The organism is Pseudomonas marincola (genome assembly GCF_900116605.1).
GTDB lineage: Bacteria > Pseudomonadota > Gammaproteobacteria > Pseudomonadales > Pseudomonadaceae > Aquipseudomonas > Aquipseudomonas marincola.
Genome location: NZ_FPBC01000001.1, coordinates 573,293 through 627,619 on the forward strand (window position 1 = coordinate 573,293; position 54,327 = coordinate 627,619).

General features: G+C 57.3%; 69 protein-coding genes, 1 tRNA gene and 1 pseudogene (2 of these 71 only partly in view). 55 read left to right on the forward strand and 16 right to left on the reverse strand.

The window, feature by feature from the left end; genetic code table 11:
* The 6 genes and pseudogenes from BM395_RS02775 to BM395_RS02800 form a co-directional block, all read left to right on the forward strand.
* Positions 1-35, forward strand: a pseudogene (locus BM395_RS02775) (OprD family porin) (it extends 1,231 nt beyond the left edge of the window).
* A gap of 30 nt (positions 36-65) precedes the next feature.
* Positions 66-1,043 carry a Bug family tripartite tricarboxylate transporter substrate binding protein gene (locus tag BM395_RS02780; protein ID WP_090508789.1) on the forward strand — a complete coding sequence of 326 codons (978 nt, stop codon included), beginning with the start codon at positions 66-68 and terminating at the stop codon, positions 1,041-1,043.
* Positions 1,044-1,122: 79 nt separating this feature from the next.
* The gene (locus BM395_RS02785; protein ID WP_090508790.1) at positions 1,123-1,566 is read left to right on the forward strand and encodes a tripartite tricarboxylate transporter TctB family protein; all 444 of its coding nucleotides are present in this window, start codon (positions 1,123-1,125) and stop codon (positions 1,564-1,566) included.
* Position 1,567: 1 nt separating this feature from the next.
* Complete coding sequence (locus BM395_RS02790; protein ID WP_069899417.1) at positions 1,568-3,076, forward strand: tripartite tricarboxylate transporter permease; 1,509 nt, start codon at positions 1,568-1,570, stop codon at positions 3,074-3,076.
* On the forward strand, positions 3,069-4,103 hold the full coding sequence (locus BM395_RS02795; RefSeq protein ID WP_090508791.1) for an AbrB family transcriptional regulator: 1,035 nt from the start codon (positions 3,069-3,071) through the stop codon (positions 4,101-4,103). The genes BM395_RS02790 and BM395_RS02795 overlap by 8 nt, the downstream gene beginning before the upstream one ends.
* Before the next feature lie 296 nt (positions 4,104-4,399).
* A complete protein-coding gene (locus tag BM395_RS02800; protein ID WP_090508792.1) occupies positions 4,400-5,275 on the forward strand; it encodes a DUF6279 family lipoprotein in 876 nt (291 codons plus the stop codon).
* On the opposite strand, the gene ung is transcribed toward BM395_RS02800, so the two are convergent.
* Complete coding sequence (gene ung, locus BM395_RS02805) at positions 5,272-5,967, reverse strand: uracil-DNA glycosylase (protein ID WP_069899425.1); 696 nt, start codon at positions 5,965-5,967, stop codon at positions 5,272-5,274. The genes BM395_RS02800 and ung overlap by 4 nt on opposite strands.
* Positions 5,968-6,125: 158 nt before the next feature.
* On the opposite strand from ung, the gene BM395_RS02810 reads away from it, so the two are divergent.
* The 4 genes from BM395_RS02810 to BM395_RS02825 all read left to right on the forward strand — a co-directional run bounded on the left by BM395_RS02810 (position 6,126) and on the right by BM395_RS02825 (position 9,540).
* A complete protein-coding gene (locus BM395_RS02810) occupies positions 6,126-6,539 on the forward strand; it encodes a PaaI family thioesterase (RefSeq protein WP_090508793.1) in 414 nt (137 codons plus the stop codon).
* 216 nt (positions 6,540-6,755) lie between these two features.
* Positions 6,756-7,574, forward strand: a complete 819-nt coding sequence (locus BM395_RS02815; protein WP_090508794.1) for an enoyl-CoA hydratase — start codon at positions 6,756-6,758, stop codon at positions 7,572-7,574.
* Positions 7,575-7,688: 114 nt separating this feature from the next.
* A complete protein-coding gene (locus tag BM395_RS02820; protein WP_090508795.1) occupies positions 7,689-8,792 on the forward strand; it encodes an enoyl-CoA hydratase/isomerase family protein in 1,104 nt (367 codons plus the stop codon).
* A 109-nt stretch (positions 8,793-8,901) separates the two neighbouring features.
* Positions 8,902-9,540, forward strand: a complete 639-nt coding sequence (locus BM395_RS02825; protein ID WP_170860534.1) for an ion channel — start codon at positions 8,902-8,904, stop codon at positions 9,538-9,540.
* On the opposite strand, the gene BM395_RS02830 is transcribed toward BM395_RS02825, so the two are convergent.
* Both BM395_RS02830 and BM395_RS23435 read right to left on the reverse strand, forming a co-directional pair.
* Entirely contained in the window at positions 9,537-9,797 is a 261-nt protein-coding gene (locus BM395_RS02830; protein WP_090508796.1) for a DUF1145 domain-containing protein, read from the reverse strand. The genes BM395_RS02825 and BM395_RS02830 overlap by 4 nt on opposite strands.
* A 75-nt stretch (positions 9,798-9,872) precedes the next feature.
* Positions 9,873-10,379, reverse strand: coding sequence for a hypothetical protein (locus BM395_RS23435; RefSeq protein WP_212633009.1), 507 nt, complete (start codon positions 10,377-10,379; stop codon positions 9,873-9,875).
* 243 nt (positions 10,380-10,622) lie between these two features.
* Here BM395_RS23435 and BM395_RS02840 point away from each other — a divergent pair, with 243 nt between their 5' ends.
* The 4 genes from BM395_RS02840 to BM395_RS02855 all read left to right on the forward strand — a co-directional run bounded on the left by BM395_RS02840 (position 10,623) and on the right by BM395_RS02855 (position 12,996).
* Positions 10,623-10,847: a cysteine-rich CWC family protein gene (locus tag BM395_RS02840; RefSeq protein ID WP_090508797.1), complete on the forward strand. Its 225-nt coding sequence runs from the start codon at positions 10,623-10,625 to the stop codon at positions 10,845-10,847.
* Positions 10,848-10,849: 2 nt separating this feature from the next.
* Positions 10,850-11,551 carry a pseudouridine synthase gene (locus tag BM395_RS02845; RefSeq protein ID WP_090508798.1) on the forward strand — a complete coding sequence of 234 codons (702 nt, stop codon included), beginning with the start codon at positions 10,850-10,852 and terminating at the stop codon, positions 11,549-11,551.
* Positions 11,552-11,934: 383 nt separating this feature from the next.
* A complete protein-coding gene (locus BM395_RS02850; protein WP_069899434.1) occupies positions 11,935-12,822 on the forward strand; it encodes an alpha/beta fold hydrolase in 888 nt (295 codons plus the stop codon).
* 100 nt (positions 12,823-12,922) lie between these two features.
* Positions 12,923-12,996 (forward strand) — tRNA-Gly (locus BM395_RS02855).
* An 895-nt stretch (positions 12,997-13,891) separates the two neighbouring features.
* Here BM395_RS02855 and BM395_RS02860 read toward each other — a convergent pair.
* Positions 13,892-14,914 (reverse strand): phage portal protein, encoded by a 1,023-nt coding sequence (locus tag BM395_RS02860; protein ID WP_090508799.1) that lies wholly within the window; start codon positions 14,912-14,914, stop codon positions 13,892-13,894.
* Entirely contained in the window at positions 14,914-16,674 is a 1,761-nt protein-coding gene (locus tag BM395_RS02865) for a terminase ATPase subunit family protein (protein ID WP_090508800.1), read from the reverse strand. Before BM395_RS02865 ends, BM395_RS02860 begins: the two co-directional genes overlap by 1 nt.
* 155 nt (positions 16,675-16,829) lie before the next feature.
* Here BM395_RS02865 and BM395_RS02870 point away from each other — a divergent pair, with 155 nt between their 5' ends.
* The 27 genes from BM395_RS02870 to BM395_RS02995 all read left to right on the forward strand — a co-directional run bounded on the left by BM395_RS02870 (position 16,830) and on the right by BM395_RS02995 (position 35,444).
* Positions 16,830-17,660, forward strand: coding sequence for a GPO family capsid scaffolding protein (locus BM395_RS02870; RefSeq protein WP_090508801.1), 831 nt, complete (start codon positions 16,830-16,832; stop codon positions 17,658-17,660).
* A 43-nt stretch (positions 17,661-17,703) separates the two neighbouring features.
* Positions 17,704-18,756: a phage major capsid protein, P2 family gene (locus tag BM395_RS02875; protein WP_090508802.1), complete on the forward strand. Its 1,053-nt coding sequence runs from the start codon at positions 17,704-17,706 to the stop codon at positions 18,754-18,756.
* A gap of 10 nt (positions 18,757-18,766) precedes the next feature.
* Positions 18,767-19,480 carry a phage terminase small subunit gene (gpM, locus tag BM395_RS02880; RefSeq protein WP_090508803.1) on the forward strand — a complete coding sequence of 238 codons (714 nt, stop codon included), beginning with the start codon at positions 18,767-18,769 and terminating at the stop codon, positions 19,478-19,480.
* A 396-nt stretch (positions 19,481-19,876) separates the two neighbouring features.
* Entirely contained in the window at positions 19,877-20,338 is a 462-nt protein-coding gene (locus BM395_RS02885) for a head completion/stabilization protein (RefSeq protein ID WP_090508804.1), read from the forward strand.
* Positions 20,338-20,547, forward strand: coding sequence for a tail protein X (locus BM395_RS02890; RefSeq protein ID WP_090508805.1), 210 nt, complete (start codon positions 20,338-20,340; stop codon positions 20,545-20,547). The genes BM395_RS02885 and BM395_RS02890 overlap by 1 nt, the downstream gene beginning before the upstream one ends.
* Positions 20,548-20,639: 92 nt before the next feature.
* Positions 20,640-21,050 (forward strand): hypothetical protein, encoded by a 411-nt coding sequence (locus BM395_RS02895; protein WP_141124072.1) that lies wholly within the window; start codon positions 20,640-20,642, stop codon positions 21,048-21,050.
* Complete coding sequence (locus BM395_RS02900; protein WP_090508807.1) at positions 21,043-21,408, forward strand: putative holin; 366 nt, start codon at positions 21,043-21,045, stop codon at positions 21,406-21,408. The genes BM395_RS02895 and BM395_RS02900 overlap by 8 nt, the downstream gene beginning before the upstream one ends.
* 2 nt (positions 21,409-21,410) lie before the next feature.
* Positions 21,411-21,683, forward strand: coding sequence for a phage holin family protein (locus tag BM395_RS02905; RefSeq protein WP_090508808.1), 273 nt, complete (start codon positions 21,411-21,413; stop codon positions 21,681-21,683).
* Positions 21,680-22,522 carry an N-acetylmuramidase domain-containing protein gene (locus tag BM395_RS02910; RefSeq protein ID WP_090508809.1) on the forward strand — a complete coding sequence of 281 codons (843 nt, stop codon included), beginning with the start codon at positions 21,680-21,682 and terminating at the stop codon, positions 22,520-22,522. Before BM395_RS02905 ends, BM395_RS02910 begins: the two co-directional genes overlap by 4 nt.
* The gene (locus tag BM395_RS02915) at positions 22,519-22,725 is read left to right on the forward strand and encodes a hypothetical protein (RefSeq protein WP_090508810.1); all 207 of its coding nucleotides are present in this window, start codon (positions 22,519-22,521) and stop codon (positions 22,723-22,725) included. The genes BM395_RS02910 and BM395_RS02915 overlap by 4 nt, the downstream gene beginning before the upstream one ends.
* Complete coding sequence (gene lysB, locus BM395_RS02920) at positions 22,722-23,165, forward strand: Rz-like lysis system protein LysB (protein ID WP_090508811.1); 444 nt, start codon at positions 22,722-22,724, stop codon at positions 23,163-23,165. Before BM395_RS02915 ends, lysB begins: the two co-directional genes overlap by 4 nt.
* Positions 23,056-23,283: an Rz1-like lysis system protein LysC gene (gene lysC, locus BM395_RS23525; protein ID WP_244528926.1), complete on the forward strand. Its 228-nt coding sequence runs from the start codon at positions 23,056-23,058 to the stop codon at positions 23,281-23,283. The genes lysB and lysC overlap by 110 nt, the downstream gene beginning before the upstream one ends.
* Positions 23,276-23,728, forward strand: coding sequence for a phage tail protein (locus tag BM395_RS02925; RefSeq protein ID WP_090508812.1), 453 nt, complete (start codon positions 23,276-23,278; stop codon positions 23,726-23,728). Before lysC ends, BM395_RS02925 begins: the two co-directional genes overlap by 8 nt.
* Positions 23,721-24,188 (forward strand): phage virion morphogenesis protein, encoded by a 468-nt coding sequence (locus BM395_RS02930; RefSeq protein ID WP_090508813.1) that lies wholly within the window; start codon positions 23,721-23,723, stop codon positions 24,186-24,188. Before BM395_RS02925 ends, BM395_RS02930 begins: the two co-directional genes overlap by 8 nt.
* Positions 24,189-24,261: 73 nt before the next feature.
* Positions 24,262-24,852: a phage baseplate assembly protein V gene (locus BM395_RS02935; RefSeq protein ID WP_090508814.1), complete on the forward strand. Its 591-nt coding sequence runs from the start codon at positions 24,262-24,264 to the stop codon at positions 24,850-24,852.
* Complete coding sequence (locus BM395_RS02940) at positions 24,849-25,193, forward strand: GPW/gp25 family protein (protein WP_090508815.1); 345 nt, start codon at positions 24,849-24,851, stop codon at positions 25,191-25,193. The genes BM395_RS02935 and BM395_RS02940 overlap by 4 nt, the downstream gene beginning before the upstream one ends.
* A complete protein-coding gene (locus BM395_RS02945; RefSeq protein ID WP_090508816.1) occupies positions 25,190-26,107 on the forward strand; it encodes a baseplate J/gp47 family protein in 918 nt (305 codons plus the stop codon). The genes BM395_RS02940 and BM395_RS02945 overlap by 4 nt, the downstream gene beginning before the upstream one ends.
* Positions 26,108-26,124: 17 nt before the next feature.
* Positions 26,125-26,727, forward strand: coding sequence for a phage tail protein I (locus BM395_RS02950; RefSeq protein WP_090509198.1), 603 nt, complete (start codon positions 26,125-26,127; stop codon positions 26,725-26,727).
* On the forward strand, positions 26,724-28,043 hold the full coding sequence (locus BM395_RS02955) for a phage tail protein (protein WP_090508817.1): 1,320 nt from the start codon (positions 26,724-26,726) through the stop codon (positions 28,041-28,043). Before BM395_RS02950 ends, BM395_RS02955 begins: the two co-directional genes overlap by 4 nt.
* A gap of 10 nt (positions 28,044-28,053) precedes the next feature.
* The gene (locus BM395_RS02960) at positions 28,054-28,797 is read left to right on the forward strand and encodes a hypothetical protein (protein WP_090508818.1); all 744 of its coding nucleotides are present in this window, start codon (positions 28,054-28,056) and stop codon (positions 28,795-28,797) included.
* 193 nt (positions 28,798-28,990) lie between these two features.
* Positions 28,991-30,163, forward strand: a complete 1,173-nt coding sequence (locus BM395_RS02965; RefSeq protein ID WP_090508819.1) for a phage tail sheath protein — start codon at positions 28,991-28,993, stop codon at positions 30,161-30,163.
* Between the two features lie 41 nt (positions 30,164-30,204).
* Complete coding sequence (locus BM395_RS02970; protein ID WP_090508820.1) at positions 30,205-30,720, forward strand: phage major tail tube protein; 516 nt, start codon at positions 30,205-30,207, stop codon at positions 30,718-30,720.
* Positions 30,721-30,780: 60 nt separating this feature from the next.
* On the forward strand, positions 30,781-31,089 hold the full coding sequence (locus BM395_RS02975) for a phage tail assembly protein (RefSeq protein WP_090508821.1): 309 nt from the start codon (positions 30,781-30,783) through the stop codon (positions 31,087-31,089).
* A gap of 8 nt (positions 31,090-31,097) precedes the next feature.
* Positions 31,098-31,232 carry a GpE family phage tail protein gene (locus BM395_RS02980; RefSeq protein WP_090508822.1) on the forward strand — a complete coding sequence of 45 codons (135 nt, stop codon included), beginning with the start codon at positions 31,098-31,100 and terminating at the stop codon, positions 31,230-31,232.
* A complete protein-coding gene (locus BM395_RS02985; protein ID WP_090508823.1) occupies positions 31,210-33,762 on the forward strand; it encodes a phage tail tape measure protein in 2,553 nt (850 codons plus the stop codon). The genes BM395_RS02980 and BM395_RS02985 overlap by 23 nt, the downstream gene beginning before the upstream one ends.
* A 15-nt stretch (positions 33,763-33,777) precedes the next feature.
* A complete protein-coding gene (locus tag BM395_RS02990) occupies positions 33,778-34,209 on the forward strand; it encodes a phage tail protein (RefSeq protein WP_090508824.1) in 432 nt (143 codons plus the stop codon).
* On the forward strand, positions 34,206-35,444 hold the full coding sequence (locus BM395_RS02995; RefSeq protein WP_090508825.1) for a phage late control D family protein: 1,239 nt from the start codon (positions 34,206-34,208) through the stop codon (positions 35,442-35,444). Before BM395_RS02990 ends, BM395_RS02995 begins: the two co-directional genes overlap by 4 nt.
* Positions 35,445-35,863: 419 nt before the next feature.
* Here the strand turns inward: BM395_RS02995 and BM395_RS03005 are convergent, their stop codons facing one another.
* Together BM395_RS03005 and BM395_RS03010 are read right to left on the reverse strand one after the other, a co-directional pair.
* Complete coding sequence (locus BM395_RS03005; RefSeq protein ID WP_170860535.1) at positions 35,864-36,160, reverse strand: DUF2511 domain-containing protein; 297 nt, start codon at positions 36,158-36,160, stop codon at positions 35,864-35,866.
* Between the two features lie 59 nt (positions 36,161-36,219).
* A complete protein-coding gene (locus tag BM395_RS03010; protein ID WP_090509200.1) occupies positions 36,220-36,561 on the reverse strand; it encodes a helix-turn-helix domain-containing protein in 342 nt (113 codons plus the stop codon).
* Positions 36,562-36,645: 84 nt separating this feature from the next.
* On the opposite strand from BM395_RS03010, the gene BM395_RS03015 reads away from it, so the two are divergent.
* The 14 genes from BM395_RS03015 to BM395_RS03075 all read left to right on the forward strand — a co-directional run bounded on the left by BM395_RS03015 (position 36,646) and on the right by BM395_RS03075 (position 44,040).
* Complete coding sequence (locus BM395_RS03015; RefSeq protein ID WP_090508828.1) at positions 36,646-36,846, forward strand: DNA-binding protein; 201 nt, start codon at positions 36,646-36,648, stop codon at positions 36,844-36,846.
* Between the two features lie 29 nt (positions 36,847-36,875).
* Complete coding sequence (locus BM395_RS03020; protein WP_170860536.1) at positions 36,876-37,346, forward strand: YmfL family putative regulatory protein; 471 nt, start codon at positions 36,876-36,878, stop codon at positions 37,344-37,346.
* On the forward strand, positions 37,343-37,615 hold the full coding sequence (locus BM395_RS03025; RefSeq protein WP_090508829.1) for an Ogr/Delta-like zinc finger protein: 273 nt from the start codon (positions 37,343-37,345) through the stop codon (positions 37,613-37,615). The genes BM395_RS03020 and BM395_RS03025 overlap by 4 nt, the downstream gene beginning before the upstream one ends.
* 2 nt (positions 37,616-37,617) lie before the next feature.
* Positions 37,618-37,983, forward strand: a complete 366-nt coding sequence (locus BM395_RS03030) for a hypothetical protein (RefSeq protein WP_090508830.1) — start codon at positions 37,618-37,620, stop codon at positions 37,981-37,983.
* 65 nt (positions 37,984-38,048) lie between these two features.
* Positions 38,049-38,306 (forward strand): hypothetical protein, encoded by a 258-nt coding sequence (locus tag BM395_RS03035; protein WP_090508831.1) that lies wholly within the window; start codon positions 38,049-38,051, stop codon positions 38,304-38,306.
* Positions 38,291-41,107, forward strand: coding sequence for a toprim domain-containing protein (locus BM395_RS03040; protein ID WP_090508832.1), 2,817 nt, complete (start codon positions 38,291-38,293; stop codon positions 41,105-41,107). The genes BM395_RS03035 and BM395_RS03040 overlap by 16 nt, the downstream gene beginning before the upstream one ends.
* A 52-nt stretch (positions 41,108-41,159) precedes the next feature.
* On the forward strand, positions 41,160-41,300 hold the full coding sequence (locus BM395_RS23270) for a hypothetical protein (protein ID WP_170860537.1): 141 nt from the start codon (positions 41,160-41,162) through the stop codon (positions 41,298-41,300).
* A gap of 55 nt (positions 41,301-41,355) precedes the next feature.
* Complete coding sequence (locus tag BM395_RS03045; protein ID WP_090508833.1) at positions 41,356-42,090, forward strand: hypothetical protein; 735 nt, start codon at positions 41,356-41,358, stop codon at positions 42,088-42,090.
* A gap of 10 nt (positions 42,091-42,100) precedes the next feature.
* Positions 42,101-42,463, forward strand: a complete 363-nt coding sequence (locus tag BM395_RS03050) for a hypothetical protein (protein ID WP_425287570.1) — start codon at positions 42,101-42,103, stop codon at positions 42,461-42,463.
* 78 nt (positions 42,464-42,541) lie between these two features.
* A complete protein-coding gene (locus tag BM395_RS03055) occupies positions 42,542-43,201 on the forward strand; it encodes a hypothetical protein (protein WP_090508835.1) in 660 nt (219 codons plus the stop codon).
* Positions 43,198-43,470: a hypothetical protein gene (locus tag BM395_RS03060; protein ID WP_090508836.1), complete on the forward strand. Its 273-nt coding sequence runs from the start codon at positions 43,198-43,200 to the stop codon at positions 43,468-43,470. Before BM395_RS03055 ends, BM395_RS03060 begins: the two co-directional genes overlap by 4 nt.
* Positions 43,463-43,660: a hypothetical protein gene (locus BM395_RS03065; RefSeq protein ID WP_244528914.1), complete on the forward strand. Its 198-nt coding sequence runs from the start codon at positions 43,463-43,465 to the stop codon at positions 43,658-43,660. The genes BM395_RS03060 and BM395_RS03065 overlap by 8 nt, the downstream gene beginning before the upstream one ends.
* A complete protein-coding gene (locus tag BM395_RS03070; RefSeq protein WP_090508838.1) occupies positions 43,650-43,865 on the forward strand; it encodes a hypothetical protein in 216 nt (71 codons plus the stop codon). The genes BM395_RS03065 and BM395_RS03070 overlap by 11 nt, the downstream gene beginning before the upstream one ends.
* Positions 43,858-44,040 carry a helix-turn-helix transcriptional regulator gene (locus BM395_RS03075; protein WP_090508839.1) on the forward strand — a complete coding sequence of 61 codons (183 nt, stop codon included), beginning with the start codon at positions 43,858-43,860 and terminating at the stop codon, positions 44,038-44,040. The genes BM395_RS03070 and BM395_RS03075 overlap by 8 nt, the downstream gene beginning before the upstream one ends.
* A 21-nt stretch (positions 44,041-44,061) precedes the next feature.
* Here the strand turns inward: BM395_RS03075 and BM395_RS03080 are convergent, their stop codons facing one another.
* From BM395_RS03080 to BM395_RS23530, 9 genes are all read right to left on the reverse strand, one after another.
* Positions 44,062-45,264 carry a tyrosine-type recombinase/integrase gene (locus BM395_RS03080; RefSeq protein WP_090508840.1) on the reverse strand — a complete coding sequence of 401 codons (1,203 nt, stop codon included), beginning with the start codon at positions 45,262-45,264 and terminating at the stop codon, positions 44,062-44,064.
* Between the two features lie 374 nt (positions 45,265-45,638).
* The gene (locus BM395_RS03085; RefSeq protein WP_244528915.1) at positions 45,639-46,382 is read right to left on the reverse strand and encodes an amidohydrolase family protein; all 744 of its coding nucleotides are present in this window, start codon (positions 46,380-46,382) and stop codon (positions 45,639-45,641) included.
* Positions 46,375-47,406 carry an NAD(P)-dependent oxidoreductase gene (locus BM395_RS03090; RefSeq protein ID WP_342029834.1) on the reverse strand — a complete coding sequence of 344 codons (1,032 nt, stop codon included), beginning with the start codon at positions 47,404-47,406 and terminating at the stop codon, positions 46,375-46,377. The genes BM395_RS03085 and BM395_RS03090 overlap by 8 nt, the downstream gene beginning before the upstream one ends.
* A 14-nt stretch (positions 47,407-47,420) precedes the next feature.
* Entirely contained in the window at positions 47,421-48,464 is a 1,044-nt protein-coding gene (locus BM395_RS03095) for a substrate-binding domain-containing protein (RefSeq protein ID WP_090508842.1), read from the reverse strand.
* A gap of 2 nt (positions 48,465-48,466) precedes the next feature.
* Positions 48,467-50,410: a TRAP transporter large permease gene (locus BM395_RS03100; RefSeq protein ID WP_212633010.1), complete on the reverse strand. Its 1,944-nt coding sequence runs from the start codon at positions 50,408-50,410 to the stop codon at positions 48,467-48,469.
* 65 nt (positions 50,411-50,475) lie between these two features.
* Positions 50,476-51,492: a TRAP transporter substrate-binding protein gene (locus tag BM395_RS03105; protein WP_090508844.1), complete on the reverse strand. Its 1,017-nt coding sequence runs from the start codon at positions 51,490-51,492 to the stop codon at positions 50,476-50,478.
* A gap of 314 nt (positions 51,493-51,806) precedes the next feature.
* The gene (locus BM395_RS03110; protein WP_090508845.1) at positions 51,807-52,508 is read right to left on the reverse strand and encodes a FadR/GntR family transcriptional regulator; all 702 of its coding nucleotides are present in this window, start codon (positions 52,506-52,508) and stop codon (positions 51,807-51,809) included.
* 221 nt (positions 52,509-52,729) lie between these two features.
* Positions 52,730-54,232, reverse strand: a complete 1,503-nt coding sequence (locus BM395_RS03115) for a tripartite tricarboxylate transporter permease (RefSeq protein ID WP_090508846.1) — start codon at positions 54,230-54,232, stop codon at positions 52,730-52,732.
* Positions 54,232-54,327 carry the end of a tripartite tricarboxylate transporter TctB family protein gene (locus tag BM395_RS23530; protein WP_090508847.1) on the reverse strand. It continues 375 nt past the right edge of the window, so only the last 96 of its 471 coding nucleotides appear in the window; its start codon lies off the right edge, out of view; it ends in the stop codon at positions 54,232-54,234. The genes BM395_RS03115 and BM395_RS23530 overlap by 1 nt, the downstream gene beginning before the upstream one ends.

Consider the following 54,327-nt stretch of genomic DNA (forward strand, 5'->3'; position numbering starts at 1 on the left):
GCATCGTGATCGGCTATTCATTAGCCATCTGGTAAGCACAATAAAAAACCTGTGAGGATTCAATTATGAAATCTGCTTTCACTCGTATCGCCGTGGCAACAGCTTGCCTGGCATTCGCGGGTCAACTGCTCGCGGCTGATCCCAAGCGCCCTGAATGTATCGCTCCGGCCAAGCCAGGCGGCGGTTTCGACCTGACCTGCAAACTGGCGCAAAGCGGCCTGAAAGATGGCGGCCTGCTGAAAAAACCAATGCGCGTGACCTACATGCCAGGCGGCGTGGGCGCCGTGGCGTATAACGCTGTCGTGGCGCAGCGCGCAGATGATCCGGGCACCATCGTCGCGTTCTCCAGCGGCTCTTTGCTGAACCTGGCCCAAGGTAAATTCGGCCGCTACGACGAACACGCCGTGCGCTGGCTGGCAGCGGTAGGCACCGACTACGGCGCCATCACCGTGCGTGAAGACTCGCCTTACCACACGCTCAACGACCTGATCGACGCACTGAAAAAAGACCCGTCGAGCATTGTCTTCGGTGCGGGCGCCACTATCGGCGGTCAGGACTGGATGCAAACTGCACTGATCGCCCGTGCAGCCGGCATCGACCCGAAAAACCTGCGCTACGTAGCATTTGAAGGCGGCGGCGAAACCGTAACCGCCATGCTCGGTGGCCACGTGCAAGTGACCAGCAGCGGTTTGGGTGAAGTTACACCGCAAATTGCCGCGAAGAAAATCCGCATCCTCGCGGTACTCTCCGACGAGCGTCTGCCAGGCAAACTGGCTGATATCCCAACGGCCAAAGAGCAAGGCTTCGACATCACCTGGCCGGTTATCCGTGGCTTCTACGTGGGTCCGAAAGTCTCGGATGAACAGTACAACTGGTGGAAGCAGCAGTTCGACACCATGCTCGCAAGCGAAGACTTCGCCAAGCTGCGTGAACAGCGCGACTTGCTGCCACTGTCGATGACCGGCGACGAGTTGAATGCCTTCGTCATGAAACAGGTCAACGAGTACAAGACTCTGGCGGGTGAGTTTGGCCTGATCCAGTAAGTCACTCCGTACGGTGCCGCCCTCAAGCGGCGGTGCCGGACGCATTCACGTCCACCTTTGTTTTCGAGAGAAATCTGCCATGTATGTTCGCCTGTTCTCCGCGATCTGGCTGCTGCTGTGTGTCTGGCTCGCATTCGTTGCGTGGGGCTTTGAAGCTCCCTTCGCCTATGACCCGGTCGGCCCGCGCGCCTATCCCCTGTTACTGCTTGCGTTGATGGGAGCCGGCTCGCTCTGGTTGATATTCAAACCGGGATTGATGGAGCAGCAGCTGCACATACCGACCGTTAAACGCTCGGTGCTGTGTGTCGTGGCGTTGCTGGCCTACGCCGTAACGTTCGAACCACTGGGCTTCATTTTGAGCACGGCACTCGCGGTATTGGTGCTGGGCCTGCTGTTCACTGGCCGACTCGTGCCTTGCATCATCAGCGCCGTGCTGATGGGCGTGCTGTTGTTCGTGCTGTTTGATTATCTGCTGGACGTGCCTTTGCCGCTCGGCGTCTTAGAAGCGTTCGTGGAGAGCTGATATGGATACGCTGAATTATTTGATGCAGGGCTTCGACGTTGCCACGCGTCCCGTCAACCTGCTGGTTGCCCTGTTTGGTGCGTTTGTCGGCACCGTTGTTGGCTTGCTGCCGGGCTTGGGCCCGATCAATGGCGTGGCGCTGTTGCTGCCACTGGCTTTCGCCCTGGGTCTGCCGCCAGAAACGGCACTGATCTTGCTGGCGGCGGTGTATCTGGGCTGTGAATACGGCGGCCGTATTTCCGCCATTCTGCTCAACGTGCCAGGCGACGCTGCTGCTGTAATGACCACTCTGGACGGCTATCCTCTGGCGCGTCAGGGCAAGGCCGGTATCGCTCTATCGCTGTCGGCTGTGAGCTCGTTCGTCGGCAGCATTATCGCCACCTGCGGTGTGGTGCTGTTCGCGCCGATCCTGGCCAAGTGGGCTGTAGCCTTCGGCCCGGCCGAATACTTTGTGCTGATGATTTTTGCCATCGCCTGCCTCGGCGGAATGGTCGGCGACAAACCGGTTAAAACCCTGATGGCCGCACTGATTGGCTTGGCACTGGCCACCGTCGGTGTCGACTCGACCACCGGAGTTTATCGCTTCACATTTGGCAGCGTCAGCCTGTCCGACGGCATTCAATTCGTCATCGTGGTTATCGGTTTCTTCAGCGTCAGTGAAGTGCTGTTGATGCTGGAAAAAACCCACAGCGGCCAGAAAGCGGTGAAGGCCAGCGGCCGTTTGCTGTTCAACTTCAAAGAGTTCTGTGAAACCTTCTGGACCATGATTCGCAGCTCGGTTGCAGGCTTTGTCATCGGTACATTGCCAGGTGCCGGCGCGACCATTGCCAGCGCCATGACCTACATGACCGAAAAGCGCATGGCCGGCCCGAAGGGCAAATTCGGTGAAGGTGACCTGCGCGGCTTGGCAGCACCAGAAGCCGCTAACAACGCCTCGGCGTGCGGCTCGCTGATTCCGATGCTGACTCTCGGCGTACCGGGTTCGGGCACCACGGCGGTAATGATCGGCGCCCTCACCCTCTACAACATCACGCCAGGCCCGTTGCTGTTCGAACAGCAGCCGGATGTGGTCTGGGGTCTGATCGCTTCGCTGTTCATCGGTAACGTGATTTTGCTGGTGATGAACATTCCGCTGGTTGGCCTGTTCTCGCGCATGCTCAGCGTACCCAACTGGGTTCTGGTTCCGGCCATTACCGTAATCAGCATGGTCGGCGTGTACGCGGTTCACAGCACCACATTCGATCTGGTATTGATGATCGTGCTCGGCGTGTTCGGCTACATCCTGCGCAAGCTCGACTTCCCCCTCTCGGCGGTGATTCTCGGCTTCGTGTTGGGCGAGTTGATGGAAGACAACTTGCGCCGCGCACTGTCGATCTCTGCGGGCGACCTCAACATTCTGTGGTCGAGCCCGATCACACTGGCGTTGTGGGCACTGGTGGTACTGATGCTGGCGCTGCCGGGCATCCGCTGGTGGCGCGCGCGCAACAAGGCCCAAATGGCCAATGCCTGATAACCACTGGCGTTTCTGGTGGGCAACCCCGCTGATCGGTCTGATCGGCGGGTATCTGGCCAGCCTCATCGGCTGGCCTTTGCCGTGGATTATTGGCCCGCTACTGGCGGTGATCTTGGTGCGCTGCAGCGGCTGGCACATTCGCGAAGTACCGGGCGGCCGTAAAGCCGGCCAATGGATTGTCGCCAGCGCCATCGGCCTGCACTTCACCAGTGAAGTCATGAGCCAACTGCTGGCTCACTTCCCCATCATCCTCGCCGGTGCAATCGGCACCCTGCTACTCAGCCTGATCGGCATCGCGGTACTGATGCGCAGCGGCGTTGATCGCGCCACTGCCTTCTTCGCCAGCATGCCGGGCGGCGCCAGCGAGATGGTTAATCTGGCGCAGCGTCATAACGCCGAAATCGCCCGCGTGGCGGCGGCACATAGCCTGCGCCTGCTAATGGTCGTGCTGATCGTTCCCGCCCTGTTCACCTGGAGCCTGCCGGATACACCGCGCCCGCCACCTGCACCGGCAGACGCTTTCTGGCTGGCCATCCTGCTACCCGCAGGAGCGGCACTGGCTTGGGTGTGGGGCAAGCTGAAGCAGCCCAATCCCTGGATGCTCGGCCCGCTAACCGTGTGCGCTGTCGCCAGCGTCAGCTTCGACTTGCACATCGGCTTGCCACAAGGTCTTGGTCAGGTTGGCCAATGGCTGATCGGCTGCGCATTGGGTTGTCACTTCGACCGCGCGTTCTTTCGCAGCGCCCCGGCGTTTCTCGCCCGCATTATCCTCTTCACCGTGCTGGCGATGCTCACCGCCGCCGGGCTTGCCACAGGCTTGGGCTGGATTGCCGGGCAGGACTCTGTCTCGCTGATGCTGGGCATGATGCCGGGCGGCATTACCGAACTCTGCCTCACTGCCGAAGCCCTGCAACTGTCGGTCGCACTGGTCACCGCCCTGCAAGTGCTGCGCTTGTTTCTGGTGATGTTCCTGGCCGAACCGCTGTTTCGGGTTTGGCAGAAGCGCTCGGCGTCCAGTAGTTGATTAACCTGTAGCAGGTTAAATAGTGCCTGACCGATATGCAGGTGCGTTTCTACTACAGAAACGCACCTGCAGTTTTAATGACCCTCTCCGCAGTAGCCTGAACAAACCTGCAACTGAACTAATGCCTTGCTGAATGTAGGCCGTTACTTATTGTGTGCAACGAAGCGGGCTGGAGCGCTTGCGAGCCGGTCTGAAAGGCGGTTGGGCAGAAATATGGTTAATCAATATTTCCAGCTAGCCCACTGCCTGCTTTATCTGTCTTATGCTTTGTACTCAAACACGTCGAGGCAAAATGGATGAAGCCGCTACGCCTGTTAAACCTCAAGAGCATGCTCATACTCACCGCCTTCAGTATTGTGCTGGGCGGATGCAGCGCTGTGGGTTTTACCTACGGCAAACTGGACTGGCTGATCAGTTGGCGCCTGAATGGCCTGCTTGATCTCAACGCGCACCAGCAGCAATGGCTGGAGCCACGCATTGAGGACAATCTCAACTGGCACTGCAGCACTGAGATACCGCGCTATCTCGACTGGCTGCAGCACACGCAAAGCCTGGTCAATGAACCCAACCCGAGCCCGCGCAAGCTCACCGCGCAATTTGTCATGGTTGGTGATGCGATCAAGCGGATCGGCAAGCAGATCACGCCAACCTCTGTCGACCTGCTAAAAACGCTGACCGACGAACAGGTAGCGCATCTCTCCGAAGAACTTACGGAGAAAAATAACGATTACCGGAAGAAGTTCGTCGATCCAAGCCTGGCCGTGCAGATAGAAGAGCGTGCCGAGCGCATGGCAGACCGGCTGGAAACGTGGCTCGGCTCGGTCAATGAAACCCAGCTGCAGCGCGTTAATCGCTGGTCCGCAGCGTTAGGCGAGCAAAACAGCTTGTGGATGAATAACCGTTTGCTCTGGCAGGCACAAATGGAGCAGAGCCTGGCGATGCGTCATACCGCAGAGTTTGCCCCACGCATAACGCACCTGCTGCAAGCCCCCGAAGACTTCTACGATGCCGAATACCGCAAGGCGTATCCTGAGGCGCAACAGGCATTCGCCGAGTTGATCAGCGATGTGCTGCTCAGTGCCGACGCACAACAGAAGCAGCGTTTTACCGAGCGTCTGCGCGATTTACGACACGAGTTGGCGCAGCTTGTATGCGCCAGAACCGTCAGCTAGACCGCGCTGGGTAATTTCCAGTCGATGGGCTCGCGCCCCAGGCTGATCAGTTCTTTATTGGTGCGGCTGAAATGGCCGTTACCAATAAAGCCGCGGTACGCCGAGAGCGGCGACGGATGAACGGACTTCAGGACCAGGTGGCGGGTGGGATCAATCAGGCTTTCCTTGCTTTGTGCATGCGCGCCCCAGAGTAGAAACACCACCGGAGTCGGTTGTTCGCTGACCACACTGATGATTTTATCGGTGAAGTGCTGCCAGCCCTTTTTCGCATGCGAGCCGGCAATACCGCGCTCTACAGTCAGCGAGGTGTTTAGCAGCAACACGCCTTGCTCGGCCCAATGCTGCAAGTAGCCATGCGTGGCAAGGTCGATATTGAGGTCGCGCTTGAGCTCCTTGTAGATATTCAACAAGGACGGCGGCACGGCAACACCCGGCTGCACCGAGAAGCACATGCCGTGCGCCTGACCCGGCCCGTGATACGGGTCCTGACCGATGATCACCACTTTGACCGACGCCAGCGGCGTGCTGTTCAGCGCACTGAAGATCAGCTCGCGGGGCGGATAAATCTCTTTGCCTGCCGCCTTCTCTGCCCGCAAAAACTCGCTCAATTGCTGCATGTAAGGCTTGGCGAATTCTTCACGCAGCGCGGCCTTCCAGCCAGCTTCAAGGGAAATGCGGTCGTTATCAGTCATGCAGGTATCTCAGGGCGCTAAACAGAGCAGGCACGCTAGTGAAGCAGCCGCTGCAAGTCAAGGCAGCAACTGATGAGCGACTATCAACTGGCGCCATAGTAGTTGCCGGACAACCACGCTGGGCGAACACTCGACCGACACCACCCGGAGTCATCGCCATGAATTCGCCAACCTCGCTGACCCGCAAACAACTTGAGCAAGCCCTGCAGATTTCACCGTTCGCGCAACTCATCGGCTTCAACCTGACTCACTTCTCCCCCGGCCAGATCGAGATGCAAGTGGCCATCCGTCCGGAGCTGACTCAGCACCACGGCTTTGCCCACGGCGCGGTTGTCGGTTTCATGATCGACAGCGCCTGCGCATGGGCAGCGGCGTCGGTGGTCGGTGATGTCGTCACCAGTGAGTACAAGGTCAACTTCCTCGCGCCGGCCATAGGTGAAACACTCATCTGCCGCAGTGATGTCATCAAGGCCGGCCAACGCCAAGTTGTCACCCGTGCCGATGTGTTTGCGCTGCACAATGGTCAGGAGAAAATAGTCGCCACCGGTCTGGCCACCATCGCCCGTATCTAGGGGCCTGCGCCATTTGCTTGCAGTCAATTGCCATGCCGGACTGCAACTGCAACGACTCTGGGGTTATCTTATAGGTTGAAACGCCAGCGCATGGCGCTGCCGCGACCGGGTTGAGTTTGGCTGCCGAATGACCTGCCCAGCTCCCCGTCGGATCAAGGAAGGCTGCGCCAAGCCGTCAATGGCTGGCGAGGCTAACACGCAAAAGTGAGGATGCATATGACGACTGCAGTAGAACCTTACAACCCTGGGGTTTTCGACCTGACCCACAAACTCACTGTAGAGAAACACGGCCACACGGCCCTGATCACCATCAATCATCCGCCTGCCAACACCTGGGATCATGATTCGCTGATTGGCCTGAAACAAATCATCGAACACCTCAATCGCGACGATGACGTGTATGCGCTGGTGATCACCGGGCAAGGTGGCAAGTTTTTCTCGGCCGGAGCCGACCTCAACCTGTTTGCCGACGGCGACCGCGCCAGAGCCCGCGAGATGGCCAGCCGTTTTGGTGACGCCTTCGAAGCCCTGCGCGACTTCCGCGGGGTTTCGATTGCCGCCATCAACGGTTTCGCCATGGGCGGCGGGCTTGAGTGTGCGCTGGCCTGCGATATTCGCATTGCCGAGCGGCAGGCGGTAATGGCTCTTCCTGAAGCCGCAGTGGGCCTGCTGCCTTGTGCTGGCGGCACCCAGGCATTGTCCTGGCTGGTCGGCGAAGGCTGGGCCAAGCGCATGATTCTCTGCGGCGAACGTCTGGATGCCGATACCGCGCTGCGCATCGGTTTGGTCGAGCAAGTAGTCGACACAGGCGAGGCTCGCGGCCACGCGCTGCTGCTAGCGGCCAAAGTGGCCCGACAAAGTCCGGTGGCTGTGCGCACCATAAAACCGCTGATTCAAGGCGCGCGCGATCGTGCACCTAATAGCTGGTTGCCAACTGAGCGCGAGCGTTTTGTCAGCCTGTTCGATGCCGACGATACCCGCGAAGGGGTTAATGCATTCCTGGAGAAACGCGAGCCCAAATGGCGTAATCGCTAAGCCGTCAACGCACGCACGGATCACCGATAATTTCATCAAGACCGGATCAGCCAACGCGCAGCAGCCCGAATTCTATGGGCGCTGCGCAACGGTTCTCCGTTGAACGAGAGACTTATGAACGTAACCTTCGAACAACGCCCGAGCCTGCATGGTTTTCAAATTGGCATCGCCAGCCTGGACGCCGAGAAGAGCCTCAACGCGCTGAGCCTGCCGATGATCGAGGCGCTGGATGCGCAACTCAAGGCCTGGGCCGATGATCCGCAAATTGCCTGTGTGGTGCTGCGCGGGAACGGACCAAAAGCCTTCTGCGCCGGCGGCGATGTGGTGCAACTGGTTAAAAACTGCCTGGAACATCCCGGTGAAGTTCCGCCCCTGGCACGGCGCTTTTTCGCTGACGAATACCGCCTCGACCACCGCATTCATACTTACCCGAAACCTTTTATTTGCTGGGCTCACGGCCATGTGCTGGGCGGCGGTATGGGCCTGATGCAAGGTGCAGCCATTCGTATCGTCACGCCATCAAGCCGCCTCGGCATGCCAGAGATCAATATCGGCCTGTACCCGGATGTCGGTGGCAGCTGGTTCCTGTCGCGGTTACCGGGCAAATTGGGGTTGTTTCTCGGTATGACCGCCAGCGGCATCAACGCGCGCGACGCGCTCGATCTGGGCCTTGCGGATCGCTGCCTGCTGGACAGCCAGCAAAGCGAATTGCTCGAAGGACTGGTGCAGATCAACTGGCAGGAACAAGCACCCGCGCAACTCAACAGCTTGCTCAAGTCGCTGGAAAACCAAGCGCAGAGTGAACAACCGCAAGCCCAATGGTTACCACGCCGCGCCCGGATAGACGCCGTGCTCGATCAGGCTGACTTGCCCGCCGCATGGCAGGCATTAAGCGCCCTGCAGGATGACAGCGACCCGCTGCTGGCAAAGGCGGCGAAAACACTCACGGCTGGCTGCCCGCTGACTGCGCATTTGGTCTGGCAGCAAATCGAGCGGGGGCGCTCGATGTCGATCGCCGACGTGTTCCGCATGGAGTACGCCATGAGCCTCAACTGCTGCAAATACCCGGAGTTTGCCGAAGGCGTTCGCGCCCGGCTGATCGACAAGGACCAGTCGCCCAACTGGCACTGGAAAGATGTATCCGCTATTTCCACGGACATCGTGGAGGCGCACTTTGCACCCGCCTGGGACGGCCCTCACCCGCTGGCTGATCTTTAATCCGACTGTTCTAAAACCAAAGACGGGCGTCAGCGATTGCGACGTTTTGCAGGATCGACAGCGGCAAGTCATGGCTGCCAAACTGGAGTTTTTGCCCAGGGAATTGGCCGTGACCTCCGCTTACTTGCTGCGCTATCGCTTCCGTTTGTTATTCGCCAGTTGCGTGATGTTGACCATCGTCTTTGGCTGGCCGCACCCACCTCTCTGGCTGCAATGGACCGCGCTGGCATTTTTGATCGTCGCGCCCATGAACACCCTGCGCCACAAAGGCGTGATGCTCAGCATTGCGGTCATGCTGGGCATCGCCAATATGGGCCTGGTGCTTCTGGAGAAACTAATCGACCTGCCCGCCCCACTGAGTGACGGCTTCGGCCTGATCGCCTTTTTCCTGCTGGTGGTTTACGCCCTGTTCAACCGCGTGATTCACGAACGCCCGGTTACCAGCGAACTGCTCTACGGTTTACTCGCCCTGTATCTGGCGCTGGCCCTCGCGTTCGCGGCGGCCTTCCATGTCATCAACGGAGTATTTAGCAATGCCTTCGCCAGCGCACATGGCCCGCTGCAATTGCACGATTTCGTCTACTACAGCCTGGTCACGCTAACCACAGTGGGTTACGGCGACATTCAGGCGCTCGCCCCCGCCGCCCGTTTGCTTGCGGGCGCGGAGGCTGTAGTCGGGGTTATGTTTATCGCCGTGGCGGTCGCCCGCAGTCTGATGCTGATGAGCGACGTCGAACCGTTGGACTAAAGCGGCTTGAGTTTGGGTTGCGATTGGATGTGAAGCACGCCAAACAGCAAAACCTGAATACGCCCGAGCCACGGTTTAGGGCGAGCCATGATCTGTTTATGAAACAGCGCCACCTCGGCCAGATGCGCCAGCAGCAAAATCAACGCCAGCCAGTTACACCAGCGCCCCAAAGGCTCGGCAAAGGGATACAGCACGTTGAGCAGCGCCACTAACCAGAACATGGCAAGTGCGCCTTTACAGAAAGACAGTAAATGCATGGCGATTCCTTATTGTTTTTAAGCAATTTAAATCGCCAGTAGAACTCTGACAAGCTGCGAAGCCCGCCAGCCCAATCAGCGTCTGCTGCGCGCCCGATTGGCGCTGCCATTGGACTGGATCAACTGTTGCTGCATACGCTGGCGCGAGCCCTGACTGGCCGAGCGCGACGGCTGATGCTGTTGAGGGCTCTGCCGATACTCACGCTTGCCTTTGTCGCGACCACCCTGTTGATGCCCCTGATGATTGCCACCTTGGTGATTGCCACCCTGATGGTTGCCGCCTTGGTGATCACCGCCCTGATGGTTTCCGCCTTGATGATGGCCACCATCATGATGCGAGCCGTGATGTGAGCCACCGTTGTAGTGACCACCGTGATGCGGTGGGCGCGGATGGTTCGGGTACCTGTAGTAACGGTAATCGTTGTAGTAATAGCCGCGCGGCTGCACATAGGCCGGATAACCGGGGCCCGAGTAATAGCGCTCCGAATAATAGGCGTCGTCGTAGTAATAACCTTGGTCGTAAATGGCGCAGCCACTCATAGACAATCCCAACAACGCAATAAGCATGGATTTGTAAGACATAAGCGCCTCGACGCACAACAAACCAGCGAAGGCTGGCGATAGCATATTGACTCTCTCGCCGGGCAAAGGTGCCCTGTGCAGCCGCCGCCTAAATGCACACCGTCGGAAAGCCGATTGCCGGTAGCAATGCTTCAGCCAGTGCATGGCCGGATCAGGCTCATCGTTGCAGAGAGCCACCCAGGCAAATCCCGAACCGCTTTATACTGCTGCAATACCGGCAACCGAACGCCAGACATTGCATCCATGACCAACACCCAAAACATTTGCCCGCTGTGCGGCCAACTCAACCAATGCGCGCAAGCGGCATCCACCGTCGCGGTAGAGTCATGTTGGTGTTTTGCGAAGAAGATCGACCCGCGCATTCTCGAGCAGATTCCCGCCGGCATCGACCGTAGCTGCATTTGCCCACGCTGCGCCATGGCCTTGCCGATAGAGCCTGAACCGGCTGTGTCCGAGCCGAAGCGCTAGCCATGCGTCTCGACCGAGTCCTCAGCAATCTTGCGCATTTAAATCGCCAGACCGTTCGCCAAATGATCGCCGGTGGTCGCGTGCGTGTTGATGGCCACAGCTGCCGCGACGGACGCTTTGAGGTGAGGATATTCAACCGCGTCGAACTGGATGATGTGCTCGTGCAAGCAGGCAAACCTGCACGTTACTTCATGCTGCACAAACCCGTTGGCGTTGTCAGCGCCACCCATCATGAAGCGCATCGCACGGTGATCGACCTGCTTGATGAACCGGCGAAGGATGAGTTGCACCTTGCCGGACGGCTCGACCTCAACACCAGCGGCCTGCTGCTGATTACCAACGATGGACAATGGTCGCGGCACGTCACTAACCCGGGCAGCCGCAAGGCTAAGGTCTACCTGGTTGAAACCGAAAACGACATTGAGCCCGAATACATCGAGACCTTTGCCCGCGGCCTGTACTTCGCGTTCGAGGACCTCACCACGCTTCCGGCCAAGCTGGAAATACTCGCCCCGCGTCGCGCCCGGCTAAGCCTGCATGAAGGCCGCTATCATCAGGTCAAGCGCATGTTCGGCCACTTCCAGAACAAGGTCATCGGCCTGCATCGCACGCACATTGGCAGCGTCGAACTCGATCCCAATTTGGCGCCCGGGCAGTATCGCCAGTTGTCCGCTGCTGAGGTCGCAAGCTTTGCCGAACCGTAGATTCAGGGTTAGCCACTCACCCACCGATAAACGGCAACATCGCAGCTAAATTAGCGCTTGCGCCATAACGGTTGGGCTGCTTAAATCGAATCATAAGGTCTCGATGTGACCAGCCAGTCACGAAGACCATCTAAGCGTTCTCTTGGTTGCTAGCGCTCTGCGCTAAATGTGGTTCCTGCCCGGTTCAAGACGTCACTCCAGCCATTTTACAGGCGTGGAGCGATTGCTCTTTTTCAACCCTAACCAATTGAAAAATAAATAATTATAAAATCATCAGCCTGACATTCGTTTGTCATGTCCAGGCGCTTTCCTAACTGTCCTACTTTGCCCGGTTTATCGGCCTTGCCGTAGACCTTGCCTAAATTGCGCCAGGAGGAAACGACATGAAGCCAGCCATCGCTGTCGTCGACGTAAATGGGATCTACAAAGTCCACACGGAGTTTTATGCCAGCCCCCTAGCCCGCAAGACCATCATCCTGGTCAATGGGTCTATGGCTACCACGGCCTCATTCGCGCAAACGGTAAAAACCCTGCAACCACAATTCAACGTCGTGCTGTTCGACCTGCCCTACGCCGGCCGCTCGCGCCAGCACAACGACTACGACCACCTGATCAGCAAGGATGATGAAGCCAACATCCTGCTCGAACTGATTGAGCACTTTAAAGCCAACTTCCTGATGTCGTTCTCGTGGGGCAGCGTTGCGGCTTTGCTGGCACTGGCCAAACGCCCTGCACGCATTGAACAAGCGGTGATCAGTTCGTTCTCGCCCGTTCTCAACGAGCCCATGCTCGACTACATGAACCGTGGCCTGACTTTCCTCGAAGCGACAGACCGCGAAAACATTGGCGAGCTGGTCAACAGCACCATCGGCAAATTCCTGCCGTCGCTGTTCAAGCGCTACAACTATCGCCACGTCAGCAGCCTGCATGAACACGAATACCGGCAAATGCACGCGCACATCAAACAAGTGATGCGCATGGAGTCCAATTGCCAGATGCCTTACCTGGCCCGTATCGACATCCCGCTGCTGTTCATCAACGGCGAGAATGACGAGTACACCACCGCGCATGACGCACGCCTGTTTGGTGAATACCTGCCAGACTGCCGCTTTGCCACCATCGAAAATGCCGGGCACTTCCTCGACATGGAACACAAAAGCGCTTGCGAGCAAACCCGTGATGCCATCTTCGGATTCCTGCAAAGCACCCGCCCCGTCGAGCGCCTGCACTACCCGCAGATGGACATGCAACACGCCGCAATGGCTGTATAACCCATGCCAAAACGAGCACCCCGCATCCGGTAAATCATATTTACTCGAGGTGCGGGCTTCTTTTCGCGGCCAAGTTCTGGTACAAAGACTCCCGCAAAAAGCGGGCGTCGTATAATGGCATTACTCCAGCTTCCCAAGCTGATAACGAGGGTTCGATTCCCTTCGCCCGCTCCAGTATTTACAGGGGTTCCAGCTGACCCAAGCAACACACAACAAGCTGCGGTGACAGTTTTGGTGACAGTAAGCATGCATCAGTTAAAACGTGAACATGCGCCTGTCATTGAATGAGTAGCTGATCATCGAGAACCTTCTTTCCTATACCTATCAGCGTTTTATGTTGAGGGCTGGGAAAAAGGTAATTTAGGTAATTTATTTTCTAAAGCATACTTAACGCCTTATAAATCAATAGGTTATATAGTTATGTTAAAGGTAATAAAATAGTAATTCGAAGGTAAGCCAATTACCTTTTCAGTAGGTCATAAATCGGTTTTGTAAAAACCTTATAAAACAGTGACTTACAAAAAAATTACCTCAGCAATTACCCTAAATTACCCTCAAAGGTAATATGCTCAGCCCTAGTGCCACGCGGGCTTGAGATACCCCAAACCCAAAAATTACTAAAATTACCTTTTTCCCAGCCCTCTCCTGAAAATGAGCCAATCCGTAGGCCGCATATAAGCGCGCCAGAGCGGCGCTTGCCGCAGGGTTCCGCAGGTATTCCAGCGCTCGCTAACGTGCCGCCAGCGCAAGCAGGGAGCCGCACCAAGCCAACTGCAGGCGTGAAGAAAAAACGACCTATTTAGCCCGCAGGCGTGGTGGGGGGATGACGGCGCGCGCCAGGTGCAAAAATCCGTGCCATGAGCCTTGCCATGGCAACCCATAGTGAAGACGCCGAACCACCCAAAGCCCGCGCCAATACTGGGTCGCAGGCCTGTTACTGCTGGTCTTTAAGCCCTTACAGTGATATGTTGCAGTGGGTTATTTCACGCGACAGAACGACAAATCTTTAGGGTGACGCAGGCACAAAAAAGCCGCCCGAAGGCGGCTTGATGGTGAGAGTTGCGGTTCGTTAGTTTTCAGTGCCTTCATCAAATGGCAGGAAGCGCACCACTTCTTCGCCTACCCAGTCGTTGAGCTGCCTGAACTGCTCCTGCAGCGGCTCGAGTTCAAGACGGGCGTAGGTTTCTGCAGCTTCTTTCAGTGATCCGAAACCGCCGGCATTCTTTGGCACTATGCCCATCAGTTGTGGGTACATGCGCAGCGCGGCCAGCACATCCTCACGGGTTTGGTCTTTGATCGAATTGAACTCATCTTTCGCGGCCACCTCACTGACCGGAATAATCTGCAGACCTTCCTTTTTGCCGTTTGGCGCGTACACAAACAGGTTGCGGAAATTGCCCGGGCCTTTTGAGTTTTTCAGCGCGGTGCGCAAATCATCAATGTCGCCCTGGTCCTGTGCGGCATCTGTCATGTACAGGATGAAGCCGGCGTGACTGCCGTTCTCGTAGTACTTGCGCCGGAACAGCGTGGCCGACTGGTTGAGTAAAGCCGACTGCAGCGCACTCACCCACTCAGGCAACCCGTATATCTCCTGGTGCAAATCCACCTCACGCAGATGAAAAATGCTGCCCGCTTCAAATTCGTGTTCTTTCTGGCAACCTTGCACTTGGAAGAACCGATCGTCTTTACCCACCCGCATGTATTTAGCAAGCGGCGTTTGCAGGCTGATGGCATTACCCAGCACGGAACGCCGCGCCTCGACATACCCATTACCCAAAGCCAGATAATCCTGAGCCCACTGATTGAACGCCTGACGCGATAACAGCTTGTGCGGGATGAATGACCGGCTCAACTGATTACGCTTAAAGCGCAGGCCAGAGTCCAGATGCACACTGGCCTTCACCGATCGCGCCAAGCCATCCATCGACAGTGGTGGCTCATACCAGCGGCCGTTATACCAGCACTCCAAATAGTCAAACATCTCACGCGATGACAGCACCGAAGTGGGCTCACCAAAGCTGAACACCACGCTGCCCTTTGGCTTTTCTGCTTGGGCAGCAGTTACCGCCACCTCAGAACCTGTTGTAGTCATCAAAGCATCTCCATCCGCCCGGTGTTGGCAGTTGTCTGCCCTTCCAGCGGTTCGTTTTGTAATGCGTGAAAAAGAGCCCACGCCAGATCAGCATGGCCTGTTGCGTCTGTTCGCCCAGCGGTATAGGTCGACTGCCTGCCGCTTGCGGTCATGGTTTTGCGGATGGCCATCAGTGCCTGGGCCAGATCCGTCCAACCGGCGTCAAACTCAAGCCGGCCTTTGTGGATCACGTCATAAGCCTTGAGTACCAGCTGGGTTTTCACCTCGGGCGAGTAGCTGAATGTTTTGACGTTAGGGAAAAACTGCTTAACCAGCTGCGCCACGCCAGATCCCATGCCGGTGGTATCAATGCCGATGTAAGTCACCCAGTAGCGTTGGGTGATCAGCCGGATGGTTTCAGCCTGTGAGGCGAAGTCCATGCCTCGGATTTGATGGCGCTCAAGCACACGGAATTTGCCACCCGGCACCATAGGCGGCGCAACCACAACCAACCCCGAGCAGTCACCGGTTTCAGCAGGATCATAGCCAACCCATACAGCACGATCGCCAAAGGGGCGCGCGGCGAATGGCTTGTAATCCTCGCCCCACTCAACCCAGCTATCGACCATGCATTTTTGCAGCACGTTAAGCGGGAAGATTGATGCGCCATCATCAACAAATTGGCACATCAGCAGGTTGGCGAAGGCATCCGCGCTGTACTCAAGGCGTAGCTCCTCGATGTCGAACAGATCGCAACCACCCTGCTCGGCATCCAGAATGGTGACGATTTGCCGCCAGATTTTGTCCTCGCACAGCCTGCCGTGCTGCAGCGCCTCATGCTTCACATTGATATTCAAGTGCTGCGCCGCAGGCTTGCCCTTGTTGAAGCGCTCGCCCGTCCAGAATGGGTAGGCTTCATGGCCCATGCTCGACGGGGTTGAAAAGTACGTGCGGCGGTATTGCTTCTGCATCGCCATGCCGCTGGCGACCTTGTTCAGCTCGTTAAACTTGAACGTCCAGAAGAACTCATCGAAATAGAAGTTGCCGTGATAGCCCTGAGCAGTCCGGGCATTGGTACCCAGAAAATGCAGCTCGGCGCCGTTACCCAGAATGATTGGATCACCGGTCAACTCAACGCCGACAACCTCCCGCGCAAACGCCTGAATGTAAGCCTTGAAAATGTGCGCTTGGTTCTTTGAAGCGGACAAAAATATCTGATTGCGACCCGTGACCAGGGCATCGAGAAACGCCTCCCGCGCAAAGTAGTAAGTGGCACCAATCTGCCGACTTTTGAGGATGGCCCTGGTGCGCTGATCCCCTGCCCGGTACCAGTCCAACTGATAACCGAAACAGCCATCAATAAACGCCTCCGTAAGCAGTTCAATCTGTTGCTCATCGAACTCATTGCGCTTGGGTTTCTTCTTCGGCCCCTCATTACGCTTGGAAAGCTCGGGGTTCAGATCAGTTTCGGTACCGCCGCCCTGGTAGCGCTCAATTCTGGCTTGGCGCTCCAACTGACGGTGCAGTAAATCGATCTCTTTGAAGTCGCCGCTGGTTTTGCCTTCCTTCAAAATCAATTGGACGAGGCGCGCTTCCAATGCACCGCCAATGCGCTCTACATTACTGGCACGGTCCCATTCATCACGCGCTTTCCATGAGTGGACGGTTTTCTCTTTCTCGCCCAGGCACTCGGCAATTTCGGTGACGCGCCAACCCGTCCAATACAAAAATTTGGCTTGGCGGCGGTTATCTCGGGTAGGAATTTCAACGGCAGCATTCATGGCGCAGATGCTGACGCTCTCGCGCGAGGCTCAGTAGTGGCGCCGCCTGTATCGGCAGCGACCACAAGCGCGGCACGTTGCCCGTAAGCCTCCAGCTACCGACCATGCCCTCAACGCAACGGCAAAACGCCGACACCGCATTGAGGCCATCCACCATGAAGAAATTCCGCTCCAACTGGTTCCGCGTCGCCGTTGAAGGTGCCACATCGGACAAACGCACGATCAAACGCAGCTGGCTTGAGCAAGCTGCAAAGAACTTCAACACTGCCACCTACGGCGCCCGCGTGTGGCTGGAGCACTATCGTGGTTTGATGCCCGATGGCCCGTTCAAGGCCTACGGTGATGTAACTGCAGTAAAGGTCGAAGAAGTTGAAATTAACGGCCAGACCAAATTGGCCCTATTCGCCCAGATCGAGCCGACCGCCGACCTGATTGCGATGAACAAGGCCAAGCAAAAGATTTACACCTCTATCGAAATCGACGACAGCTTTGCCGACACCGGCGAAGCCTACATCGTCGGGCTTGCCGTGACCGACTCCCCCGCCAGCCTGGGCACTGATGTACTTGCATTCTCCGCGCAAAAACCAGAAGCCAGCCCGTTCAAAGACCGCCATTACTCGGCAACCTCGATGTTCACCGAGGCGGTTGAGGCAGAGCTGGCCTTTGAAGAATTTGAAGAGAAGCCAAGTATCGGCGCGACCTTGTTCAGCAAGGTTCAAAGCTTGCTAAACGGCAAGCAGGTTAAAGATGACAAAGAGTTTTCTGCCGTTGGCGAGGCGGTGGAAGCCATCGCCCAACACAGCAAAGAGCTCAGCGATTTACTGACTGCCGAGCAGAAAAAGACGGCTGATTTGAGCACCAAGCTCAACACCCTCGACACCCAATTCACGGCGCTAAAAACCCAGTTGGCTGGCACACAAAGCCACCACCAACAGCAGCGCCCAGCAGTTACTGGCGGTGATGGCGCCTTGCTGACTGATTACTGATCCCACGGCCCAACCGAAAAGCCTATTCACCGGAGAACACCCCATGCGTAAAGAAACTCGCTTCGCCTTCGCCGCCCTGGCCGTGCAAATCGCCTTGCTCAATGGCGTGGCTAGCGCACACGAAAAATTCAGCGTCGACCCATCTATCCAGCAAAAGCTTGAAGTAGCGGTGCAGGAGTCCGATGGTTTCCTCAAACAAATCAACATCATTGGCGTCGATGAGCAGTCCGGTGAAGCCCTTTTACTTGGCGTTAATGGACCGATCGCCAGCCGCACTGACACAGCCGGCGGTACTGCACGCACCCCGCAAAACCGTAGCGCCCTGAGCAAAGATTCTTACACCTGCAAACAAACCAACTTTGACAGCGCGTTCCCATATGCCTTGCTCGATGCCTGGGCCAAGTTCCCCGACTTCCAGGTCAAGTTGAGCAAAGCCATCATCATGCGCCAAGCCCTCGATCGAATCATGATCGGCTTTAACGGCACCAGTGCGGCCGTAACCACAGACCGAGCCACCAACCCATTGCTGCAAGACGTCAACATTGGCTGGCTGCAGAAGATCCGCACCGGCGCCACCGACCGCGTGCTCGACAACGCTACCATCGGCCCGCGCAAAGTAATCAAAGTTGCCGGAGTCGATACAGTCTTCGAGGGCGACTACGCCAACCTTGACGGTCTGGTATTCGATGCCGTGCAAATGCTCGACCCATGGCACCGCAGCCGTCCAGATTTGCGCGTGATGGTTTCGCGCAACCTCATGCACAGCAAACTGCTGGCTGCCGTGGAAAAGGGTGCCGACTCCAACGAGGAAGAAAACGCCGCGCAAGAAATCGTCAGCCGCGCCCGCCTTGGCGGACTGCAAGTGGTCGACGCTCCGTTCTTCCCGGATAACACCGTGCTGGTCACCACCCTGAGCAACCTCTCCATCTACTACCAGAACGGAGCGCGTCGTCGTCACTTGAAAGATGAGCCAGAGCTGGATCGCATTGCCGACTACCAGTCGTCCAACGAGTCCTACGTCATCGAAGACTTCGGCCTGGTCGCCCTGGTTGAAGGCATCACTGCCGTCGACTACCCAGAACCAACCGAGGCCTAAGAGGCGCGCCATGAACCTGACACCAGCCCAACGCAACCAGCTGCGCAAACGCGCAGCCATTGAGGCCGCAGCCGCATCGCCAGCCATCAGCATGGAAGGTGCAACCACCTACGAACTGCAGCTCGGCCAGCTTGCACAGGATCGGCTGCGCCTCAAGAACATCCAGGGCACAGAAAGCAAAGTCGAGCTAAAAAAACAGCTGCTACCGGCTTACCTACCCTATGTGCAAGGCGTACTGGCAGCGGGCAACGGAGCACAGGACGAAGTACTCACCACCATGATGACCTGGCACATCGATATCGCCGATTACACCGGCGCGATCGAAATTGCGGCCTACGTTCTCAAGCACAAGCTGGTGATGCCCGACCGCTTTGCCCGAACCACCGGCTGCTTTATCGCAGAAGAAGTGGCCACAGCAGCACTCAACGCCAACAAACTCGGCCACAGCTTCTCACTGGAAACCTTGGTTTCCGTCGAACAGCTGACGGCCACTGAGGATATGCCAGACCAGGCGCGCGCCAAGTTGCATCTGGCGCTGGGCAAGCAATACGCCGGTTTGCCGGTGGATGACAAACCCGCTGAAACGGACTTTGACAACTTCTACACAGCCAAGCAGCACCTGACCCGCGCCATTGAATTGCACGCCAATTGCGGTGGCAAAAAAGATTTGGAGCGCGTTGACCGCTACTTGAAAAAATACGCTGCGCAACAAAACGCCAGCTAACCGAGCGTCCCCACGCACCCCGGCGGCTCGGGGCTGATCTTGGGTTACTCCTTCCCAAAGTGACGCCCCGACCACCGCCGACTTATTCAACACAACAGGCATTACGATGAATGAGTTCCAAAAACAGTACATGTGCAACTTTCAGCAAAGCCCGCGTGAAGTCTTGCTCTTTAATATTGCAGAGCAGTATGCGACCTCGGCTGAAGAATACGACCGCACAGTCTGTACCGGCCCAGTCATCAACCATGAAGTAATGCCTGCTACGCCGCGTGAACAATTTCTGAGTATCCAAAACGCACGGTCCGCATTTGATCGCCTTTGCGCAAATTACCCGCAATTCAGCCGGCAAGAGTTGAGGCGTGCAATATCCAAGGCAGACCGACGGGCGCGCCCACAATGAGCGGATTCATTGCCGGTGGTACATCAGCTGCATTCACCTTGAGCAATGACGGCTTTTGGCCTGACATCGATGCAGACGATGTGCGTGAAGCGCAGCGCATCAATCCCAGCGTCACCAACAAACGGCTTGAAGTCGCCATCGTTGGCGCCCTCATAAGCGTAAACCGCCTGCTATTAGCCAAAAAACTCAACTGGCAGGCCGAAGGCTTCACCACCTTGGCCGATGTACCTGCCGAACAGATCAACGGTGCCAGCATCCTGCAGGCGCAGTACCTGCGCGCAATCTACTGCGCCACATCAGTTGAAGTGGCCGAGCGCTACCGCAGCTACGACACCACCAACACCGGCGAGAAAAACGCCGAAGAACTCACCGCCTCCATTGATGAGCTGCGCCGCGATGCCCGTTGGGCTGTGAGTGACCTACTCGGCTTACGCCGCACCACGGTCGAGCTGATCTGATGGAAACCACCCACGCCCTGCAAGGCGACAGCCTCGACCAGCTCTGCTGGCGGCATTACGGCCGCACCGCTGGCGTGGTTGAGCAAGTACTTCAAGCCAACCCCGGCCTTGCCGAGTTGGGCACCACGCTGCCCCACGGCACCCGCGTAAACCTACCCACCGCCCAAGCAGCAGCTGAGCAAAGCCAAATGGTGAATTTATGGGACTGATTTATTTAGCGCTCTACAAAAGCAAAGGCACATTTTTTAATCGCCTTATACGCCTGTGGACACGATCAAAATTCAGCCACTGTGAGCTGGTAATGCCAGATGGTCGTTGGTTGTCTGCCTCGGCAATGGATGGTGGTGTGCGCGCCAAGAATGTCGACTTCAACCCAAACCACTGGCACTTAATCCCGCTGCCCTGGGCGAATCCTCAACTGATTGAGCAGGTATTCGCGCGCCACAAGGGCAAGGGCTATGACTGGCTAGGCATCTTTGCCAGCCAAATTCTACCGATGGGCATCGATGACAAAAAGCGCATGTTCTGCAGTGAGTTCTGCGCCCGCGCCCTCGGTTTCACAGTGGGCCAGCGTTTCAGTCCGGCACTACTGGGTGAGGTGGTTGATCGCATCAACCAGCTGTCATTTGTGCAGATCGCCCACAGCCCGAACGTAGGCCATGACCTCGCCGGCAATCCTGATCAAACAGCAGTAAGGACGCACCATGCCTGAGCCAACTACCGGCGCAGTTGTCGCCACCGCCGCCGCTGGCGTCGGCCTCGCAACCTTAATGCCCGCGCTCGATGGCAACGCCCTGTTTGGCGCCATCATCGGTGCGGCGCTCATTGCCATGCACCAGAGCGATATCAAGCCTTGGCAACGCATTCTCGGACTGCTTATTTCCGCGTGCGTGGGTTATGTCAGCGCCTCTGAAATCGTCACCCAAACACCCATTACCCAAACCGGCCCCGGTGGTTTTGTCGGAGCCATTATCGTTGTGCCCCTCGCCCTAAAAGCCCTAGAGCTGATCCAGAAAACCGATTTTTCTGGGCTGGTACCGGCTTGGTTCAAACGAGGGGGAGGAGAGTAAACATGCTCACCACCCTGATGCCCCTACTCGCAGCCGTGGCCTACATCGCCTCAGCCATGCGCCTTGTGTGCTTCCAGCGCAATGGCGCCCGAATCCGGCGCGGCATATCGCTCATCGCCTGCCTGCTGATTGCCGCCCTGCTCTGCGCTGGCTTAGAAATCTTGCTGTACCAGCCCCACGTCAGCCCATGGCAAACCGCCATCGCCGTGATTTTGCTCATTCTCGTTTACCGCTCACGCGGCAACCTTGCCGCCCTGCTGAGGCCAACCCTATGACCGTTACCCTAAGCCATGGCGATCGCTCGCAAGCCGTTGCTCTGCTGCAAAAAAAACTCAATGCCAGTGGCGCCAAACTACGGGTAGACGGTGACTACGGCGACGAAACCGAGAAGGCTGTGCGCGTTTATCAGCGCAAAGTGGGCCTGGTGGATGACGGCATTGCCGGTTCTAAAACCCAAGACGCGTTAGCCGGTAAAAGCTGCGCAAACCTGCTCGGCCATGCCGACCTTTCAGCAGCAGCGAAACGCTTGGGAGTTGATATAGCCATCGTGTTAGCAGTCAACCAGGTGGAAAGCCTCGGCAATGGATTCGCCAGCAACGGCAAGCCCACCCTACTGTTTGAACGGCACATCATGTACCGCCAGCTGTGCAGCCCACAGCACCCGGATGACGACGCAAAGCAACTCAAACAGCATGCCGATGAGTTGGCGCGGCTCTATCCAAACCTGATCAACTCGGCCCCCGGTGGTTATGCAGGCGGTACCGCAGAGCACCAACGCCTGGCCCGCGCCCGCATGATCGATGACAGCAGCGCCCTCGCATCAGCCAGCTGGGGCGCCTTCCAGATCATGGGTTACCACTGGCAGTTGCTCGGTTACAGCAGCGTGCAAGAGTTTGCCGAACGCATGGCCAAGAGCGAGGCCGAGCAGTTTGAGGCATTTGTGCGCTTCATTGAGGCAGACCCAGCCCTGCATAAAGCCCTGAAAAACAAAAAATGGGCAGAGTTCGCCAAGCGCTATAACGGCCCGAGCTACGCCCGCAACCTCTACGACACCAAACTAGAGCGCGCTTACCTGCAGCACGCTCAATGTCAGCCGGAGGCCTTAGCAGCATGATCGACATCGAGAAGATAAAAAAACTCAGCCCACGCGATGGCGACGTATTTGTGTTGCCAATCACCACGCCTGGCGACATCGCCGCATCTTTTGCAGAAGCCCTTAACATCGCAGTACCGGGGCTCAAGGCTACGGTGATCATCGGTGAAGCCCAGCAACTAAGCACCGCCCAAATGAATGCCGCCGGCTGGTACCGCGCATGAGCACCCTGCGCCAAGCGTTGCTAGGGCTTGCCCTGATCGCTGCACTTGGCCTGCTCATATGGGGCCAGCAACAGCGCATCAAGCAGGCCGACACCCAAGCCAGTGCCAGCGCGCAATTGGCCAGCCAGTGGCAACAGGAGGTCGCCCGCGTCACCGGCCACGCCAACCAATTAAGCGAACTGCTGAAAGTCGAGCGCAATGCACAGACCAGCCTGCGCAAAACCCAAGACTTGCTGCGTCAAGGGCTCACAGAGCGCGAGCAGAGAATCGAGGTGCTTAAACGTGAAAACCAAGCCTTTAAAAACTGGGCTGCTCAGCCTTTGCCTGAGCCTGTTAGCCGCTTGCGGCAACGTCCCGCCATCACCGGCGCCGACGCTTATCGTCAGTGGTTGTCCGGCAGTGGTGCCCTGCACCCTCTCACCGAGCAGCCCCAGCCTTAACGGCGAACTGCTCAGCGATACAGAGCGCACCGAAAACGATTGGGCCACCTGCGCAGCCCAAGTTGATGCTGTTTATGCCTGCCAACAGCGCCTACTAACCGAGCAACCCCATGAATAAACTCAACAGCTTGCGCACCCACCTGCTGGCCAACGTGCCAGAACTCAAATACAACCAAGAGCGCCTGCTCATTTTTGTTGATCAGGGCCGCATTCGTGCCACAGCTGCGCCGGGTTTATCGTTTGAGTACAGCTTCACGCTTAACATCATCCTCACCGACTACACAGGCTCACCAGACGCCGTGGCGGTGCCTTTGCTGGCATGGGTACTGGTGAACCAGTCCGAACTGATGACCAACCTCGAAAAAGGCAAAGAGTCCATACAGTTTGAAGTAGACGTGATCGATGAAAATCAGGTTGATATGTCGCTCACATTGCCCCTGACTGAGCGCGTAATCGTCAAACGCCTGGAAGATGGCACCCTGCAGATCACCCACCCAGAAGAGCCGCAACTTGAAGAGACCTTCACACTCGAAAGCATGAGTATCGAGACTCCGCATGACTGATGACCTAAGCGCACTCGAAGACTGGGCAGGCGCCCTGCTCACGAAGCTGCAGCCCAAAGAGCGCCGCCAACTCAACACCAGCATTGCCCGCGAACTGCGCCGCAGTCAGCAGCAACGCATTGCAGCCCAGCGCAACCCAGACGGCACCGCCTACGCCCCGCGCAAAGCCCGCGAACTGCGCCAAAAGCAAGGCCGCATCAAACGCAAGCGGAAGGCCGCCCCAATGTTCACCAAGCTGCGCCAAGCCCGCTATTTAAAAGTGCAGAGCACCGCAAACAGTATCGCTATTGGCTTTCTCGGGCGTACTGCACGCATTGCCCGTGTTCACCAGTACGGATTGCGTGATAGCCCCGGCAAAACCTCGCCAGACACCCGCTACGATCGCCGCGAGCTATTGGGCTTTAGCTCAAGTGACCTCGATATGATCCGCGACAGCTTGCTCAATCACCTCACCAGATAGTCTGGCGCTGTAAGGCCTCGCACTACAAAGCACCCACCGTGCATCGCGCGCGTGAGCACGCGAGCATGACGGCATGAACTCGCTAGCCGAAATTACCCGCCGCCTCGACAACATGATCCGCCTTGGCACCATCGCCGAGGTCGACCATGGCGACCCCGCACAGCAGTTGCCAGCATTGTGCCGCGTCACCAGTGGCACCATCACAACCGGCTGGTTGCCCTGGTTAAATCTGCGCGCCGGCACCACACGCACCTGGAACCCGCCAACTGTGAACGAACAGTGCCTGGTATTCAGCCCCAGCGGCGAACCCACGCAAGGCATTGTTTTGCTCGGGCTCGACTCCCTCGGCAACCCTGCGCCCAGCAACAGCCCAGCCAAAGACCTCACCGTCTACCCAGACGGCGCGCAGATCGAATACGACCACGTTGCCCATCACCTACGCGCCATCCTGCCTGCAGCCGGTACCACCACGCTCGAAAGTCTCGGCGGCATCACCATCAAAGGGCCAATCACCCACGAAGGTGACTACACCCAAACCGGCAATCAGAACGTCACCGGTACCGTAACCGTTAGCCAAGACGTAATCGCCGCCGCCGTAAGCCTGGTTAACCACAAACACACAGGCGTAACTGCTGGCAGTGCGCAAACAGGTAAACCGGCATGAACCGCACCAACGGCAGCGCCATTGGCGATCTCGACCACCTGCGCCAAAGCGTGAGCGACATTCTTACTACCCCCATTGGCAGCCGCGTGATGCGCCGTGATTACGGCAGCCAGCTCATGGAACTCATCGACCAGCCATTCAACGGCACCACCAAGCTGCGCGCCTATGCCGCCATTGCCATGGGCCTCATGCGTTGGGAGCCACGCCTCAGCATCAGCCGCGTGCAAATCAGCCAAGGCAGCTCAGCCTACCAAGCGATCATTGATTTAGAGGGCACCCGCATCGACACCAACCAAGCCATCAGCCTGCAAGTGCCGCTGGTAATGGGAGCCATTGCATGAGCAGTTTCAGCCCGATCGACCTTTCCCTGCTACCCGCCCCCGAGGTAGTCGAATCGCTCGACTATGAGGTGATTTTTGCCGAGCGCAAAACCGCCCTTATTAACCTGTTCCCGGCCGATCAGCAGGCCGATATCGCCGCCCGCCTGGAGCTGGAATCCGAGCCCCTGGTCAAACTTCTGCAAGAGAACGCTTACCGTGAGCTGAACTGGCGCCAGCGCGTTAACGAGTCTGCCCTTGCCGTCATGCTGGCCTTTGCAACAGGCAATGACCTGGAACAGATCGCCGCCCGTTTCAACGTCAGCCGTTTGACCATCACCCCAGCCAACCCCAGTGCCACCCCACCGGTTGCCGCCGTGCTGGAAGGTGACGACAGCCTGCGCGAACGCACCCAAATGGCGCTTGAGGGCCTGAGCACCGCAGGACCGCGCAACGCCTATATATTTCATGCGCGTACTGCCGATGGCCGTGTAGCCGATGCAACTGCCATCAGCCCAGCCCCCTGCTACGCCACCATCACCGTGCAGTCAGCCACAGGTGATGGCACTGCTTCACAGGATCTGCTCGATGCTGTGGCCGCTGCCCTGAATGATGAGGACGTGCGCCCGGTATGCGATCGCGTAACCGTACAAAGCGCCACCGTGCTGCCTTACACCGTAACCGCCGTGCTCTATGTCGACAGCCTCACGCCTGAGTCTGAGCTGGTATTGCAAGCCGCACAGGCTGCGCTGAGCAGCTACGTCAACCAACGCCGGCGGCTGGACCGTGGAGTCTATCGCTCGGCCATTGATGCCGCGTTGCATGTTGAGGGCGTGCGCTATGTTGAGCTAACCGACTGGGAAGACATCGCGCCAAACGAAACCGCTGCTGCGTATTGCACCGCCACTAGCGTCACCCTCGCAGAGCTGCAAGCGTGAGCACCTACCAATCGCTGATGCCCGCCAACAGCACCGCGCTTGAACGTGCGGCGGCACAGGCGCTGGCCAACATCGAGCGCGTACCGGTAACGCTGCGCGAACTGTGGAACCCCAGCACCTGCCCAGTTGAATTACTGCCCTACCTTGCGTGGGCGTTTTCGGTGGATCGCTGGGACAGCAACTGGCCAGAAGCAACCAAGCGCAAAGCCATCGACGGCGCATTTTTCATCCACGCTCACAAAGGCACCATCGGTGCGCTGCGCCGCGTGGTCGAGCCGTTGGGCTATCTGATTGAGGTGCGTGAGTGGTGGGAAAACCAGCCGCTAGGTGTGCCAGGTACGTTTCAACTGCAAGTAGGCGTGCTGGAAACCGGCATTACCGAAGAAATGTACATCGAGTTGGTGCGCCTGATTGACGACTCCAAACCACTCACCCGCCACCTCACCGGCCTCGCCATCAGCCTTGAAACAAAGGGCACAACCTACATTGGCGCCGCCATGAATGACGGCGAAACCCTCACCGTATATCCCTACTCACCCGGCCCTATTGAAGTCAGCAGCCCTGCGTTGCTGTTCGGTAGTTCTGAGCACTCAATCGACACTATGAGCGTGTACCCATGAGCCAAACTTATTTCGCCATCCTCACCGCCATAGGCGAGGCCAAGCTGGCCAACGCCGTGGCCCTCGGTACTCAACTGCAAGTCAGCCGCATGGCAGTCGGCGACGGCAACGGCAACCTGCCAATTCCAAACCGTTCGCAGACTGCCCTGGTCAACGAACAATACCGCGCAGACCTCAATACCCTGAGCGTGGACCCGGTAAACGACAGTCAAATCATTGCAGAGCTGGTAATCCCAGAAACCACCGGCGGCTTTTGGTTACGTGAAATGGGCCTGTATGACGCTGCCGGAGACCTGATCGCCGTCAGCAATTGCCCGCCAAGTTACAAGCCAGAACTCGCAGAAGGCTCAGGCCGCACGCAAGTACTGCGCATGATTCTAATTGTGAGCAGCACTGCAGCCGTGCAGTTAAAAATCGACCCGAGTGTCGTGCTGGCCACGCGAGCCTATGCCGACAGCCTCATCACCGCGCACCAGGTCGCCGCCGACCCGCACAAGCAGTACAAGCTACGCGGTACCTTTACCAGCCTCAGCGCAAACGCCCTGCTCACCGCTGCCCATGAGGGCTTTATTGTACTGGACGCAACCGCCGGCGACCGCGCCCTCACCCTGCCACTCAACGATGCCACCTTCGGCGTGCGCGACCTGCTCATCCGACGCCTAGATAACACCGGCAACCGCGCCAAGGTGCAGACCAGTGGTACGGATAAAATCAAATTCCACACTCATCTGAACCCAGCCGGCTACGCCTTCCTGTACCTGATGGGCGCTGGTGACTGGTGGCACCTGCGAAGCGATGGCGCGGGCAATTGGTGGCCCATTGCTCGGCGCGATGACGCTCCGCTCGGGCGGCTGAGCTTTGAGACGTCAACAGCCATCCAGCCCGGTGGTTACGGCCTGCCGCATGGTGTTCTGCTTGTGCGTGCTGATTGGCCGTGGATTTGGGATCACGCACAGGCATCAGGAATGCTTGTAGATGATGCTGGTCGCGCAGGGTTTGAGGGCTGCTGGACGCGCGGCGATGGCGCTACGACTGTGCGCTCGCCGGATATTCGGGCTGAGTTCCTGCGCGCTCTAGATGAGGGGCGCGGCGTTGACATCAATCGAATTGCAGGTAGCGCGAAGCTCGATCAGATACAGGAACACCTTCATGGACTTAGGCAGGTTACGGGCAGTCTCGCAGCAGGTTCAAACCCCTACATCATCTCGGGAGCTAGATTATCGGGGGCAAATACTGACGCTCTTGCTAGTGGACGTTCTGGTAGTGAAACCTTCCCTCGCCACATTGCCTCCCCGGCCCGCATCAAACTGATCTGAGGAGCTAAAAATGTACACTTACATCGCAGATAGCGCCGGTGTTCTCACTGGCCCGGCAGAACTTCCCGTAACACCCGGACTAGGCATTCAGGTGCCAAGCAACGCCTTTCAGTTAGCCATTGAACTGGCACAGCCGGCAGCGGGTTGCGTCTGGGTGTTAGTCGATGGTAAGCCCCAGCAGTTGGCAGACCATCGAGGAACGGTTTACAGCGCCGTTACCGGTGCTGCCGAGCAGCACACCGAACTAGGCGAGCTGCCCGAAGGTCTCACCACCGAGCAGCGCCCAACAGCAGATCACAGCTGGACAGGCAGCTCTTGGGCCTTCGATGCATCCAAGCAGGCAACCAACCGGTTGGCGTTATCGGTAAGCCTCTGCGAAACAGTGGACGCCGCCGCCGATGCTGCGCGCCTCAAAGTAGCCGGCGACCCACTACGCGCCACAGAATACGAACGCGCAGCCATCGAAGCCCAAGCGTTCAAAGACGCAGGCTACCCAGCTGAATCAGTCCCGCGCACCGTTGCAGCTTGGGCAATCAATAGCCGCACCGCCGAGCAAGCGGCTGACAGCATTCTCGCGGAATCTGCCGCCTACACCGAGGCGTTGTACTGCCTGCGCGAAGTGCGCCTCAATGGCAAAGAGCAGGTGCGGGCGGCAATGGATGCCGGCAACGTCGAGCTCGCCCAGCAAATCACCGAGCAAACCATCGCAAAGATAAACACCGACATCGCAGGCGTGGGCAACAACCCAAGCTAAGCCCAACCAAAGCCATCAACACAGCCCCGCCAGCCGGGGCTTTTTCTTGTGTGCGCTGTACCCCCGCCCCCTACAAAGCCAACAGCTCGCCCCATACCCGCGCGCGCGTCACCCTGCAGGCTCAATGGCTCAGCACTCTGGGCCGCGACTCAGCCACAGATTCGCTCATTAAGCCGCGCAGGAGCAGCCGCCCATGGCAACCGATTACCACCACGGCGTTCGCGTCATCGAAATCAACGAGGGCACGCGCCCCATCCGCACAATCTCAACCGCTGTGATTGGTATGGTTTGCACTGCTGCCGATGCCGACGCAGCGGCCTTCCCGCTTAACACGCCGGTACTAATCACCGATGTGCTCAGTGCCATTGGCAAAGCCGGTACCGAAGGCACGCTCGCCGCCAGCCTTGATGCCATTGCCGACAACGCCAGCCCGCTCACCATCGTCGTGCGCGTTGAAGAAGGCGCAGACGCTGCAGCAACAAGCGCCAACATCATCGGCACCATCACTGCCGAAGGCCAATACACGGGCCTCAAGGCGTTGCTCGCTGCCAAGGTGAAACTCGGCGTCACACCCCGCATCCTCGGTGTACCAGGGCTGGACTCACAAGAGGTCGCCACCGAGCTAGTCGCTATTGCGCAAAAACTGCGTGCGTTCGCCTATGCCAGTTGCTGGGAATGCGCCACCGTCACCGAAGCTATCGCCTACCGCGACAACTTTGGCGCCCGCGAGCTCATGCTCATCTGGCCCGACTTCTTGTCATTCGATGCCGTAGCCGAAGCCACCACCACAGCCCCGGCAGTGGCACGCGCACTGGGCCTGCGCGCCAAGCTCGATGAGCAAGTGGGCTGGCACAAAACCCTGTCCAACATCCCTGTAAATGGCGTGACCGGCATTAGCAAAGACGTGTTCTGGGATCTGCAAAACCCAGCCACCGACGCGGGCCTGCTCAACGAAAACGAAGTCACAACCCTCATTCGTGAAGGTGGCTTTCGCTTCTGGGGCTCACGCACCTGCAGCGATGATCCGCTGTTCGCCTTCGAGAACTACACCCGCACCGCCCAGGTACTGGCCGACACCATGGCCGAGGCGCACTTGTGGGCAGTTGATAAGCCCATGCACCCAAGCCTGGTGCGCGACATCATGGAAGGCATCAACGCCAAGTTCCGTGAGCTCAAAGCCCTCGGCTACATCATTGATGGCGCGTGCTGGTACGACGAATCCGTCAACGACGCCACCACCCTCAAAGACGGCAAGCTCTACCTCGATTACGACTACACGCCGGTACCGCCGCTGGAAAACCTGCAGCTACGCCAGCGCATCACCGACCGTTACCTGGTCGACTTCGCCAGCCGCATCGGCGGTTAAACCATAGGCCGCACCCGGCAACTATTTAGGAGAGCGCCGCCATGGCACTGCCAAAAAAACTCAAGAACATGAACCTGTTCAATGACGCCGCCAGTTACATGGGCGTTGCCAAAACCGTCACCCTGCCCAAGCTGGATCGCAAAATGGAAGCATGGCGCGGCGCTGGTATGGATGGCCCAGTTGAGGCCGACATGGGCCACGGTGATGACGGCATTCAGCTGGAATGGACCCTCGGCGGTTGGGACCTCACCGCACTGCGCCAGTACGGCATCACCTCAGCCACAGGCGTGCAACTGCGCTGGGCAGGTGCGGTACAGCGTGACGACACCGGTGAGGTTTCTGCCGTTGAAGTGGTGGTGCGTGGTCGTCATAAAGAAATCGACTTTGGCGATGCAGAGCCCGGCGAAGACACCGAGCACAAAATCGCCACCACCTGCGCGTATTACAAGCTCACCGTTGATGGCAACACCGAAGTAGAAATCGACCTGCTCAACTTTGTATTCATCGTCAACGGTGAAGACCGCCTCGCCGAGCAGCGCAAGGCCATCGGCCTCTAACCCCATGCGCGCCACGCCTGTGGCGCCATTACCTGCAATACCCTCAAAGGAGCCTCACCCATGAAGCAACCCGAATACAGCGCCCCCATTCTTTTGGTCAACGGCATTACACGCGGCAGCAAAAAAACCACCTCAATCAGCCTGCGCAAACCAGCCTCTGGCGAGCTACGCGGCCTGCGCTTGGGCGACCTGCTGCAAGGTGATGTCAACGCCGTGATCAAGCTGGTACCGCGTATTAGCGAACCCACCATCACCGAGCAAGAAGCTGCCGTGATGGATGTTTACAACCTCACCGAATGCGCGGATGCGATCGCCGTTTTTTTGCAAGTGAAGGGCGAACCTGCGACAGCGGACTCCCCCGAGGCGTAGACGACGCCATGGCCGACATTGCTCTGGTGTTCCACTGGGCTCCGGAGCAAATGAACGGCATGGAATTAAACGAACTGATTGAATGGCGCGAGCGCGCCCGAGAAAGATGGGAGCTAATGCATGGCGCGCGATCTAAAACTTGAGGTAGTACTGCAAGCGCTGGACCGCGCCAGCAAGCCATTCAAAACCATTGGCAAAAGCAGCGTTGGCCTTGCCAACGACCTGCGCAATACCCGCACAGAGCTCAAAGGATTACAGGCGCAGCAAAAGGATGTCTCAAGCTTTCGCGCACTGCGCACCGCCAGTGACAAAACTGGCAGCGCCCTGCAGGAAAACCGCGACAAAATCCGCCAGCTATCCCGCGAGCTCGGCGCAGCAGAGCAACCCAGCAAAGCCCTCACTCGCTCATTCCGTGACGCTGTGCGTCAAGGCCAAGCACTTAAAACCAAACACGCAGAGCAGCAGCGCGAGTTGCAAGGCTTACGCGGCAAACTCAATGCAGCAGGCGTAAGCACCCGCAACCTCGGCCAGCATGAGCGGGAACTGCGCCAATCGGTAAACCGCGCTAACCAGTCACTCAGCCAGCAAGAATCTCGGTTAAGACGCTTAACCGCCCAACAGCAACGCCTCGCCTCTGCAAAGCAAGGTTTTCAGCGCACTCAAGGGCTGGCTGGCAGCATGGCAGCGCAAGGGGCTGGAGGCTTAGCCGCTGGCAGTGGCATCCTGTACAGCGGTGCGCGCATGCTGGCACCGGGGCTGGATTTCGACGCCAGCATGAGCAAGGTGCAAGCCCTCACCCGGCTTGATAAAAACTCACCGCAACTCAAAGCCCTGCGCGACCAGGCGCGCGAGCTTGGCAGCAGCACGCAGTTCACGGCAGGCGAAGCCGCCAATGCTCAGGGCTTTCTGGGAATGGCCGGGTTTAAACCCGAAGCAATTAAAGACGCCATGCCCGGTATGTTGGATCTGGCTAAAGCCGGAGATAGTGACCTCGCAGAAACAGCCGACATCGCCTCAAACATCCTCACCGGCTTCAACCTGCAGGCAAAGGAAACCGGCAGGCTTGGTGATGTCCTGGTCGGCACCTTCACCCGTTCAAACACAAACCTGCAAATGCTCGGCGACACCATGAAGTATGTTGCGCCAGTAGCATCGAGCGTGGGCCAAGACATCGAAACCGTGGCCGCTATGGCGGGCAAGCTTGGTGATGCAGGTATTCAGGGCAGCATGGGCGGTACGGCACTGCGGGCAATTATGAGCAGGCTTTCCGCGCCACCCAAAATGGCCGCAGCAGCGCTCGACCAACTCGGCATCAGCGCCAAAGATGCCCAGGGCAATCTGCGTGATATGCCAACCGTGCTGCAGGAGATTTACGATAAAACCAAAAACATGGGTGACGCCGATCGCGCGGGCCTACTCAAAGGCATAGCAGGTGAAGAAGCCGTAAGCGGCCTGCAGGTTCTGGTCAAGCAAGCTGGCACAGGCGAGCTGCAAAAGTTTATCGGCACCCTGCGTCAAACGCGTGGTGAGGCGCACCAAACAGCCAAAGTCATGGGTGACAACCTCAAAGGTGACATTACCGCCCTTGGCAGCGCCTGGGATGATCTCGGCATCCAGATTCAGGAACAGCAAGATGGCCCGTTCCGTGACCTGGCACAAACCGTAACCCGAATCGTCGGGGGGGTTAAAAGCTGGGTTGCTGAAAACCCAAAACTCGCGGGCGAAATCATCAAAACTGCCACCGGTATTGGCGTGCTCATGGCCGGTATGGGTGGGCTCACCTTAGCCATGGCCAGCCTGCTTGGCCCATTTGCAGTGGTGCGCTACGGCCTCATGCTGTTCGGCATTCGCAGCGCCGGGCTGCTGTCGCCACTGCTAACGCTGGGCCGCACCGCTCTGCCGCTGGTGGCAAAAGGCATCATGCTGATTGGCCGTGCCATGCTACTCAACCCAATCGGGCTGGCTATCACCGCCATTGCCGGCGGCGCCTACCTCATCTACCGCAACTGGGACACCGTAGGCCCGTACTTCAAAGGCCTCTGGGCCGAGATCAAACAAGGTTTCAGCGGTGGGCTGGGTGACATGGCCACCACCATTCTCAATTTCAGCCCACAAGGTTTGTTCTACCGCGCCTTTGCCGGTGTGATGAACTACTTCGGCGCAGAGCTGCCGGCCAAATTCAGCGACTTTGGCGCCATGCTGATTGACGGTTTGGTGAGCGGATTTACCGGCGCACTGGGCAAACTCAAAACCGCTATCACCGGCGCAGGTGACTCAACCATTGGCTGGTTTAAAGACAAGCTCGGCATTCACAGCCCCTCGCGTGTATTCGCAGAACTGGGCGGCTACACCATGGCCGGGCTTAGCCAGGGCATCGAGCGCAACCAAAGTGGCCCACTCGCCAGCATCACCAGCCTCGGCAAGCAACTGGCGCAGGCAGGCGCGCTCACGCTGGGCATTGGTGCAGGCAGTGCCGTCGCGCTCGACAGCCGCGCACCACTGGCTGCAGGCAACAGCAAACCGGCCATCAATATCGCCGGTGACACCATTCAAATCACCATCACCGCCGGAGCCGACGCAGCGAGCATTGAGCAACTGCTCAATAAATTGCTCAACGAACGTGAGCGCAACAAGGCTGCACGCGTGCGCAGCGCCTTGTTTGATACCGAATAACCGGAGTACTCCCCCATGATGATGACCCTCGGCATGTTCGTGTTTGGCATGCCAACACTCGCCTACCAAGAGTTCCAACGCCAAACAGACTGGCGCCACAGCAGCACCTCGCGCATCGGCGCCCGCCCTGCCCGCCAATTTGTCGGCCCAGGTGAAGACATCATCACGTTACCCGGCGTACTGCTGCCCGAGCTGGCCGGCAAAACCTTAAGCCTCGACGCCTTGCGCATCATGGCCGACACCGGCAAAGCATGGCCCCTCATTGAGGGCACTGGGCGCATCTATGGCATCTACGTGATCGAATCCATGAGCGAAACCAGAACCCTGTTTTTCAAAGACGGCGCCGCACGGCGCATTGAGTTCTCGCTCAAGCTGGCCCGCGTAGATGAAGGCCGCATAGACCTGCTCGGCAGCGTGCTGGGCAACATTGGCGACCTACTGCGATGATCGATCAAGCCATTGGCGAGCTGCGCAGCCAGGCCGACCAACTGCGCCAAGACCTCAGCTACCCAAAGCCGGTATGCCGCGTTGTGGTCGATGGCCGCGACATCACCGCCATGCTCAGCGCCCGCCTCAACAGCATCAACCTCACCGACAACCGAGGGTTAGAGGCCGACACGCTCGACATCAGCATCAGCGATCACGACGGCCTACTGGCCATTCCGCCACGCGGCGCCGTGGTGCGCTTATGGCTGGGCTGGAGTGACACTGGGCTGATCGACAAAGGCACCTACACCGTCGATGAGGTCGAGCACAGTGGCGCGCCAGACGTGCTCAACATCCGCGCCCGCAGTGCAGACCTGCGTGCAGGCTTGGCGCGAAAGCGTGAGCGCAGCTGGCATGAGCAAACCCTTGGCCAAATCATCAACGCCATTGCCGTGGAATACGCCCTGCAGCCTCTGATCGAGGTTGCGCTTGCAGCGATCGGCTTACCGCACCTGGACCAAACGGCAGAGAGTGATTTAAACCTGCTCACCCGGCTCGCCCAAGAGCATGACGCCATTGCCAGCGTGAAGGCTGGGCGCTTGCTGTTCCTGCCAACCGGCGCCAGTGCATCCGCCAGCGGCTTGCCCCTGCCGCATATCACCCTCACCCGCAAAGACGGTGACCAGCACCGCTACCTCGCAGCAGACCGCAACAGCTACACCGGTGCCAAAGCCTATTACTACCAAACCAACAGCGCCCAGCGCCTGGAAGCCATCGCCGGTACCGACGACAACGCCAAAGCACTGCGCCACACCTACACCGACCGCGACAGCGCTTTACGCGCCGCCAAAGCCGAATGGCAACGCCTGCAGCGTGGCAGCGCAACGCTCACCTACACGCTGGCCCGAGGCCGCGCCGATCTTATACCCGAGCTCACCTACAGCTTGAGCGGCATCAAAGCCGATATCGGCGCCATCATCTGGCTGGGCAGTAACGTCACCCACACATTCAGTGCCGAGGCCTACACCACCAGCCTTGAACTTGAGTCACAGCTACCCGAGGCCGATGCCCTGGTCAGTGATGAACCAGAAACCTACACCGGCGTGGTGGCGTGGTATCGAGAGGGTAAAACAGGGATTCAAAAGCAGGTAACGGCTGGGGACCAAACAGCGCCGAAGCGACTCACTCACCTGTATGCCAGTGAGGCGAATGCACAGAGAGCCGCCAATCGAGAGCAAAAGCTAATGGCGTCATAATCGAAAACATTAACCCCGGAGCTCATTGAAAGCCCCTGGCATGTGCCGGGGGCTTGTTTACATCAGCAGCACCCTCGCCCTGTGGCCAGAGCTTCTACTGCTTGACGTATAACTTGTTGGTCCTGTTGCTGTAACTCGCGATAAAATCTCAAGAGTAGGCGTTCCGTCGCCGTCAGACTTTCCATTTTTGGCTGCGCAACCGAGTCCTTTGGTTGAATACCTGCAGCCTCAAGAGCATCCATCATCTTGCTTACTCCGCTAGTGATATTGAATATTGACCATACAACCAATTTTCAAGAACCCAAGCCGCTCTATTTCGCCCCTTTCGGCCAATTGTCATTTTGGGAAAGTGTCAATTAATCCATAAAAAAGCCCGCGTATTAGCGGGCTCTGTCAATATTCAGTTAATAGCAATCCTGCTACTTACACAGCTTTAAACCTTCCTCAATTATCTGGCCCACCCCTACCTTTGCGCCGGGGTTTTCTGGATCATCGAGCCACACATCTGCCAAAGGCTCAAGCGCCAGCTGGCGGGCCTTGCCACTGGCAATTCCATTAACCGGATACATGACGCCAGACTCAGGATTAGACACTACAACGGCCTTGCCTTGCAGACACATCAAGTGCATTTCAGGCACGCTGAATGGCCATGCTTTGCCGTAATCGTCAGCGCTAATCAGCTCAATGCTTGCTGCTGCAAATGAAGACGCTGCCATGCAGACCGCAACGAGTGTGCCTGTCAATATTCCTTTAATTCTCATCATCCTTCCTTTGATTATTGGCCTTTGGGTTGCGCAGCGAGAGCGCTAACCATTCGCCCTATTGTGTCGCGCTCTGCGTCTGATAACGCTCGATAGTTATGCACAAGCGCAGCCTCACCGGCGTTCATCGCTGCAACATCACTCGGGCCGCGAGTACCTGTGAGCAGGTAATGCACATCAACGCTCATGCTCTGTAGCACCATTAAGTAGCGAATATCCGGCGAACTGTTCCCTAGCTCATAAGCTTTTTGGGTGCCGCGACTCACGCCCGCTTGTACCCCGAAATCTGTCTGATTAAGGCCAAGCCGATCCCTTTCTTCACGCAGGCGTTCGCCTAAACCAATCTCAATGAGCATTTTTTTGATCAACACCAGTTGACTTGACCAGTTTATTGGTCAAGAATCCTTCCTATCGAACACGATTAAACACGGACAAACACTATGCATGCCCTATTAACCCCTGAGCAAGCCCGTGCGGTTCTTGACCGAGAAGGTAAAACCATTGCCGCTTTCGCACGGCAGCACGGGTTGAACAAAAATTTGGTCAGCGACTTGCTCAATGGTCGCAAGAAAGGCAAACGCGGTGAGGCTCATAAGGCTGCCGTTTTGCTCGGCATCAAAGATGGCGTAGTTGCACAGTAATGCACCTGGCGAAAGGGAAAAACCAGAACATGAAAAGTCCAATTCTAGAAACCCGCCGCCAAGTGATGAGCACAATTGTGTGCGCGTATCCCGGTGGCCGCGAATGTGCAGCTGGCCGTTTGGGCATAGCACTCAAAAAGCTCGATAACCATGTTTACGAAAGTGCCGGCAGTCGCCCACTGGATGACACACAGCTGCATTTGCTTGAGCAAGAAGCTGGCACCACCCACCTGCCCGACTACATCAGTGCCATGTATGACGGTGTGTTCATCAGGAACGCCAAAGCCGAACAGCTCGACAACCTCGACCTGTATGCGCATGGCATGACCACCACCATCAAACGCGGCGCCGTTGATTCGCTGATCGCCAAAGCCCTGCAAGACGGCGTGATCGATGAGGCCGAGCTGGCTGAAATCATTCACGCACATCGCCAACACATCGCCGCGCGCCACTCAGAGGTAGATGCAGTGATAACCCTGCACCGGAGGCCGCAAAAGTGAGTACCTACAAACTGGTTTGCCCGCACTGCCATAAACCCATCCGCATTCGTACCAGTGAAGGCCAGCACATTTGCCTGCGCACCGCGTACCTGCAATGCACCAATGAAGCATGCGGCGCAACATTCCGCGCTCAGTTTGAAATCACCCACCAGATGAGCCCATCCGGCATGCCTAACCCACAGGTTCAGCTGCCCGCAGCACCGACTTCTCTGCGCTTTGAGGCCATGCGCGCCCCTGGCGAAACTCAGCTTGATCTGTTGGAGGCATAACCGTGAACGAACCCATGATTGCACTCGATGACTACCGCAGCAGCATGCAACAGGCAGCGTTGTGCTTCCTGCAAAACCACGAAACAGAGCACCTGAGCGGTGACTCACAACTGGCAGACCGCGCAGTACAGCACCTGATTCATATCCTCGACGTGCCGGTTTTCATGGCTGCCAAGTGCGTACAAGCTGCGCTCAATCAGCTGCAATCAACCAGCAAAGTGCAGCGTGTAGCAGTTACTGCAAAGGTTAATTCGCTGTGCGTGATGATCACCGACAGCCTGACCGGCGAGGTGGTCAGTATTCCGCGCCGCATCCTGCCTGAGCACTTCCTGGCTGCTGCTTGCAGCCACGCAAACCCCAACCACTAAACAATTTTCACCCCGCCCACGCCGTGGGTATGGGGATGTTTTGCCCGTAATCCGAGGAGGTAGTCATGCAAACAGCCGTTGCCATTCAAATCGACCTGCCAACACCGGTGGCCGAGGCATGGCTTGCCAACCTGCGCAGTGAGCTACGGCGCGGGATGACCGAGCACTGGTATGACGATCGTTACCGCAGCGTGCCCGACTTCCAGCGTAGCGCTCGCATCCTCGATGACTACCCAGCATTGGCGGGCCACAAACGCACCATCGGCGCGCTTAAAGCCGCCCTCAACTCTAAAGCGCAAGGCCAATCATGCACGAACAACTAAGGGGCGAAGTACTCACCCGCCTGCACCGCGACTATGGCCTCACGCATATCGCAGGCACCAACTACCTGCGCAAAGGCACCTGCCCGGTGTGCAGTAAACGCGAGCTCTACAGCTTCTTTGATAAGCCGTGGATGCTGCATTGCGGACGCTTGAGCAAATGCGGTTCGCAGATCCACGTTAAAGACGTGTACGCAGACCTGTTCAACGACTGGAGCGAACGCGCGCCAGCCACCGACACCAACCCCATGGCCACTGCGCGGGCGTATCTGGAGTTTGCACGCGGCTTTCGCCTGGAGCTGGTAAACGGGCTGTTTACGCAAGAGCAATTCTGGAGCCGTGAACTTAACGAAGGCAGCGCCACCGTGCGCTTTCCCCTGCCAAATGGCGGCTACTGGGAACGCCTCATCGATCGCCCGGAGCGCTTTGGTAAGCAAAAAGCACGGTTCAAGCCGGGTGCCGCCTACAAGGGCCAGTGGTGGTGCGCGCCACAGGTGGATTTAGCCGCGGCAAATGAGCTGTGGATTGTTGAGGGCATCTTTGATGCCTTGGCCCTGCAGCACAATGGCTTAACCGCTGTGGCAGCAATGAGCTCGGGCAACTACCCAGACGAATCGCTCAAGCAACTGCTCAAAGATCGCAGCAGTACCGGCGCACGCCTGCCCCGGCTTATCTGGGCGCTGGACAACGAGCCAAGCGGCCACCGTTTCACCCGCAAGTTTGTGAAGGCTGCACGCGAGCTGGGCTTCACTTGCGAGGCTGCGCAAATCCCTCAGCGCGACGGCCGCAAAGTTGATTGGAATGACCTGCATCAGCGTTGGGTATTTATCGAAGACGCCAGCAAGCAGGCTGACCGCGTTGCCGCTGACCTCAAAGAAGCCCGCCACCACGGCGCGTTGCTGATTGCTGAAAGCGCAGGTGAAAAAGCCTTAATCATGTACGAATGGCAGAAGCGCGCCGAGTTTCATTTTGGTTTTAACAGCCGCCTGTACTGGTTCAAGCTCGACCTGGAGAAGTTCAACAAGGCCATGACCGCGCTGGAAGACAGCGACGACCATGCCGACCAGCAGCTCAATGACCGGCAAATGCGCGAGAAAGCGCTGCAGGAATCAGGTTGCACCGTAGAAATCGCTAACTGCTACCCCGAAGCCCTGTACTACCAGCGCAACGAGGTGACGGATGAGTCCTGGTACTACCTGCGTGTTGACTTCCCGCACGACGCCGCCAGCGTCAAAAACACCTTTACCAGCACCCAGCTGGCTGCATCCAGCGAATTTAAAAAGCGGCTGCTTGGCATGGCAGCGGGCGCGATGTTCACCGGTACCGGGCAGCAGCTCGACAAGATCATGAAAGACCAGCTCTACGGCATCAAAACGGTTTCGACCATTGATTACGTGGGCTACAGCAAAGAGTACTCAAGCTATGTGTTCGGTGATGTCGCAGTGCGCGACGGGCAGGTGTTTGCAGTTAACGAAGAGGACTATTTTGAGTTCGGCAAACTGCGCATAAAAAGTCTGCAGAAAGGCGTGCGCATCAACCTGCAACAAGACGGCAAAAGCTACAACGAACAGTGGTTAAAGCTGCTTTGGACCTGCTTTGCGGAGCAAGGCATTGTCGCCCTGGTGTTCTGGTTTGGTTCGCTGTTCGCTGAACAGATACGCGCCAAGTATCAATCGTTCCCGTTTTTGGAAGCCACAGGCGAAGCCGGCGCCGGTAAAACCACGCTGCTCAACGTGCTTTGGAAACTGCTGGGCCGCGATGGCTATGAAGGCTTCGACCCGATGAAATCAACCAAAGCCGGACGCTCACGCCTCATGGGCCAAGTGTCGGCCATGCCGGTGGTGTTTCTGGAGGCAGACCGCCATGGCGACGACAAGAGCCACGCCAAAACCTTTGAATGGGATGAATTGAAAGACTTCTTCGGCGGCGGCACGCTGGCCACCAAGGGCGTTAAAACGGCCGGCAACGAAACTTATGAACCGCCGTTTCGCGGCACCATCGCCATCAGCCAAAACGCGCCGGTGATCGCACATGAAGCCATCATGACGCGCATCTGCAAACTGCATTTCAAACGGCCAGAGGTAACACCGACCAGCCGCGCTGCAGCAGCACGCCTGAACATGCTCGATGGCGACACGCTGAGCCACTTTTTACTGCTGGCAGTGAAGCAGGAAGCCAAGGTGCTGGAGGTGTTTGAGCAGCGTTTCCCTGAGCATGAACAACGCCTGCGCACGCTCAACAGTAACTGCATCAACTGTGGCACCGAGTATTCAGCAGAGCGTGAACAAGGTGCATGTAATAAGTGCGGCAACACCCTGCGCGGCTACATCCGTGTTGAGCGGATCATCAAGAACCATGCGCAGTTGTTGGCGCTACTCGATGCCCTGCGTTTGGTGGTGGGTCTAACTGACGCCCAGGTGAGCAGCACACAGCGAAAAATCATTGCGATGGCCCTTGAGCGCCAGGCATCGATCAGCGCGGATCACCCGCAAGTAGCCGAGTTCTGGGAAGTGTTCGACTACCTGGAAGGCCTCGATGCAGATGGCCCGGTGGTCAACCACAGCAAAAAAGACGAGCTCATTGCCATCAACCTCAACGAGTTCTGCGAACGCGCAGCCGAACACCGGCAAAAGCTGGCGGATGTTGGCGTACTGCGTGACCTGCTCAAAGAAAGCCGCAGCCGCAAATTCGTAGACGCCAATCGCGCCGTAGACAGTGCTGTGCGCAGCTATCAAGCGGCCAAGCACAACCACACCATCAACAAATCACCCACCGTTAAATGCTGGATGTTCAAAGCGCAATAACCCGCTTGGGCGCGGCAACGCCCAGGCATAACCCGCAAAAAGGAGAAGCACCATGCAGCACAACCACTACCCAGAGCACCAACCCAGCAAGCGCGAAAAGCTGGCCACCCTCACCTGCAGCGCCCTGGCATTACTAGCCTTAATCGCCATCGGCAACATGGGGCCAGAGCTGCTGCTCGGTCTGCTCAAGTAACCAACCCGCCTAGGTGCGGCAACACCTGGGTAACCCAGCAATAAGGAGAAGCACCATGCAAAGCAAACATTTCACCATCACCAACGCCATGCGCGACGACGTGGCAAACAAACTCACCTTGCAGGCCGTGGCCCAGCATGGCCCGCGCATCGCCGCAGACCTGGCAGCCTTGAATGCTCAATTCTGGGCCAAGCACTGCGCGGCCGTTGAAGCGCTGCCTGGGCTCGACAAAAAACACTGGCACGAACTGATGCAAGCGGGCGCAGTGACTGCCACTGCCAGCTGCGAACCTAACTACCTAGTGCCGCGCGAGGACAAAGAGCCCAGAGAGACTCAGATCGTTGCCGTTTTTAAGGAATACAAAAAAGACCAGCGCAACGACCTGATCGGAAGGGTGCTGGGTTCAACAGCCTATTCAGGCGTAAGCCAATACCTCACCAGGCAGCGCCACGAAGGTCACTGGGTACTGAGCATGAAAAGCCCGGCTGGCAGTGTGCCAAGGCTCAACCAAATGGCCCTGATCACCGATCCCGAGCTGGAAACCATGGCGTTGATGGCGTGTGCGGAACTAGCGGGCGTGGTTGAGGCGGCCATTGCGTTCCGCGCTCAGGCCATGAGCGTGCTGCTGGCCTGCCGTACCTCCCGACAGGCAGAGGACCTATTCCCCGAGGCCGCCAAGCTGCTGCCCCAGCCAGTGAAAAACGAAAAGGCACTCGCCCCAACCGAACTGGCTGCCAACGTGCGCAACATGCTCAGCCAGGGCGTACCGCCTGTGCTGGCTCAGGCTTGAGGTGATGACCGTGAACGAAATTGACAACCTGAACTTGCAGTTGGCTTTCACGGATTGGGCCGAACCGCGCGGCTATGACCTGGCGCGTAATCCAGAAGACCAGCAGTTCTACAACGTCGAAACCCGCGCCGCTTGGCTGGGCTTCGAGGCCGCGCATGGCCCGGACGGCTGCAAGCCCAAGAGCCAGCAGCTCTATGCGCTGCTTAAGAAATCCAGCGAATACGCCCACCAGAGCGACAAGTTGTTCCCGGTTCGCGTAGGCACACCGCCCTATGGCGACTACGCCGTGCAGGGCGGCCCTGGCGGTGTTTATCGACTGCGCGACGTGAACTTTTACGTGATCGAGGACGGCAAGCAGTACCGCCTCAACTGACACCGGGCAAGCCGGAAAAAAGATGGCCCCGGTGGGCGGCAACCCACCAGGGCCGAACCAACCCCAAGGAGAAGCACCATGCAAGCACAAACCCCAGAAGTCAGCAGCGAGAAGGCTACCACAGGTAGGAAGACCGTCACGCGATACGGCATGACATTCACCGTCATTTCAAGCCGTGAGCGCTTGGCCTCGGCCGCTGGGCGTTTCTTCCTCTGCACTGGCCGCGACTGCGATGGCTGGACGCTGTTTGAGCACGATAGCGACCTGCTGGAAACCGGTAGCGCCAAACTGATTGGCCGCAAGTTTGAGCGCCTTGAGAACACTCAGGCGCTGGCCACCGAGATAAACCGCCTGCTGGCGACCGGCGACGAGTTGCCATCTGATGTGCGTCCGCCATGGATCATCGATCAAGCTCGCCACGATCAGTGCATGCGCGGGTTCGCGGCTAATCGTCTTAAAGCGGTGGTGCACGGGGAAACGGTGGTTTATCACACGCTGCGTTGGTGTGGCCGCATCATCCGCGAGTTCATCTTCACCACCGATGCAGACGAATACGACGGCGAGTCGACGCAGCGCGCGGCCCATCACTTCGATGCACGCGACCTGCCGGAACAATACCAAGGCACTGGCAAACCGCTGGACTGGATCCGCGCCGCCCTCAATGACGGCTTTGAACTCAGCCAGATCTATACCTTCCGCGACTACCAGGTGCAGGCAGCGCAAGGCGGTGCGGCATGAGAAACGAAACCGTCACCCTCGCCCAAGCCACCACGCTCATGCATCACCTGGAGAGCCTCGATCAACCCTTCACCCAACTGCCGGAGCCGTTGAGCTACACCGGCTTGCTCGATCGCTTGCGCGAAGTGGGCAGCGCCGGGGCAACGTCCTTTGTGTTCCTGTTCGGCGCCGGTGCCACCCAAGCTCAGCAGCTCAAGCGCATCCGCCGTAACCAAGGCCCTGCTCTGGGCGACTTGACCGTCTATGCAGTGGAGGTGGGCCATGCGTGAGCGCCCAACCCTCAACGGCCACCGCCTCGACCTGCCCAGCATCTGCGACATCTGCCACAAGGCCCGCTCAACCCGCAAGCACAGCGCCTGCAGCCGCATCCGCCAAAAACGTCAAGCCGCCGAGTGGGCCGCTCGCATGGCCGAAACCGCAGCCGCAAAACAGGCAAAGGGGAAGCGTTATGCTCGCTAAATTACTTGTAAAACTCAGTGATGAACGCACCATGAAACGCTTTTCGCTTGCACTGTTGGCAGCGTTGCTGGTGTTCATGGTAGTCATGGAAAACCGCCAAACCCAAGCCATGCTGGCCAGCTATTGCGATCGAGTGAACGCTGGGCAAGAAGACGATTGGCGCGGGCGCTTAGGCTATCAGTGCGAGGTAGCAAGCCATGATTGACCGCTTTCTTCGCATGAGTGAGGTGGTTCAGTTGACATCACTGTCACGCTCAACAATCTGGCGCCGAATCAGGGCTGGTGAGTTCCCAGACTCGGTACCGATCACACCTGGCCGCGTAGGCTGGAAAGCCTCAGATATTGCAAAGTGGCAAAATAACCCAAAAAAATGGGGGTAGCAGAAGGCCGCGATGCGGCCTTCACTCATTCTGGCCGATGACATTCTTCTGCAGCCAATCAGCCCAACGGCGCAGGCCTTGCTGCTTCTCTTTGAAGTAGTCGTAACGGTCATAGTGCTTTGACGACACATCGCTAAACGCGTGGCCCTGAATCCGGTCACGCAGCGATTTATCCAGCCCAGCAACACCCATCAGGGTTTTGCATGTGCGCCTCAGATCCCGCAAGGTGAACGGCCCGTCGAACTTATCGGGGTGGCGCCCATAAAGTTTGGTCACTGCACGAGATAACGAATTTGCATGCAGTGACTGGCCTGCGACCTTGCCTTCAAACGGGTAAGCGCTTGTGGTGCTGATCATGCTCATCACCTTGAGTGAGTCGCGCATGAGCTTGTTATAAGGCACCACATGTAGCGTGCGCTCGCCCTCTACGCCCTTCTTGCTGTGAATAACTACATGGTCCGCCTGGTAAAGCTTTCGCTCTGAGGACAGGAGTTGCTCAGGGCGCTGGCCACCGGCAGCAATCAGGAACTTAAGCAGCTCAGACGTTACCAGGGAGAGCTGATCAGGCAGCAAATTCCAAAGCGCTTGCAGCTCTTTTGGCGATAGAGCACGGTCACCGGGCTTTTCCCAGTCGGCTTGCACAGGCACGCTGGCGACTGGGTTACTCAACAGGCCAAACTTCACTTTGTTTTCAAGGTAACTGCGCGGGTTGTACTCCTGCTCCAACCCCATCTGGAAAGCTGCATGCAACTGCGATCGCACACGGTTGCAGTATGTCGTCACACCGCTTTCAATCATGCGAGCGATGATGTCACGAATGTGCATTGGCCCAATCAGTGAAACCGGCCGCGCAACCATCGCGGGGAACGGCTCACTGACATAGTGTTTGAATGACCACCGAACATCGTCAGCGGTGGCCGCGCCCTTGGCTTCCAGCTTGCCTACATATGAATCAAGCAATTCCTGAAACGTACCGATCGAGGCGACGGTCTCTTTTTCCGATCGACACTTGTCGCGAGCAACAGTGAGCTTCATCGAAGGCCAAGCGCCAATTTTCGACAGCTTCTTTTTACCGCCAACGTGACGCTGGAAGTAAAACTCTTTGGTCCCGTTGGGCCTCACCTTGAGCAGCAAAACCCCCTCACCTCTGGCTGTCCTGCCGTCAGAAATCACGTAGTCCTTATCGAGCGGCTTGAGGGCTTGAATCTGCTTTTCCGTGAGCATTGGTGACAGTTCCTGGTGACAGTTGGCGTGAAACAAGGTGAAACGGGCTGAATCAAGAGTCAGCCTAAAGCACCTCAGAAGCCCGCGAGTTTACTGGCTTAGAGCGTGGAATTGATACTACATGGAACAGACTGAAACCCTAGACGTAATAGCTTCCCAAGCTGATAACGAGGGTTCGATTCCCTTCGCCCGCTCCAGATTTTTCAAAACAAAGCCTCGTCATCGACGAGGCTTTGTTGTTTCTGGGCTAGATATAACCTTTCGCCCTATCCCTAAATACCGCTTGGCCTAGCTGTTTCACTAGAACCCATAAAGCATTTGCGGATTGCTCACCAATATCTGCTCCCTGACGCTTTCACTGGGCGCCCAATGGCTTAGCAACTCCAGCAACTGGTGGTCTGTGGCTCGGGTGATTGGCCTGGGTGGGGCCAGTTGCTCGCCCATAAGCAGCGCTCGGCGTAGTGCTCCACCAAAGTACTGGCAAGAATGCTGACGTCGGGATACAGCGGGCCGCCCTGCTTCGAGGTTTCATAAGGGGCTGAAACCTTGACCCAGGTGTTACCGGTATCCATCAAGCGCCGCAAGCTTTTGAATGCACTTGAGTCGAGTGCAACGGGTTCAAGAAATTTTCCGGTGTGATCAATGCTCAGCCTACTTGGCAAAGCTGAAAGTCGTGACTCAAACGCTGGCAGCTCTCGACCATCCAACTGCAAGTTAATGACCCAGCCAAGCTCAGCGATGCGCGCCGAGAGAGTTTCTAAATCCTCCCAACCCAACACGCCTTCTGAGCCTGGAACCATCATCAATCGCACCCCGCGGACACCACGCAAATGCAGACCTGCCAATAGCTCATCAGAACTGTCAGCTGCAATCACGGCGATGCCTCTGGCGTGCTCGCCTGCTTGGTGTAATCCATCGAGCAGGCAGCTGTTGTCAAACCGATAGGCCAACGGCTGAACCAGAACCGTGCGCTGTATGCCCAGCGCCTGATGCATGGATTGCAAATCGTTCCAGGTCGCCGGAGGAACAACAGCCGCTACCGGGAATCGCACCGGATCATAGAGGTGCACATGACAGTCACAGGCATTGGCCGGAAGAGTGTTTGGTTTTTCAGTCATTGCTCAGCGCCTTCTCCGGTAGTGCCTGCAGGCCAAATGCAGCTACAGCACGGCTTGCGCAAGCCGGGTTTACAGCGCCTTCGGGCATGACGCCAGCCAGTATTGCGCGCACTTGCCGCACGGTATCCATGGCTTGGTGTTCACTGGCGGGCGGGGTTAAACCGCCGACATGTGGAGTGGCGATGACCCGGGGATGGGCAGCCAATTGCGGGCTTGGCATTTGCACCGAGGCCAGCCCGACATCCAATCCGCAGCCTGCGATTTGTGCATTATTGAGCGCGGCAAGCAGCGCCTCTTCGTCGACCAACTCACCACGCGCAGCATTGATGAAGAAGGCATGTGGCTGCATCGCTGCAAAAGCACGCGCATTGAAAAGATTGTGGGTTTGCGCCAACGCCGGGGCCAGGCATGCAACGTAATCAGACGCGCTGAGAAGCTGCTCGAAAGACACCTGTTTTATGTTTACGTCTCCCACATCAACGTGCGGGTCATTGACCAGTACGCGCATGCCCAGGGCATTGGCCACAGCGGCCAATTTGCGGCCGATACAGCCATAGCCGACGATACCCAGCACTGATCCGCGCAACTCACGTCCCATCAGGGCTTCGGGCGACTGACCTTGCCAGAAAGCGGCAGCGGCGCGGGTAATCCCCCGGCTTAGGTCGATCATTACGCCGATGATCCACTCACTGACAGAGGTATCAAAACCCGGCGTTGCGCGGGTAACCAACACGCCATGCCGACTCGCCGCCTCGACATCAATCGAACGAATATCGACCGCAACACGGCAGACCGCAAGCAACTCTGGGAGCTGCTCGAATAAAGCCGCAGGGGCAGGCGCTTCACGGCTGGAAACTATGATCTGGCAGCCTTGCGCCAACTCGGCGAGCTGCTCCAGCGACAAGACTTCATCATGTGGATTGAGTACGACCTCACCCATTTGCTGGAGCTCTTTGAGCGCTCGGTCTCCGTAAAAATTAGCTCGATTTACCGGGGAGTGACTCAACAATATCTTTGTCATCATGATACTCAAAACCTTTATTTACGAGCAGGCGCGGCCACGGAGTGACGCTCCACCAAGGCGGGTTGAAAGATGAAACTGCCGGGCACCATGTCTGGTTGGGAGACCCTGCCGATCGCGCGCTGGACCATGGCGTCAGCCATTGCTGCCAATGGCATTGCGACGGTGGTCAATCCTGGCTTGGTGAAAGCGGCTATCGACAAGTCATCCATGCCTACAACAGAGACGTCTTCAGGAACGCGCAGGCCCAACCGATGCAGCCCGGACAGGAGCCCAATTGCCAGCATGTCATTGACGGTGACAACGGCTGTTGGCATAGGCTGCATCTGCGCAATCTGTGAAGCCATTGCCGCGCCCAGCTCTGCCAATTCCGAGTCACCGAACGACTCCGCAACAGAGCCTTCGATAACCTCGGCAGTCGCACAACCCGAGCTGTCGTGAATACGCCGCAAGAAGCCATTGATCTTGTCGGCTCGACTCACCGTTCTGCCGCGTGGCACCAGAAACACCAGATGGCTGTGGCCATAAGACAGCAAATGATCAGCCGCCAAATAACCTGCACGAAAGTTGTCGGGGGCAATGTGATCGATCAGCGAACCCGACTCAGCCGGCGTGGTGCGGTCAAAGCTGACCACGCTCAAACCGTTCAATGCAGCCTCCTCCATATGCGCCTCATCGGCCATGGAAGAGACCACGATTACCGAACGTATGCCAAAGGCGAGCAGGTCCTGAAACATCCCCGCTTCTTCGCTCGGGTTACGGTGGGTATTCCCCAGCAGCAAGCGATAACCGAATAGCTTTTGCGCCGACTTTTCAATTTCCAGCGCTATTTGACCGTACATGGGGTTGGCCGTAGAGGGCACCAGTAAACCCAGCATCGGTGTATGCCCGGTTTTAAGCTGGCGAGCGATGCGGTTGGGCCGGTAACCCAGCTGGTTGATCGCCTGCTCCACCCGCGCAAAGGTTTCTGCGCTGAGCTTTGAGGTCCGCTTGTTCATAACATTCGACACAGAGCTGACCGATACTCCAGCCAGCGCCGCTACATCATGAATAGTCGCCATGCTCATCCCGCCATATCAAACAGGCGTGGCAACCACAAAGAAATGGTCGGCACGCATACAATCATCACCAGCATGAGCAACAGCAATAGCAGGTATTTCAGCAAGCGCCGCGATACATCCTCGACCCGTGTCCCCGTAATGGCGCATGTTGCGAAAAGCCCCAAACCGAAAGGCGGAGAGAACAAACCGAGGCCCATGGCAATCACCGCAACCGTGCCGAAATGCAAAGGATTGATGCCCACTTGCACCGCGATGGGCGCCAACAACGGGCCAAATATAATCAGTGCAGGAGCGCCTTCGAGCACAGCGCCAAACACCACCATGATGAGTACCGACACCAGCATGAATGCCAGCGCACCGTGATCATGCGCCAGGCTCAGCATGGCATCAGAAATCATGGCGGGGATCTGCAGAATGGTCAGCGAGAACGCCACACTGGATGCGGCGGCGATAATGAACAAAATCCCCGCAGCCATTGCCGCCGCACGCATGAACAGCTTGCCCATGGCCGACCAGGTCAACTCTCGAAAGGCGATCCCCCCAACGATCAATGCATACACAACAGCAAAGGCTGAGACCTCGGTGGACGTTGCCACGCCTGACGTTACGCCCTTGCCGATCATGGCAACCATGATCAACGCGACAAGCGCACCGCCAATCAAACGCAGCATCGGACGGCGGTTGGGAAACGCAACGTTGGGGTCGACTTTCTTACCGACAATCACGGCCAATGTTGCCAATCCCAGCGCCATGAAAATCGCCGGCACGATACCCGCCAGAAACAGGCCGCCAATAGAAATATTGGCAACGAAACCCATGATGATCATATTGATACAAGGCGGGATTGTTTCCGCCATTACTCCGGACGCCGCCAGTACCGCAGCGGTTTCATTCGGGTCTTGGCGGGTACGGCGCACGGCAGGGACGACGATCCCGCCCACCGCAGCGATGTCTGCCAACTTCGAACCAGAGACGCCAGAAAAGAATGCGGTGGCGAGAATCGCGATCAAATTCATCGAGCCCCGTACACGCCCGAAAATACGCACCAGCATCTCGATTAGCCGCGTCGACATGCCGTTTACTTCCATGATCAGACCGGCCAGCACAAAGAAAGGAATCGCCAGCAGTACAAAGTGATCCATACCCGCCATCACTTGCTGCGAATAGATAATCAGCGGCAAGGACGGGTCTACAAGAAAGTACACCAGTGCACAAAAGGCCAGGACAAACGCGATGGGCACGCCGCTCAGCAAGCCAATCACAAACCCGGCGAGCATCAAGTGCCAAGGCTGCAATGCATAGGCTTCAAAATAGCTATTCCAGCCCCACACCGCCATGCTGACGAGCACACAACCCAACAACGTCAGCCAGGTCATACGCGTGCTGCCGTTAACCGCATTGGCGATGCCAACAACACTCATCAACAGCGAACCGGCAAACACGGGCAGCACATTCATCGACTGCGGCATGCCCATTGGCGTCGTGACATTGGCAGCGTCCTGCAATAACTGCCATGAAGAAATGGCCAGCCCGATAGAAGTCCCTGCGACGATCCAACCCCCTACCTGCATAGAGACTTGCTGCCACGACTTGGGCAGCAACGTGCGGAAGAAATCGACATGAATATGTTGTTTGTGAGCGAGCACCGTTGCACCGCCGAGAAACACCAACAACACCATCAAGCCCCGCGCAACTTCCTCGGCCCACTCCACAGGATGGTGCACGAAATAGCGCAGCACCACGGAGATGAAAACCACGCCAACATCAATGGCCAGGACCAATGCACACAAGCGCTCAATCCAGGTGCATAAGCCTGCGAGCAATCGCCCCGCGCCGGCTTCAGTGGTAAAGCCCCAGGCAGGGCTGACAACAGGTGCAGGGGCAGCAATCTGCTCTTCGCAGAAACCAGGGGGCGCCATGGGAACGGCACTGGGTGATGAGCTCATGGGTAGGATTCTCTTATAGTTGTAATGGTGCGCAATCAAAGGCCGGGCGCGCCCGGCCTTGGCAATCAGGCGCGGGCGGCTTCGATTGCGCTGAGAGCCGGAGCGATTGCAGGGTTTTCACTGGCAAATGGCAGCCACAGTTTTTCGCGCATGGCGGCACGCACGGTTTCACGTTCGGACTGCGCCATCGGGAAGAATTTAATGCCCGCTGTTTTCAGCGCATTAATGGCATCAGTGCCCTTGGTCGCCGCAATTGCCCGCTGCTGTACGCTGGCGTCCCGTGCTGCCTGAAGAAACAGCGGCTGCAAGTCTTTGGGAATCTTCGCCAACGTGCGCTTGCCCATCACCGCGATGCACGGGCTGAACAGGTGATCGGTTTGCCAACTGTTGCTCACTGTCTCGTTGAGCTTATTGGCCAGGATCGTGCCGGCGTCCAACTCGAAGCCTTCAACCACACCTGTTTGCACGGCGGTGTAGATCTCGTTGAATGGAATAGGTGTAGGGATCGCGCCCATTACTTTGAATGTTTCGATAAACGCAGGCGTCGGCAGCACACGAAGCTTCACATTCTTCATCGAGGCCATGTCTTTGACTTCAGGCTTGGTGTACACACTGCGTGCAGTGAAGTGCGATCCCCAGCCGACAATCGAACAACCCGACCGTGCTTCCAGCATCTTGTTGTAGATATCACCGACGCCATTGTCGATCGACTTGCTGACGTGATCGTAGCTGTCGAACAGAAAACCCAGGTCGAGCAGGGTCAACTCTGGAAGCGCAGTCGCCCAAATTGAGCTGCCTGAAACCATCATATCGATAGAACCCAGGCGCACTTGCTGCACCACATCAGCCTCTTTACCCAACTGACCATTGGGGAAGAAGTCGATGCGAACCTGGTCGCCGAGCAGTTTTTTAAGGTTGTCGCGGAACAGGGTATAAAACAAATAATGTGCAGAGTTGTCATCTGCCGACAACGTCGATGACAGGCGAATGACCGGGGTAGCGGCGTAACTGACTTTAGGGAGAGTAAGCGCTGCAGCCCCAATAGCGGCGGTCTGCACGAAACGACGGCGAGTCAGATTCATGGGTGATCCTTTTTTATTATTAAGTTATTTTTGGTAAAACGTTTTACTAAATAGCAAACAAATACTAACATCTAATTACAAATTATCAATCTTGATTTTGGATATTTTCAGCGCGACTTTTGGCTAATAATTAGCGCCGAGAAGCAGGCTCAAGTACTGCAACAGAAGCCGTCAGGCAGCGTTGAGCCCTGCCCTGCCAGGGACAGAAAAATCGAGGGAGTAGATAGGTATGGGCCGGACCATGGTTGTCATGGCTGGGCCGAGATACAGAAACTGGGCAGAGCACCCAGTCAGAGGCAAAGCAACACGTTCAGCTAGCTCGATGTTCCTTCGAACATACGGCGCCGGGCGTTCTCCAGATGAATGCGCATGCTCTCAGCCGCTTTGTGCTGATCTTTCTCAACAATCGCTGTGACCACCGCCAAATGTTCATCCTGAACAATTTTGAGCCGTTCCTCCGACGCCAGTAACGACAGGCCCCGGGTAAGGTTCATGCCCTCTTTGATGCTTTTGTTCAACGACTTGAGAACGGTCGCATAGTAATGGTTGCTGGAGGCCTCGGTGATTGCCAAGTGGAACTCAAAGTCCTCGTTGGTCGCGCGGTCATGCTTGATATTGGCCTGATGAATCGCCTCATAACGTGCCCAGATCGTATCCAACTGCTCAGAGGTACGCCGGATAGCAGCGAGGCCGGCGGCACTGGACTCAATATTGGTGCGAAATTCAAAGCAGCGCTGGATATCGGCAATGCTGGAGATCTGGGCGAACTCAAGCACTGCGCTGTCTGGACGATTAATCACATAGCTGCCCGATCCCCGGCGTGACACCACCAGATTATCTTCACGCAGGCGAGCCAGCGCATCCCTGAGCACCGGGCGCGAAACGCTGTAGCGCTCACATAGGTCTGCCTCAGTCGGTAACTTCTGATTCACCGAGAAATCACCGCTGATAATCGAAGACAAAATCTTCTCATAAACGACCGATGATAAAGAGTGCTTTTCAGCTTGAGCTTTCATTGAATACTTGTCCTAAACCACAGCAGATAAAACACTCACGCACGGCCAATCACATGTAGCCCCAGACACTCGAGACTCTAAATAGTAATCAACTGAGATTGGCAGCTACTCGGGGCGGGCTTCCGCAAAGCATGGCGTCGCAACGATCTTACTCAACTCGCGACTCACAACGCAAAAAAATCCCCGCCACAACAGTGACGGGAATTAACTCGCCGGTTTGATTAACTGAATGAGAGGTTGGTTTTACGCCGCCCTGCGGCAATGCCATTGACCACAATCATCCCCCAGATCAGCACCGCAGCCACTGCGAGCACGGTCGCGATTGGTCGATCGACAAACGAGCTCAGGTCGCCATTCGATTTGATAATAGAGCGCATGAAGTTACTTTCAATTATCGGCCCCAAAATGACCGCCAGAATCAAAGGCCCAATCGGAAAGTCGTTCTCGGCCATCACGAAACCAAGAAGCCCGAAAGCCAGCATGATCCAGATATCAAACATCGAGTTGTTAGCGGCAAACGAGCCAACCATGCAGAAAACCAAAATGAGAGGGAATAAAACCCCCGATGGAATCGACAGGATATGACGCGCCCCTTTAATCGCCATGAAACCAAGCGGTAGAAGCAACAGGTTCGCCACGACAAACACCATGAATATAGCGTTGACCAACGGGCCTTCATTAACAAATACGTCTGGGCCTGGCGTGATGCCCTTGGTCATCAACACGCCAATGATAATCGCCGTGACAGTGTCGCCAGGAATGCCAAAAACCAATGCCGGAATATAGGCACCCGACAACGATGCATTATTGGCAGAGCTTGCGGATATCAGCCCTTCAGGATGGCCCGTGCCGAACTTTTCCGGTGTGCGAGAGAACTTGCGGGCGATGGCATAGCTGATCCATGACGCGATGTCGGCACCGGCGCCCGGTAACGCACCGATCAACGTGCCCAGCACCCCGCCTCTGGCAACGCCGAACTTGTACTTCCAGAGCAATGAACCAACACCTGCGAACGGGCTTTTAACGTCAGTTTGCATGGGCGGTGTGGGGTTCTTGCTTTCAGGCATGCGCCGGATCAGTTCCGAGATCGCAAACAAGCCGATCAAGACTGGCAGAATCGATATACCCGCCAACAGATCGTAGCTGCCTAATGTGAAGCGAACCTGCCCTGACACGCTGTCCATGCCAACCATCGAAATGGCCAAGCCCACCAGCATCGAAATAGCCCCTTTTAAAGGGTCACCACCCGAAACCAATATCGCGCACGACAACCCCAACAGCGCCAGCCAGAAGTATTCATCGCTGGTGAACTGAATGGCGAAATTGGCAATCAGCGGAGCAAAGGACGCCAGGCACAAAACACCAATCAACCCACCGAACATTGAGCAGACCACATTCAGGCCCAACGCGACGCCAACCTTGCCCTGCTTACCCATCAAGTACGCCTCATCGGTATAAACCGCTGAGGCAGGCGTACCGGGAATTCGCAACAATGCCCCCGGTATATCCCCGGCCACAATTGCCATCGCAGTAGCAGACACAATGGCTGCAATTGCCGGCAATGGTTCCATGAAGAATGTGACGGGCACCAACAGTGCCGTTGCCATGGTTGCCGTAAGCCCCGGAATAGCGCCCATAAACAGCCCAAACACGGAAGCGGCAAGGATGATAAACATGACATCCCAGGTAAAAACGAGGGATGTTGCAGCGATAAAACTGTCCATCAGTAGATCACCTTTTCCAAGATACCCAGCTCGAGCGGTACCTGTAAAAGGCGACCGAAAACACCCCAGATGACAGCAGTAGAAATGACTGCAAT

Coding starts and splice junctions, on each gene's coding strand:
- BM395_RS02780 (WP_090508789.1), top strand. CDS start 66: ATGAAATCTGCTTTCACTCGTATCGCCGTGGCAACAGCTTGCCTGGCA.
- BM395_RS02785 (WP_090508790.1), top strand. CDS start 1,123: ATGTATGTTCGCCTGTTCTCCGCGATCTGGCTGCTGCTGTGTGTCTGG.
- BM395_RS02790 (WP_069899417.1), top strand. CDS start 1,568: ATGGATACGCTGAATTATTTGATGCAGGGCTTCGACGTTGCCACGCGT.
- BM395_RS02795 (WP_090508791.1), top strand. CDS start 3,069: ATGCCTGATAACCACTGGCGTTTCTGGTGGGCAACCCCGCTGATCGGT.
- BM395_RS02800 (WP_090508792.1), top strand. CDS start 4,400: ATGAAGCCGCTACGCCTGTTAAACCTCAAGAGCATGCTCATACTCACC.
- ung (WP_069899425.1), bottom strand. CDS start 5,967: ATGACTGATAACGACCGCATTTCCCTTGAAGCTGGCTGGAAGGCCGCG.
- BM395_RS02810 (WP_090508793.1), top strand. CDS start 6,126: ATGAATTCGCCAACCTCGCTGACCCGCAAACAACTTGAGCAAGCCCTG.
- BM395_RS02815 (WP_090508794.1), top strand. CDS start 6,756: ATGACGACTGCAGTAGAACCTTACAACCCTGGGGTTTTCGACCTGACC.
- BM395_RS02820 (WP_090508795.1), top strand. CDS start 7,689: ATGAACGTAACCTTCGAACAACGCCCGAGCCTGCATGGTTTTCAAATT.
- BM395_RS02830 (WP_090508796.1), bottom strand. CDS start 9,797: ATGCATTTACTGTCTTTCTGTAAAGGCGCACTTGCCATGTTCTGGTTA.
- BM395_RS23435 (WP_212633009.1), bottom strand. CDS start 10,379: ATGTCTTACAAATCCATGCTTATTGCGTTGTTGGGATTGTCTATGAGT.
- BM395_RS02840 (WP_090508797.1), top strand. CDS start 10,623: ATGACCAACACCCAAAACATTTGCCCGCTGTGCGGCCAACTCAACCAA.
- BM395_RS02845 (WP_090508798.1), top strand. CDS start 10,850: ATGCGTCTCGACCGAGTCCTCAGCAATCTTGCGCATTTAAATCGCCAG.
- BM395_RS02850 (WP_069899434.1), top strand. CDS start 11,935: ATGAAGCCAGCCATCGCTGTCGTCGACGTAAATGGGATCTACAAAGTC.
- BM395_RS02860 (WP_090508799.1), bottom strand. CDS start 14,914: ATGACTACAACAGGTTCTGAGGTGGCGGTAACTGCTGCCCAAGCAGAA.
- BM395_RS02865 (WP_090508800.1), bottom strand. CDS start 16,674: ATGAATGCTGCCGTTGAAATTCCTACCCGAGATAACCGCCGCCAAGCC.
- BM395_RS02870 (WP_090508801.1), top strand. CDS start 16,830: ATGAAGAAATTCCGCTCCAACTGGTTCCGCGTCGCCGTTGAAGGTGCC.
- BM395_RS02875 (WP_090508802.1), top strand. CDS start 17,704: ATGCGTAAAGAAACTCGCTTCGCCTTCGCCGCCCTGGCCGTGCAAATC.
- gpM (WP_090508803.1), top strand. CDS start 18,767: ATGAACCTGACACCAGCCCAACGCAACCAGCTGCGCAAACGCGCAGCC.
- BM395_RS02885 (WP_090508804.1), top strand. CDS start 19,877: ATGAGCGGATTCATTGCCGGTGGTACATCAGCTGCATTCACCTTGAGC.
- BM395_RS02890 (WP_090508805.1), top strand. CDS start 20,338: ATGGAAACCACCCACGCCCTGCAAGGCGACAGCCTCGACCAGCTCTGC.
- BM395_RS02895 (WP_141124072.1), top strand. CDS start 20,640: ATGCCAGATGGTCGTTGGTTGTCTGCCTCGGCAATGGATGGTGGTGTG.
- BM395_RS02900 (WP_090508807.1), top strand. CDS start 21,043: ATGCCTGAGCCAACTACCGGCGCAGTTGTCGCCACCGCCGCCGCTGGC.
- BM395_RS02905 (WP_090508808.1), top strand. CDS start 21,411: ATGCTCACCACCCTGATGCCCCTACTCGCAGCCGTGGCCTACATCGCC.
- BM395_RS02910 (WP_090508809.1), top strand. CDS start 21,680: ATGACCGTTACCCTAAGCCATGGCGATCGCTCGCAAGCCGTTGCTCTG.
- BM395_RS02915 (WP_090508810.1), top strand. CDS start 22,519: ATGATCGACATCGAGAAGATAAAAAAACTCAGCCCACGCGATGGCGAC.
- lysB (WP_090508811.1), top strand. CDS start 22,722: ATGAGCACCCTGCGCCAAGCGTTGCTAGGGCTTGCCCTGATCGCTGCA.
- BM395_RS02925 (WP_090508812.1), top strand. CDS start 23,276: ATGAATAAACTCAACAGCTTGCGCACCCACCTGCTGGCCAACGTGCCA.
- BM395_RS02930 (WP_090508813.1), top strand. CDS start 23,721: ATGACTGATGACCTAAGCGCACTCGAAGACTGGGCAGGCGCCCTGCTC.
- BM395_RS02935 (WP_090508814.1), top strand. CDS start 24,262: ATGAACTCGCTAGCCGAAATTACCCGCCGCCTCGACAACATGATCCGC.
- BM395_RS02940 (WP_090508815.1), top strand. CDS start 24,849: ATGAACCGCACCAACGGCAGCGCCATTGGCGATCTCGACCACCTGCGC.
- BM395_RS02945 (WP_090508816.1), top strand. CDS start 25,190: ATGAGCAGTTTCAGCCCGATCGACCTTTCCCTGCTACCCGCCCCCGAG.
- BM395_RS02950 (WP_090509198.1), top strand. CDS start 26,125: ATGCCCGCCAACAGCACCGCGCTTGAACGTGCGGCGGCACAGGCGCTG.
- BM395_RS02955 (WP_090508817.1), top strand. CDS start 26,724: ATGAGCCAAACTTATTTCGCCATCCTCACCGCCATAGGCGAGGCCAAG.
- BM395_RS02960 (WP_090508818.1), top strand. CDS start 28,054: ATGTACACTTACATCGCAGATAGCGCCGGTGTTCTCACTGGCCCGGCA.
- BM395_RS02965 (WP_090508819.1), top strand. CDS start 28,991: ATGGCAACCGATTACCACCACGGCGTTCGCGTCATCGAAATCAACGAG.
- BM395_RS02970 (WP_090508820.1), top strand. CDS start 30,205: ATGGCACTGCCAAAAAAACTCAAGAACATGAACCTGTTCAATGACGCC.
- BM395_RS02975 (WP_090508821.1), top strand. CDS start 30,781: ATGAAGCAACCCGAATACAGCGCCCCCATTCTTTTGGTCAACGGCATT.
- BM395_RS02980 (WP_090508822.1), top strand. CDS start 31,098: ATGGCCGACATTGCTCTGGTGTTCCACTGGGCTCCGGAGCAAATGAAC.
- BM395_RS02985 (WP_090508823.1), top strand. CDS start 31,210: ATGGCGCGCGATCTAAAACTTGAGGTAGTACTGCAAGCGCTGGACCGC.
- BM395_RS02990 (WP_090508824.1), top strand. CDS start 33,778: ATGATGATGACCCTCGGCATGTTCGTGTTTGGCATGCCAACACTCGCC.
- BM395_RS02995 (WP_090508825.1), top strand. CDS start 34,206: ATGATCGATCAAGCCATTGGCGAGCTGCGCAGCCAGGCCGACCAACTG.
- BM395_RS03005 (WP_170860535.1), bottom strand. CDS start 36,160: ATGGCAGCGTCTTCATTTGCAGCAGCAAGCATTGAGCTGATTAGCGCT.
- BM395_RS03010 (WP_090509200.1), bottom strand. CDS start 36,561: ATGCTCATTGAGATTGGTTTAGGCGAACGCCTGCGTGAAGAAAGGGAT.
- BM395_RS03015 (WP_090508828.1), top strand. CDS start 36,646: ATGCATGCCCTATTAACCCCTGAGCAAGCCCGTGCGGTTCTTGACCGA.
- BM395_RS03020 (WP_170860536.1), top strand. CDS start 36,876: ATGAAAAGTCCAATTCTAGAAACCCGCCGCCAAGTGATGAGCACAATT.
- BM395_RS03035 (WP_090508831.1), top strand. CDS start 38,049: ATGCAAACAGCCGTTGCCATTCAAATCGACCTGCCAACACCGGTGGCC.
- BM395_RS03040 (WP_090508832.1), top strand. CDS start 38,291: ATGCACGAACAACTAAGGGGCGAAGTACTCACCCGCCTGCACCGCGAC.
- BM395_RS23270 (WP_170860537.1), top strand. CDS start 41,160: ATGCAGCACAACCACTACCCAGAGCACCAACCCAGCAAGCGCGAAAAG.
- BM395_RS03045 (WP_090508833.1), top strand. CDS start 41,356: ATGCAAAGCAAACATTTCACCATCACCAACGCCATGCGCGACGACGTG.
- BM395_RS03055 (WP_090508835.1), top strand. CDS start 42,542: ATGCAAGCACAAACCCCAGAAGTCAGCAGCGAGAAGGCTACCACAGGT.
- BM395_RS03060 (WP_090508836.1), top strand. CDS start 43,198: ATGAGAAACGAAACCGTCACCCTCGCCCAAGCCACCACGCTCATGCAT.
- BM395_RS03065 (WP_244528914.1), top strand. CDS start 43,463: ATGCGTGAGCGCCCAACCCTCAACGGCCACCGCCTCGACCTGCCCAGC.
- BM395_RS03070 (WP_090508838.1), top strand. CDS start 43,650: ATGCTCGCTAAATTACTTGTAAAACTCAGTGATGAACGCACCATGAAA.
- BM395_RS03075 (WP_090508839.1), top strand. CDS start 43,858: ATGATTGACCGCTTTCTTCGCATGAGTGAGGTGGTTCAGTTGACATCA.
- BM395_RS03080 (WP_090508840.1), bottom strand. CDS start 45,264: ATGCTCACGGAAAAGCAGATTCAAGCCCTCAAGCCGCTCGATAAGGAC.
- BM395_RS03085 (WP_244528915.1), bottom strand. CDS start 46,382: ATGACTGAAAAACCAAACACTCTTCCGGCCAATGCCTGTGACTGTCAT.
- BM395_RS03090 (WP_342029834.1), bottom strand. CDS start 47,406: ATGATGACAAAGATATTGTTGAGTCACTCCCCGGTAAATCGAGCTAAT.
- BM395_RS03095 (WP_090508842.1), bottom strand. CDS start 48,464: ATGGCGACTATTCATGATGTAGCGGCGCTGGCTGGAGTATCGGTCAGC.
- BM395_RS03100 (WP_212633010.1), bottom strand. CDS start 50,410: ATGAGCTCATCACCCAGTGCCGTTCCCATGGCGCCCCCTGGTTTCTGC.
- BM395_RS03105 (WP_090508844.1), bottom strand. CDS start 51,492: ATGAATCTGACTCGCCGTCGTTTCGTGCAGACCGCCGCTATTGGGGCT.
- BM395_RS03110 (WP_090508845.1), bottom strand. CDS start 52,508: ATGAAAGCTCAAGCTGAAAAGCACTCTTTATCATCGGTCGTTTATGAG.
- BM395_RS03115 (WP_090508846.1), bottom strand. CDS start 54,232: ATGGACAGTTTTATCGCTGCAACATCCCTCGTTTTTACCTGGGATGTC.